The following is a 57111-nucleotide window of genomic DNA, read 5'->3' on the forward strand; positions in this document are numbered from 1 at the left end:
CGTGGCCGCCCTCCGGCCGCACGACCCGTGGGCCCGGTTCCGCTGGTTGGGCGGGCTAGATTTGCGGGACTAGTGGGCGTGCGGGTTCTGGGGGCGTGGGCTCGGCGTGGGGGACTCGGAGGAGCCAGTTGAGCCAGCGTGGCAGGTACCAGTTGGCGCGTCCGAGTAGGGACATCACGGCTGGGAGCAGGACTACCCGGACGACCGTCGCGTCGATCAGGACCGCTACCGCCAGGCCGACGCCGAGTTGTTTGAAGTCCTGCATCGAGAGCGTCCCGAAGATCCCGAATGTGGCGATCATGATGACGGCGGCGCTGGTCACGACCCCGGCCGTCGCGCCGACGCCCTCACGGACGGCGGCCGCCGTGTCGAGCCCGCGGTCGTACGCCTCGCGGATCCGCGAGACGACGAACACGTGGTAGTCCATCGACAGCCCGAACAGGACGACGAACACGAACAGCGGGATCCACGACTCCAGTGCCCCGGCGGCGGTCGTCCCCACCAGGGAGTCGCCCCAGCCGTGCTGGAACACCGCGACCATGACGCCGTAGGCCGCGCCGACCGACAGGAGGTTCAGCACGATCGCGCTCAGCGCGATCAGCGGCGATCGGAAGAAGACCAGCATCAGCAGGAAGGTGATCCCCATGACGAACAGGAACACCGGGACGATGCTGCTCTTCAACTGCGCGTTGTAGTCGGTCGACCAGGCGAGTTGTCCGGTGACGGGTGCCTCCGCGACTTTCCCGACCGTTTCCGGGACGATCCGCTGCCGTAGCGTCTCCAGCGCGTGTTTCGACGTGGTGTCGGAGCCCGTCCCGGCTAGCGGGACCTTGACCTCCGCGACGTTCTCCTTCCGGTGGACGGTCACGTCGATCGGCTCGTTCATCTCCCCCGACGCGACGGCCCGCCGCTTGAGCTCGGCGATCGCGGCCGTGACGGCGGGCGCGCCGATGTCGGGCGCCTTCACCACGACCAACGCGGGCTCCGGGTTGCCGGGGAACGCCGCGTTCAGCCGCGTGTAGGTCCGCGCGATCTCCTCGCCGGGCGGGACCTGCTGGTCGAGGCGGAGCTTCTCGGTCCTCATCCCGAGCGCGGGCGCGGCCAGCGCGAGCAGCAGCCCGGCCGCGAGCACCGCCGCGATCCCCGGCCGCGCGAGGACGGGCCTGAGCAGCGTCCCCACCACTCCGGCGCGCCCCTCGCGGCGCCGGCGGGGCAGGCGGACGCGGCCGAAGTCGACCTTGTCGCCGAGCAGGGACAGCAGCGCGGGCAGCACGGTCACCGACCCGAGCATCGCGGTCAGCACGACGAGGATCGTCGCGAGCGCGAACCCCTTGAACAGCAGCAGCCCGGACAGGAACATCCCGGACATCGCGACCAGCACGGTCAGGCCGGAGACGAGCACGGACCGGCCGGACGTGGCGGCGGCGATCGCGAGGGCCGTCTCCCGGTCGCGCCCGCGCCGCCGCTCCTCGCGCTCGCGCTGCAGGTAGAAGAGGCAGTAGTCGACGCCGACCGCGAGGCCCATCAGCAGCATCACCGAGTTGGTCGTCTGGTCGACGTGCAGCGCGTGGCTCGCGACCGCGAGCAGCCCGCCCGCCGCGAGGAACGCGGTGAACGCCAGCACGACCGGCAGGACGGCGGCGAGCAGCGCGCCGAACGCGACTAGCAGGATCCCGATGGCGAGCGGCACGGCCGTCATCTCGGCCCGTTTGAAGTCGTCGCCGAGGGCGTTCTCGAACCAGGCGTCGGCGGTCGCGCCGCCGAACTCGCCGATCCGGACGGACGGATTGCCCGCCTTCGCCTTTTCGACCGCGTCCTCGATGGCGGGCAGCGGGTCGTCGGCGGTCTCCCTGACCGTGAACTGGACGATCACGTGCCGCCGGTCCTTCGACACGACGTCCGGCCGCAGGTCGGTGACCTTGCCGGTGGCCCGGACGCGCGTCCGGACGTCCGCCGCCGCGCGGGCCAGTTCGGGCGCGCCCGCCGCCGTCCCGGAGATCAGCACGGTCTCCTGGTCGGGGTCGTCGATCCCGGCCTCGTCGAGGATCCGCACGGCCTGCGCGGACCGGCCGCTGCCCTGCTCGTGGTCCGCCATCGTGACCTGGCCGGACATTCCGCCGGCCAGGGAGGCGAGGACGACGAGCAGCAGCCAGCCGAGCACGGCCGTCTTGCGGTGCCGCGCGCTCCATCCTCCGAGCGCGGCGGCGAGGTTGCGTTTCATGGAGGTCCCCTGGAGTCATCGGTGCGGGGTGACACCCATGGACGCTAGAAACGCGGGGACCGCGGCGACATGGCTCTAGACGGCGTCCGGCGGTGTACCTGAGTACACCCCCACTCCGGGACACGGGCACACCGAGCCTGGACGCCGTCCAGAGACCACGCTCGGCCGCGGGGTCAGACCCCCGCGACCGAACGAATCCAGGAGCGGTTGGCGGGAACGCTCCCGTAGGTCTGCTCCGCCCGGCCGTCCGCCGTGGACGCGACGCCGACCTGCCTGCCGTCGTAGCGCTCCGGGCCGCCGGAGTCGCCACTCCACGCGTTGCCGGTGATCTTGGTGCTGCACAGCGCCAGCCCGTACCGGTAGTCGCGGCAGGTGGTGGACGTGACCTTGACGTCCGCGCACTTGAGCTGCTCGGACACCGGGCCGTTCGAGGCGGTGTAGCCCCAGCCGCAGATCTGGTTGGTCGAGCCGACCGGCGGGTCCGCGTCGGCGAGTTGGGAGAACGTGGCCTGCTGCGGGGCGGTGAGCTCGATCAGGGCGAGGTCGGCGCCGGGCGCGACCTCGTAGCGCTTGACGGTCGCCGGGGCGGCCTTCGACCGGTAGACGCTGCCGACGCGGACCGAGATGCCGCTGCCGACGCAGTGGGCGGCGGTGAGGACCCAGGTCGGCGCGATGATCGTGCCGGAGCAGGAGAACGATCCGCCGCTGCGGTAGATCGACGCTCCCCACGGGGCCTCGGCGTCGGTGACGACGCCGCCGCCGATGATCGGCGCGGACGGGCGGGCGCCGGGCGGGGGCGCGGCGGCGGCGGGGAGGGCCGTCCCGGAAAGCAGGACGAGAACGGCGCCGGCGACGACGCCGGCATGGCGGGGGGCGGGCATGCACAACTCCTTTGTCCGAGCATGCGACCCTCCAAAAATAGAGCAGCGGCCGCCCGGCGCGACGTTTTCAGCGCGCCTCGGCTTTTCGATGTTGATACTTGCCCACTAGAAGGGGCCGGTGAATCGCCGTTAAGGACGGGAGTACCGCCCGGCCGAACGATCGAGGGCGTTCGACCGGGCGGCACCCGTCAGGCGAACCGGTTCACAGCCGATGCCTTTCCTTCCCCGGCGGGGCGGGGAACGAAATGCGTCAGGCGATCTCCTGCAGCGGCACCAGGGTCTCGCCCGGCTTGTGCGTGCTCATGTCGAACATCGTGAGCGAGGCGAACGTCGGGCCCTTGGCGCAACGGTTGTCGAGCAGCGTCGAACGGCCCATGAACATGTTGATGGTGCCGTCCATGGTCTTCTCGGCCGGGCAGACGACGTTGAGCTGCACCGCGCCCTCGCCCATGCAGGACGCCGCCACGAACGGGCCGGCGTCGGCCTTGAGACTGCAGGTGACGGGGGGCTTCGGCTTCTCGTCGCCGGTCGTTCCGGCGAAGGCGGAGCCGGCGCCGCCGTACAGGGCCAGCGCGGCGGCGCTGACGCCGACCAGGGCGAGGGTGTGCTTGCGGATCTTCATGATCGCACTTCCTTGGGAGCGTGGTGGATCACGTACTGCGTCGCCGGCGGGCACTACGCGGACGAGGGCGCGGCGGAGCCGGGCCTCGAATGCAGCAACCATCATTGATCGGCGGAGTGGATCCTGGCAATGTCATTAGGCCATAGAACTAAGCTATATCCCGCGACACCACGGAAAATGCTCGATATTGGCCGGGCGAGACCGGCGGAACGGCCGAATTGGTCATGATCGAATCCCGTGGCGGGAGAGCCCGTAACGGGAGGTGACGGGACGCCCGTCCGGCACTATTCTCGGGAATCTCTCAGGAAGAAGTCTCGCGCCCGGGCGGACATTCCGTCAATGATCGGCAAGGACCCGGCATGGATTTCCTTGCGCCGCGCGGCGCATGGAAAAGGGCGCGGATCGAGTAAACCGCGCAATAGGCCGCCGCGTCCGCGGGCGCGGTTCCCCTTCTTTCCGGAGCCGCCGGGGGTGTAGCTGGGTACACCCCATGTCCGGGTTGCGGGCACACTGTGCGCGTGGCCGCCGGCCGGAAGACTCGTCTTCAGGACGGCACCCGACCTGCGGAGGAACCCGGTGGACGGCGTATTGGTGAAAGAGACGAGACTGCAGCGGCACGCCAGGGCGCCCTGGCGCGGCCTCGCGCTGTACCTGCTGTGCGTCCCCGCGACGCTCGTCGGCCTGTGGTTCATCACGGTCGTCTCGATGATCACCAGTTTCATCGGGGTGCTGCTGTTCCCGTCGGCGGCGATGCTGCTGCGCACCCAGCTCGACGCCTACCGCCTCCGGATCAACAGGTGGACGGGCGTCCGCGTCCAGCGCCCCTACCTGCCGGAGCAGGAGACCGAGCCCGGCGTCATGGGGATGGTCAAGCGGTTCGTCGGGCTGGCGTCCGACCCGGCGACCTGGCGCGACTACCTGTGGGTGGTCGCCGACCCGATCGTGGCGATCTTCACGGCGGCGCTGCCGGGGCTGCTCATCCTGTACGGGGTGTGGGGGTACGCGCTCGCCACCTTCGCGGGCGGGCTGATCGGCCACTACGGCGGCAGCGACTGGTACACGTGGATCCACGTCGAACCCGGCTACGACCGGGACGCCGAGCGCGTCGTGTCCACGGTGATCGTCGCGACGGTCTGCATCGTCGTCGGCTACCTCATCGGCCCGAAGATGCTGACCATGTACGGCCACTGGGGACGCCTCATCCTCGGCCCGACGAAGAAGTCGGAGCTGGCGCTGCGCGTCCGGCACCTGCAGGAGTCCCGCTCGGACGCCGTGGACGCGTCCGCCGCCGAGCTGCGCCGCATCGAGCGCGACCTGCACGACGGCGCGCAGGCCAGGCTCGTCGCGATGGGCATGAGCCTCGGCGCGATCGAGCACCTGCTCGACAAGGACCCGGAGAAGGCGCGGATCCTGCTCGCCGAGACGCGGGCCTCGTCGGCGAAGGCGCTGAGCGAGCTGCGCGACCTCGTCCGCGGCATCCACCCGCCGGTGCTCGCCGACCGCGGCATCGGCGACGCGGTCAAGGCGCTCGCCCTGGACCACCCGATGCGTCCGGAGGTGCACGTCGAGCTGCCGGGCCGTCCCGAGCCGCCGGTCGAGTCGGCCGCCTACTTCGCGGTGTCGGAGATCCTCACGAACGCGGCCAAGCACTCCGGCGCGTCCCGCGTCTGGATCGACCTGCGGTACGAGCGCGGCATGCTGCGGATCACCGTCACCGACGACGGGCGCGGCGGCGCGACCATGGCGGACGGCACCGGCCTGCGCGGAATCGAACGGCGGATCGGTACATTCGACGGCGTCCTCGCCCTCAGCTCGCCGGTGGGCGGCCCGACGATCGTGACGCTGGAGCTGCCGTGCGCGTTGTCCTCGCCGAAGACCTCGCCCTCCTGAGGGAGGGCCTGGTCAGCCTCCTGGAGTCGCACGACTTCGAGATCGCGGCCGCCGTCGACAACGGCCCCTCGCTGCTCAAGGCACTGGTCGACCACCGTCCGGACGTGGCGGTGGTCGACGTGCGCCTGCCGCCGTCCTTCACCGACGAGGGGCTCCAGGCGGCGCTGGAGGCGCGCCGCCGCGTCCCCGGCCTGCCCGTGCTGGTCCTGTCGCAGTACGTCGAGCAGCTCTACGCGCGCGAGCTGCTCGCGGACGGCAGCGGCGGCATCGGCTACCTGCTGAAGGACCGGGTGTTCGACGCGTCCCAGTTCGTGGACGCGGTCCGCCGGGTCGCCGCGGGCGGCACCGCGATGGACCCGGAGGTCATCTCCCGGCTCGTCGCGAGCAGCACCCGGGACACCCCGCTCGCCCGGCTCACCCCGCGCGAGACGGAGGTGCTGGAGCTGATGGCGCAGGGCCGCTCCAACGCCGCGATCGCGGAGAAGCTCGTCATCACCGAGCGCGCCGTGACCAAGCACACCGCGAACATCTTCGCCAAGCTCGACCTTCCCGTCACCGGCGACGACAACCGCCGCGTCCTCGCGGTCCTCGCCTACCTGAACCGCTGAGCCGCCGCGCCCCTCCGCTCGCGGGGATCTGGCCGGGGGCGCGCCGGGTGAACTAGGTTGCTCGGCGAGATGGCCCTCCCCGACCCGGCGTCCGGGGGCGTCCCTCAGAAAGGCGGGGCTCCGATGAAAGTGGTCCTGGTCCTGCTCTGCCTGGCCATCGCGGGCCGGGAGCTGTATCTCGCGTTCGAGCGCAGGCGGTCGCCGGGCGCGCCGGAGATCGCCGACATCCGCACCCAGCTCCGCGCGCTGAAACGCACCCGCGAGGAGCTGGACGACCTCCGCGCCGCCCAGCGGGAGGGCCTCGACCGGCTGGCCCGCGGGCAGGAGGACGACCGCGCGGCGCTGGACGCCGCCGACGGCCGGATCCGGTCGCTGATCGCGCAGATCAACGAGCGGATGGTGCCGGACGTCAACGACCGCCTGGCCCGCCAGCGCGAGGCGGTGGAGGCGCTGTCCGCCGAGGTCGCCGGGCTGCGCGCGCACCTCGCCCGGCGGCTGGACGACGCGGTCGCCGCGTCCCTCGGCGCCGAGCCCGCCGACCTCGTCGGCGGGACGCTGACCGTCCGGCCCGAGTCCGCGCGGGACCCGCTGACCGGGCCCTACGAGCGGTTCGCGGAGCGTCACGGGCTGCGCGTCGAGCTGACCGACGGGGACCGCTTCTACCTGTCGGGACGCAGCCCGCGCGCCCTGGAACGCGACTTCATCGAGCTGGTGCGGGCCCTGCGCGGCGACTGCGCCGAGACCACGGCCGAGGCCCGCGCCCTGCTCGACGGCCTCCGGAACGCCGACCACGGCGGCGCCACCCTCGGGCCGCTGCTCGTCGTCCGGACGCCGGAGTCGCTGGTCTGCGGCGTGCTGCCGCTCGCCGAGCTGCTGCGCCCGGAGAGCGCCCGGCTGCTCGACGACCCGCCCGCCGCCGCGCGGCGGCTGCGGCGCCTGGACGAGCGCCGCTTCTACGACGTGCCCGCTCGCTCCGCCCTCAACGGGTAGCTCAACGGGTAGGGAACGTCCACGTGAACCGGGGTGCGCGGCGTTCGAGGAACGCGGCCACGCCCTCCTCGGCCTCGCCGCTCGCGGCCATCTCGTCCAGCCAGCGCTTCGCCGCGTCCCCGGCCGGGGCCCCGGCGGCGGCCGCGTCCACGATCTCCTTCGTCGCGCCCTGGGTGAGCAGGGACCGGGACGCGAGCGTCGCGGTGAACGCGGCGACCCGCGCGCGCAGGCCGCCCGCGGGGACGACCTCGTCCAGCAGGCCGATGCGCAGCGCGTGCGCGGCGTCGATCAGGTCCGCCGAGTACAGCAGGTACTTCGTCGCGGCGGGCCCGAGCAGCCGGACGAGCCGCTCCGTCGCCGCCGCCGGGTACACGATGCCGAGCCGCGCCGGGGTGACGCCGAACCGGGCGCCGTCCGCCGCGAACCGCAGGTCGCAGGCCGCGGCGAGCTGGCAGCCGCCGCCGACGCAGAAGCCCTCGATCGCCGCGAGCGTCGGCTTCGGGAACGCGGCGAGCGCCCGCTCGGCGACCGTCGCGAGGTGCGACTCGTCGTCGCGGTGGATGTCGTCCAGCTCGGCGATGTCGGCCCCGGCGCAGAAGTCGCCGCCCGCGCCGGTCAGCACCACCGCCCGGACGCCGGGGTCGGCGGCGAGATCGTCCAGGAGGGGCGGGAGCGCCCGCCACATGGCCGCCGACATCGCGTTGCGCTTCGCGGGCCGGTCGATCGTGATCGTGCCGACGCCGTCGGCGGCGTCCACGCGGATGTCCACGCGGCCGATCGTACGGAGCCCTCCTCCCTCTAGGAACCTTGGGGCCCGCCTGAGAGTCTTAAGGGGTCGAGGCACGGAAACGATCAGTGGCACGGGCGGACGCGAGCCGGGGGGCACGGCGTCCGCCGACACCGGCCACAGGGGGACCAGCTACATGAAAACAGTCATCGACCTCCGGGAATGCGAAACCGCCCTGGAGTGCTGTACTGTCGAGGCAACGTCTTCGGACTTCCGCGGTTCGCGGCGGAGGCGTTTCTTCCCCGCCCGGGCCATCTGAGCGCCCGGTGACTTCCCCGGTTCGAGACGCACGGCGTTTCGGGCCGCCGTCCAAGGGAGCCGACGTCAGCCCGGTGAACCGAGCTGCATTCATCTCATCCCCCTCGCGTACGCGCCGCGGGAGCCGCCGCCGTACGCAGGACTCGACCCCTGGCCGCGCGGAGCATTTCGCGGCCTGAGAAGGGACCCGCATGTCCACTTCCACAATCACCACCGAACGCCCGCCCTCGGGCCGTTCCGCCACGAACCACAAGACCCAGGCGCCGCACGGCGTGGCCGCGCAGAACGGCGCGCAGAACTCCGCGAAGAGCGCCGCGCAGAGCGCCCGCAAGAACGGCAACGACAGGCGTCCGGCCGCCGCCGAGGCTCCGGTCGTCCCCTTCCACGGCATCCTCGACGTCCAGGACAAGCACGCGTTCGTCCGCACGTCCGGCTACCACCCCGGCCCGGACGACGTGCACGTCGCCCTCGCCCAGGTGAAGACGAACGGCCTGCGTCCCGGCGACGCCGTCGCGGGGTTCGCGCGGCCGCCGAGGTCCGGACGGGAGAAGTTCGCCTCGCTCGCCAGCGTCGAGACCGTGAACGGGGTCCCGCCGGAGGAGGCGGGCGGCCGTCCCGAGTTCGCGAAGCTGACGCCCCTCTTCCCGGACGAGCGGCTGCGGCTCGACACCGGCCCGCTCGCGACCCGCGTCATCGACCTCGTCGCGCCGGTCGGCAAGGGGCAGCGCGGGCTCATCGTGTCGCCGCCGAAGGTCGGCAAGACGATGGTGCTGCAGGCCCTCGCGAACGCGATCGCGCAGAACAACCCCGAAGTGCACCTCATGGTCGTGCTCGTCGACGAGCGTCCCGAGGAGGTCACCGACCTCCAGCGGTCGGTCCGCGGCGAGGTGATCCACTCGACGTTCGACCGTCCGGCGCAGGACCACACGGCCCTCGCCGAGCTCGCCGTGGAGCGGGCCAAGCGGCTCGTGGAGCAGGGCCACGACGTGGTCATGCTGCTCGACTCGATCACCCGGCTCGGCCGCGCCTACAACCTCGCCGCGCCGTCCAGCAGCCGCATCCTCGCGGGCGGCGTCGCGACGACCGCGATCTACCCGCCGAAGAAGTTCTTCGGCGCCGCCCGCAACATCGAGAACGGCGGCTCGCTGACCATCCTCGCCACCGCCCTCGTCGAGACCGGGTCCCGCATGGACGACGTCTTCTTCGAGGAGTACAAGGGCACCGGCAACATGGAGCTGAAGCTCGACCGGGGCCTCGCCGACCGCCGCGTCTTCCCCGCCGTCGACATCGAGGCGTCCGGCACCCGCCGCGACGAGCTGCTCATGTCGCCCGAGGAGCTCGCCCTCTCCTGGCGCCTCCGCCGTGCTCTCCAGGGACTGGAGAAGCAGCAGGCCGTCGAGCAGCTCCTGGAGAAGATGAAGGGCACCTCGTCGAACGCGGAGTTCCTCCTCCGCCTCCAGCAGTCGACCTGATCCCGCCTCCCCTGGCGGTCACGGCCTGTCGGGGTCGAACGACCTGAGGATTCCGTCGTAGAGACGCTGGCCGGGCGTCCAGCGCCGATCGGGCGCGGAGAAGCAGAACTCATACCCCGCCGCCCGGCCGCACAGCACGTGCCGCGTGTCGTCCCCGTGGCGGCGCTCCCCGCCGCCGCGCCAGGTGAACTCCCATTCCGCGCCGCCCGCGACGACGTCCGGGACGGCTTCGAGCCGCAGCCTGCGGTACCCCGGGAAGCGGTGCTCGGCCGCCGCCTTCCGCTCCGCCGCCCGCAGGCCGGTCAGCGGGTCGCCGGACGCGGGGGAGATGCGCAGGGCGCGTCCCGTCCCGGCGTCCTTCCACACGACGGCGGACCCGTGCCGCTCCGCCCGCCATCCCGCCGGGACCCGCACCGTGTACGCGCCCGCCTCCCGGAACCGGGCGGTCTTCGCCGTGTCGCCCGCCGCCGGGCGCAGCGCCACCGCGTCGCTCTTGCCGATGGACGTCCAGCGCGCCGCCCACGTCCCGGCGCCCGCCGCGAGCGCGGCGAGGACGGCGACGCCCGCCACCGCGCCGGGCCGCAGGCTCCGCGGACGCCACCTCGTCCGGGCCCGCCGCGAGCCGCACGGCGCGGGCCGGGCGCCGGACGGACGTCCGCCGCGCAGCGTCCACGGCACGCGCGGGCCCCGGAGCACGCGCGAGCGCGCCGCGTCCCGCGACACCCACGAGCCGCGCCGCGCCCACGGCAGCCGGCGCGGCAGCGCGCGGCGCCGCGCGGGCGGGACGGCCAGCGTGATGCCCGGCTCCGGAAGGCCGCCGACGATGTCGCGCAGGAGGTCGGCGGTGGCCTCGGCGGTCAGCCGGTCCTCGGGCCGCTGCCGCAGCAGCCCCTCGATGACGGGCGTCAGCGGCCCCGCCCGCACGGGACGCGCGTAGTCGCCCATCAGCACAGCAACCATCGAAGCGAGGGCGTGGCAGCGCAGGAACGGCGAGAACCCTTCGACCGCCGTGTAGAGGGTCGCGCCCAACGACCACAGGTCGGACGCCTCCTGCCCCGGCATCCCGTTCACGCGCTCTGGCGAGAGGTAGGCGGGCGAGCCTTCGATGCCCGCCGGCATGGTGTCGACGGTCTCGCGTCCACCGGACGCGTGGACGGCGAGCCCGAAGTCGGTGAGCAGCACCCGCCCGTCGTCGCACACGAGGACGTTGCTCGGCTTGACGTCCCGGTGCACGATCCCGGCGGCGTGCGACGCGCGCAGCACCGACAGGACGGCCGCGCCGATCTCGGCCGTCCGGCGCGGGCCGAGCGGACCGTCCTCGGTGACGAGCCGGTTCAGCGAGCACGACTCCAGGAACTCCATGACGATGAACGGGCGTCCGTCCTCGATGAGGAGGTCGTGGACGGCGACCACGCCCGGATGCTTCAGCGCGGCGGTCGCGCGCGCCTCCGACAGCAGCCGCCTGCACATCGCCTTGCGCTCGCCGTCGGTGATGCGCTTCGGGAGGTGGACCTCCTTGACGGCGACGTCCCGGTCGAGCGTCTCGTCGTAGGCGCGCCAGACGGTCCCCATGCCGCCCCGGCCGACGACGGAGAGAAGGCGATAGCGGCGCGCGAGCGGTACCGGCCGATCCCCGTCCATGCCGAAGTCAATCGCCCGGACGCGGTCAGCGCACGCCCCCACCGCATCAATCATTTCTTGACCGGTGCGGCCGGGGAAAAAGTGGCGGGACGTGGTATAAGCCCCGTCTGGGGGAGATGCGGCCGTTTTATAGGACGCTTCGGGCCCACTTGTAGTCGGACTTCCCAACGGCGGTCCGGCGGACCTCGTCCACCACCGTGAGCTGGCGCGGCAGCTTGTATCCGGCGAGGCGGCCGCGGCAGAACTCGGTCAGCGCGTCCAGGGTGACGGTCGCGCCGGGACGCGGCGCGACGACCGCCGCCACGCGCTGCCCGAACCGCTCGTCCTGGACGCCTACGACGACCGCGTCGTCCACGTCCGGATGGTCCTTCAACGCGACCTCGACCTCCTCCGGGTACACCTTCTCCCCGCCCGTGTTGATGACGAGGGAGCCCCGGCCCAGGAGGACGATCGTCCCGTCCTCCTCCAGGCTGGCGAAGTCGCCTGGGACCGACCAGCGGGTGCCGTCCGGTGCGGTGAAGAACGTCGACGCGGTCTTGTCGGGGTCGTTGTAGTAGCCGAGCGGGATGTGTCCCTTGCGGGCGAGCCGTCCGATCTGGCCGGGGGCGACGGGGTTGAGGTCGTCGTCCAGGACGGCGACGTCCGGGCTCATGTTGAACCGGGCCGTCCCCTCCTTGCCGCCCACGGACGGCCCGCACGCGCCCGTCTCGGAAGCACCGTAGTTGTCGAGGAACACCACATTCGGGAGCCGCTCGCTCAGGGCCCGCTTCGCTCCGTCCGTCAGCGGCGCGCCCCCGGACGCGATCCCCATCAGCGACGACGTGTCGTACTCGGCCGAGGCCAGCGCCCGCGCGACGGGCCACGCCATCGCGTCCCCGACCAGCATCAGCACGTTCGCCTTCTCCTCGGCGACGATCCTGAGCGCCTTCCCCGCGTCGAACGCGTGGTCGGTGTACAGGACGACCTTCGCCCCGGAGAACAGCCCCATGAACGCGACCCACTGCCCGGCGCCGTGCATGACGGGCGCGCAGTCGAGCACGGCCATCGCGGGCTGCTCGGCGTTGGCGGCGATCTCCTCCGGGCTCCCGAGCGGGTCGCCGAGGGCGTTCCCGCCGCCGAGGGCGCCGAAGAAGATGTCCTCGACGCGCCATTCGACGCCCTTGGGATAGCCGGTCGTCCCGCCCGTGTACATGATGTAGCGGTCGTCGTTGGAGCGTTCCGGGAAGTCGTCGCCGGGGTCGGCGTCCGCGAGCGCCTTCTCGTACTCGACCGCGTCCGGGATCTCTTGGTCGGACCCGTCCTCCAGCACGACCACATGCCGCAGCTTCGCCAAATCGCCCCGGATTTCCTGCGCCTTCGCCAAGAGCGAACGCTCCCCGATCAGCGCGACGGAGTCGGAGTCGGCCAGGACGTGCCGTAGCTCCGCCGCCACATATCGGTAGTTCACCGGAATCGGCACGGCCCGGATCTTGAACGCCCCGAGCATCGCCTCGACCCACTCGGCCCGGTTGTAGGCGAGTATCGCGACATGCTCGCCGGGCCGCACCCCGGCCGCCGCGAGATGGTGCCCGACCCGGCTCGCACGCTCGCTGAGCTGCCGATACGTCCGGCGGACGTCCCCCGCGACGAGCGCGGGCCGGTCCGGCCCCGCCGCGGCGAGGAGTTCCAGCAGGTCGGCCGGGTTGTAGCTACGAGCCATGCCACGTCCTCGCGTCTCGGGGGTGGGACTGCCCCGATCCTCGCCCCGCGCGGACGGCGACTCAATCCTTGTTGGCATTCCGTCCAATGAGATCGGTCACACCGGTATCGAAACGAGATGCGCCTCATCCGGCCACGCGCCCGGTTCTTACACGGCTCTTATCCGGGTACCGGCATGCTTGGCCGTAACGATTCAGTATCAGACGGGGGTAGTGGTGAGCGCAGGCGCTATGGCGTGGACCCCGCCGACGTGGGAGGAGATCGTCAGCCAACACTCGACCAGGGTGTTCCGGCTGGCGTACCGGCTGACCGGCAACCGGCACGACGCCGAGGACCTGACCCAGGACGTCTTCATCAGGGTCTTCCGATCCCTGTCGTCCTACAGCCCCGGCACGTTCGAAGGCTGGCTCCACCGCATCACCACCAACCTCTTCCTCGACCGGGCCAGGCGCAAGCAGCGCATCCGCTTCGACGCCCTCGGCGACGACGCCGCCGAGCGCCTCCAAGGCCGCGAGCCGACCCCGGCCCAGGCCTACGACGACCGCCACCTCGACGCCGACATCCAGCGCGCCCTGGACGACCTCGCCCCCGAATACCGCGCGGCCGTCGTCCTCTGCGACATCGAGGGCCTCTCCTACGAGGAGATCGCCGCCACCCTCAACGTCAAGCTCGGCACCGTCCGCTCCCGCATCCACCGAGGCCGAGCCCAACTCCGCGACGCCCTGGAACACCGCCGCCCCACCGAAGTCCCCGCCTGCACCGACCACTGACCACACCCACCGCCAGCGCACGCACAATCACATCAGTCGTCCTCGAACAGGTCTTCCAAGATCAGCCGCGCTCGGTCAGGTACCGGCTCTTCTGGGAAGACGTCGGCACACAAGGACAAAACGTCCTTTGCAGAATCGAGGCGAAGGTGCTCGGGCGAGGCCGCTGAGACCCGCAGTCCCGGGTGGTCGAAGACGCGCGTGGCGGCGGGATCCCCGCCCGGGGCAACGTAGACGCTCGCCTGTTCGTTGAGCCACCACTGCGGCAGGCCGAGTTCTCGGGCGACCGCGCGGACTTCTTCCAGCACGATGCCGTGCGGCTCGAAGACCGCATCGATGTCGCGGGTGGAGCGGCGGGCGTCGTAGGCCAGCGCCATGGCCGCGCCGCCGACGACATAGATGTCGGCGACCACGCCCCGACTGGCCAGGCGATCGCCGAGTTTACGGAGGACTTCCTCAATGGCGGCGCGGTCGAGGAGCGGTTCGGAGCCGCTCACGCGACCTCCAGTTCCTGCGGTGCGATGAACACACCACGCCGACGGAACGCGGCTGGAGCGTGCACGATGGCGTCAACCCTTGCGGCACGGGTGTTGAAGGGGAACCAGAACCGGTACAGATGCCGGGACTCGGTCCAGGACGCGGCACCCCGCCCGTCCCGGGCCGCCAGATGTTCGGCAAGGGCCGCCAGAAACACGTCCCAGTGTTGATCGCCGGTCGTCGCGGGCTCTTCCGCGAGAAGTCTCAGACGTTCGATCGGCGGCTCGTGCCTGAACTCTTCGAGGAACTCGGCGATCAGCCGCCACCGCGTCTCGTCATCTCGGCTACCGGCCAGATGAACAGCCAGGTCGACCAAGGTCATCGGCTGGTATCCCTGGTCAATCCGCATGATCTGCACCTCCACCCCGAGTGTACGGCCGGGCCGCGCCACTGGCCGGTGATGCGGCTGGAAGGCTCTCCCCAGGTCGGACAGCCTTCCAGGTTCACAAAACGACGGTTACGCCAGGTCGTACCGTCCCGTCAGGGCATCAGTGTGGAAGGCGCGCCAGGACGCGGGGTTGATGGAGCTCGCGGCTGGGTTGCTCCGCGAAGTGCGTGGTAGGCGCGTGCGTCAGGTGCGGCGGAACGTCCGCAGCGCTTGGCCGGGCCGCCAGAGCTCCATGACCATGGTCGTTCCTTCGATCCGGGTGAGGACGACCTCATCGATGTCGGCGACGAAGAAGTGGGACTCGCTGAAGGAGTCGGGGGCCAGTCCTCGCGCGGTGAGCATCGCGGCACGCCGCTCCGGGTCGCTGACCTCCACCGCGCGGCCGCTGACCTTGGCGTCGCCCGGCGCCGTGGCGGGATCTTCGGCGCTCAGGATGACCGGCGGCCCGTGCAGCGCGAAGCGCGGGTCGCGCTGCAAGTCTCGGGCCTTCAGCGCGCCGGGCATCGACCCGAACCAGAGGTCGTCCCCGACGAAGTACGCCTCGATGCCGCTGACTCGCGGCGAACCGTCCTTCCGCAGCGTCGCCAAGGTCTTGTGCTTGTGCGCCTCGAACGCGCCCCGGACCCGGGCAGCGAACTCCGGCGCCGAAGCGGCGACCTCACGCCAACCGGCCAACGAACCCTCCTCAGCATCGGATGTGTCACTGAACACACCGAGCCTGCCACCAGGCTCCGACAATCCGACCCTCGTCCGGCCCGCCGGTGACAGGAAGGCTGCCCACCGGGGTCGGACAGCCTTCCAGGATTCACGAAACGACGCTTACGCCAGGTCGTACCGTCCCGCCAGGATCTCGGCGTGGAAGGCGCGCCAGGACGCGACGCTGAACGCCAGCCGCGGACCTTCCGGGTCCTTACTGTCCCGGACGGCCGTCCCACAGCAGTCGCACGCCCCGACCTCGACGCATCCCCCGTTGTTCATACTGTGAGCACTCTTCCGCCACGCCCCCACCTCGACGCATGCTTCACCACCATTGCCGCTACGGCGGCTCTTGCGCCAAACCACGTTCGACAAATTCATATCAACACCTACATCTCGATCAATATCTGATCGATCAGCTTCCGGGCATCGTCCGGGCCAGCGGCTCTCGCGCGAAGCTGGTCGAAGATCTTTTCGTAGACGCGAACCTCATCCGGTTGCTCCAGAAAGACACCTCCCGTCCTGTACTCAATGTACGCAATGTCCGGGTCGGCGGGGTGGGCGAAGCCGAGGAGATAGAAGCCCGTCTGCATCCCAGGATGTGCACCGGCCGTAAAGGGCAGCACCTGGAGCGTCAGACAGTTTCGGCGGGACAGGTCGCGCAGATGTTCAAGCTGACCTCGCATCACGTCTGGCCCTCCCACTTGGAGGCGAAGGGCTCCTTCGTGGACGATCGCCCAGACTTGGCGCGGATTGTCACCGCACAGCAGGTTCTCCTGTCGCCGTATGCGGACGGAGATCCGGCGCTCAAGTTCGACCTCGTCCGGCACATCCAGGTCGGCCAACACCAGAGCCCGCATGTACTCCGGGGTCTGGAGAAGGCCAGTGATCAACTCAGGCTGGTAGGAGCGCAGCTCGGCGGCCTCCTCTTCAAGGCCCACGAAGACATCAAATCCTTTGGGCAGGACATCGCCGTACTTGTGCCACCAGCCGCGTTGGCGGCTCTGCCTCGCGAGCGTGACCAAGGCGTCGGTCTGATCGTCATCAAGCCCATAGAACTTGCATAGGGCCATGATGTCCGCGGGCTTGGGGGCGTGGGTGGCGGCCTCGATCCTGCTCAGAGTGGCCGGGGCGATCCCCGCGTACGCGGCGGCGTCCTCGCGGGACCTCTGGGTCGTGCGGCGGAGTTGGCGCATCTCCCTGGCCAGACGTCGACGGCGAACTGTCGGGCTTGTCCGGGTCGTCATTCTCCTACCCCCGTAGACGGATCGAGCCAGATTGCGAGAGCAATATTTGAGAATTCTCATCACAGCCCTGCACAGGGCCCTCACTCTCAGTACAGACTCGGAGCGTAGCGACTCATGACGCGGCGTGTTCGGATCTTCCGTGTATTCGGCTGAATACGTCTGCCTTGGACGAGGGGACGCCTGATGGGATTCGTTGGACGGGTGGGCTGGCGTCTCGTGGTTCGAGACCGGTCGTCCGTGAGGTCGCGGCGGACGCACCAGGCCAGGCGGGCGTTCGATCTCCCTGTCGATCGCGAAGGGCCGGTGTCGCGGCTGGGGCTGGCCAAGGGGTCTCTGCGGCTGCCGACCGAGGTGGGGAGCGTGCCGGTCGGGCGTCAATGGCTGCGGGACGTCCTCGGACGCGAGTGCGGTGCCGGGCATCCGGTCATCGACGACGCTCTCCAGGCTCTGTCGGAGGTCCTCACCAACGCCGTCCTGCACGGGACGGGCCCGGACGTCCGGGTGGCGTACACGCTGGTCGGCGAGTGGGCCGAGGTCGCCGTCCACAACCGCGTCCGATCCGGTGAGGTCCGGCCGGAGAGGCGGGCGCCCGCTCCGCCCAGCGCCGAGAGCGGTCGCGGGCTGGACCTGGTCGAGGCGTTCAGCGACCAGTGGGGCATCACTGTGCTGCCCGAGGACGAGATCAAGGTCTGGTTCAGGGTGAGGCTGGCGTGAACGGCCACCCGCACGCTCGGGTCTGTGAGTGAAGCGGAGGGCCCGCGCGTCCGGACGCGCGGGCCCTCCTTCACGGGGTCAGCCGGTGACCGGGAGGTCGCCGGTGATGGGGGTCGGGATCGGGGCCGCGCTGGGCGGGGCGGTCGGCGTGGACGGGGTGCCCGGGTCCGCCGGGTCGGTCGGCCCGGACGGCGGCTGCCCCGGCTGGGCGCCCTTGCCGCAGGTCGCGGAGGCGATGCTGATCGTCTGCGTCTGGCCCGCCAGGGTCGCGCTGACCTCGATGGCCGTGACGGTGAGGTTGCCGTCCTTGTCGCGGACGTGCCGGTTCAGCGTGACCGTCGCCGCGCCGACGCCGGTCAGGTTCACGGTGACGGCCGTGTTCGGCGCCGCGTCCGCCTTCAGGGTGCGGCCGTTCAGGGTCGCCTTGACCAGGTGCGAGACGCCGTTCCCGTTCTCGCACTTGGCGGTGACGAGGCTCGCGCTCAGGCCGAGCTTCAGCAGCCGGAGGTCGGCGACGGACGCGCGGGCGTGGCCCGACCAGGCGGCGGCGTTCAGCAGCCGCGCCTCGACGATCGGGTTCGGCGGCAGCTCGACGACGCTCTTGCGGACGGGCCGCTGGGCGTCCGACGTCACGGCCGGGGTCGGCGGGACGGCGACGGGCCCGCCCGCCGAGATCGCGACGGCCGAGCCGGCGCCGCCGGTGGTCGCGGCCGCGCCGGGGACGACGACGGCCGCGAACGGCAGGGCCAGCGCGCCGGCGACGGCCGCGCACTTCGTGAGTGCCTGCAAACGCACGGTGATTTCTCCTCTGTGTCGGGGTGGAGCTGGGGGGTTGGGGGACGTCAGGCCGTGATGACGACGGGCGTGCCGAGCGGCACCTTGGCGAGGCGTTTCAGGGCGTCGGCGGGCACGCGCACGCAGCCGTGCGTGACGGCCTTGCCGAACACGGACGTGCTCGGCCAGCCGTGGAAAGCGACCGTCCCGGGGCCGCCGCCGAAGGTGTCGAGGGTCGCGGAGTGCGCGCCGACCGGCAGGATCAGCGGGCTGAACGTCGGCTTGGCCGGGGCCAGCGACGCGAGCAGGAACGTCCGTCCGACGGGGGTGGGCGTCTTCGGCGCGCCGACGGCGACGGGCCAGGTCCCGGCGGGGCGGCCCGCGTTCAGGAGGGTGAGCTTCCGGTCGCTGACGTCGACTTTGATCGTCTGGCCGCTGCGGGCGGTCTTCAGGCCGGAGTCGGGGATCCAGCCGGTGACGCCGTTCGGACGGCTCGGCAGCAGCACCCGCTTCCACCCCGGACGGCTCTCCACGACGGGCACCCACGTGTCGCCCTTGAGCTGGGCGGCGGGCAGTTCCGCGACGGCGGGCGCGCCGGGCTGCGCCGACACCGGCGCCGCGTCGGCGGGGTGGACGACCGTGCCGTCCAGCGCGCCGGACGGCGCCGGGTCGGCGGGCAGGTCCTTGAGGGTCGTGTAGGTGGTGGCCTGGGGCAGCTTCCCGCCTGCCTCCGGGGACACCTTGCCGTTTCCGGCGGTCCCGCCCCCACCGCCGCCGCAGCCGGACACGAGCACCGCCGCGACCGCCAGCACGACCGGTATCGCGACCGGTGGTCCGGGCGCGCCGCGCGCCGTGGTTTCGTCGCTCACGAAGACTCCCGATGGTCGTGGACACCGGACGGGCGGCCTCCTCGCCGTCCCACGTCCGCCCGTCCGTGCGCCTCTGTGACCGCTGTCTACGCACGAGCCGGGAATCGGGTTGCACGCCCGGGAACAATCGCGGGTTTGACTTGTGTTTGAACCCTCAACTAACCTTCGACGAGTCGTTGAAGTTTCAAGCACTACGAACCTCGTCGTCCGGTCAGTGCCGTCTTCCACCCAGAGGAGTTCCCATGAGCATCGCCGCCGTCGCGCCCGAGCTGACCACCGGGACCTGGAACATCGACCCCGCCCACTCCGAGGTCACCTTCGTCATCCGGCACCTGATGACCAAGGTCAGGGGCACGTTCACCGAGTTCAGCGGGTCGGTGCAGATCGCCGACGAGCTGGCCGACTCCACCGCCACGGCGGAGATCAAGGTCGCCTCGATCGACACCCGCAACGCCGACCGCGACGCCCACATCCGCACCGCCGACGTGCTGGACGTCGAGAACCACCCGAACATGACCTTCGCCGCCACCGGCGTCCGCGCCGAGGACGGCGAGTACTTCCTCGACGGCGACCTGACGATCAAGGGCGTCACCCGTCCGGTCTCCCTCGCGGTCGAGTACAACGGCGTCGCCGAGGACCCCTGGGGCGGCACGCGCGCCGGGTTCTCCGCGTCCACCACGATCAACCGCAAGGACTGGGGCGTCGAGTTCAACGTCCCGCTGAAGGGCGACAAGGCCCTGCTCGGCGACAAGGTCGAGCTGAACCTGGAGATCCAGGCCGTCCGCGCCTGAGTCCCGCGCCGCACGCGCGTCGAAAAGGGCCGTCCACAGGCTGTGGACGGCCCTTTCGCGTGCCGCGGTCAGCCGCCGCAGCGGCGGCGTTCGAGGGGTTCCGCGTCGAGCGGCAGGCGCAGGGCCAGCCGGGCGCCGCCGCAGGGGGCGTCCTCGACCCGGAGCGTCCCGCCGTGCGCCTGCGCGATCTCGCGGGCGATGGCGAGGCCGAGCCCGGCCCCGCCGTTGCCCCGGCTGCGCGCGGTGTCGAGGCGGGTGAAGCGCTCGAACACGCGCTCCCGGTCGGCGGGCGCGATGCCCGCGCCGTCGTCGGTGACGGTGAGCAGCGCCCGGCCGTCCTCCCTGGTCACGCGGACGGTGATGCGCGAGTCGGCGTAGCGCTCGGCGTTGTCGAGCAGGTTGCCGAGCACCCGGACGAACTGCATCCGGACGCCGCGCACCCGCACGTCCCGCGTCAGGTCCGTGACGATCTTCAGGCTGAAGGCGCGGCGGCGGACCTCCGCGTCGGCCAGCGCGGACAGGTCGACCGGCTCCTGCACGCCCGCCCCGGCGGTGCCGATGCGGGCGAGCAGCAGCAGGTCCGTGACGATCGACTCCAGCCGGTCGGTGTCGCGCAGGGCCGACTCGACGACGGCGCGCAGGTCGTTGTCCTCCGGGTGCATGGACGCGTCTTCGAGGTTCGCGCGCAGCCCGGCGATCGGGGTGCGCAGCTCGTGGGACGCGTCCGAGGCGAACTGCCGCTGCCGCCCGACGGCCCGCTCCAGCCGGTCGAGGGTCGCGTTGGCGGTGCGGGCCAGCTCGGCGATCTCGTCCTGGCCGGGCGGCTCGGGCACGCGCCGGCTCAGGTCGGTCGCGCTGATCTCGGCGAGCTGCGCGCGGATCGCCTCGACCGGGCCGAGGGTGCGGCCGACGATCCGCCAGGTGATCCACGCGGCGAGCCCGGAGAGCAGCAGCACGGCCGCGCCGAGCACGCCCTCCAGCAGCCCGTTGACCAGGTAGGACGGCATCCGCTCCGACGCGTACACGACGACGGAGTCGGGCGCGGTCGAGACCCTGATCGCCTCGGTGACATAGCAGTCGCGGCCGGGCCACGTCCCGGTGCATTCGGTGTAGTCGCGGATCCTCAGGTTGCTCGACGGCCAGAGTCTGCTCACCGGAGGTCTGTCCGTTGCGGCGGGCGTCGCGTTCGCGACGCGGCCGCCGCGCTCCACGACCTGCACCAGGACGCGGCCGCGCGTGTCGTCCGGGATCTGGCCGTCCAGCGACCCGTCGCGGACGCCGCCGCTGGCCCGCCGCCCCTCCACCTGCGTGCCGCGCAGGAGATCCGCCTTGACGGCGCCGCGCACGGCGACGTCCGCGCCGATCGCCGTGATGCCGAGCACGAGCGCCGCGAGCACCGCGGCGACGAGCGTGTCCCTGGCCCGGATGGACCGGGGGCGCATGCGCATTTGGCCCCTCCCCGCTGGAGTTGCCGCTTCCGGGACGGAGCACACACGCTACCGGCCGGTCACAAATCGGGGAGCCGAAAATCAAGTGCCTGGTTTTCGCCTCCCCCCACTGGGACATCCCGTTTGTGACGGTTCCTCCGAAGCACAGGGACGGACACATGGGCAGGGACGTGGCTTCGGTCACCATCAGCGGCGAGGACCGGCGGCGGTACCGCGACAAGGTGCGCAGGTGCCTCGACGTGCTGGCCCGCATGCTGGGCGAATCCCAGTTCGACTTTGAGCGCCCCCATATCGGCCTGGAGATCGAACTCAACCTGATCGACGAGCTCGGCGACCCGCTCATGCGCAACGCCGACGTGCTCAAGGCGATCGCCGACCCGGCCTGGGCAACGGAGCTCGGCCAATTCAACCTGGAGATCAACATCCCGCCGCGCGAGCTCGGCGGGGAAGGCACGGGCGAGCTGGAGGCGGAGGTCCGCGACCACCTCGAGCACGCCGACGACCGCGCGCGGGAGGTCGGCGGCAGGCTCGCCATGATCGGCGTCCTGCCGACGCTGCGGCGCTCCGACATCGGCGAGGAGGCGCTCTCCGCGAACGCCCGCTACAAGATGCTCAACGACCAGATCTTCGCCGCGCGCGGCGAGGAGATGCACATCGCCATCGACGGCCCCGAGCCGTTGCACATGCACACAGACACCATCATTCCCGAGGCCGCCTGTACGAGCGTCCAGTTTCACCTCCAGGTGAGCCCCGAACAGTTCGGCGCCTACTGGAACGCGGCCCAGGCCATCGCGGGCGCGCAGGTCGCGATGGGCGCCAACTCCCCGTACCTGTTCGGGCACCAGCTCTGGCAGGAAACGCGCATCACGTTGTTCGAACAGGCCACCGACACCCGTCCGGAGGAGCTGAAGGCCCAGGGCGTCCGGCCGCGGGTGTGGTTCGGTGAACGCTGGATCACCTCGGTGTTCGACTTGTTCGAGGAGAACACGCGCTACTTCCCCGCGCTACTGCCGCTTTGCGACGACGAGGACCCGCGGGCCGTCCTGGACGAGGGCGGGATCCCCGAACTGGGCGAGCTGACCCTGCACAACGGCACCATCTACCGCTGGAACCGTCCCATCTACGCCGTCGTCAAGGGTCGTCCCCATCTTCGCGTCGAAAACCGCGTCCTGCCCGCGGGGCCCACCGTCGCGGACGTCGTCGCCAACGGCGCCTTCTACTACGGCGTCGTCCGCATGCTGGCCGAGGACGACCGTCCCGTGTGGTCGCGCATGTCCTTCGCCACCGCCGAGGAGAACCTGCACCGCGCCGCCCGCGACGGCCTCGACGCCACCCTGTACTGGCCCGGTATGGGCGAGGTCCCCGCCGCCGAGCTGATCCTGCGCAAGCTGCTCCCCCTGGCCCACGAGGGCCTTGAGCTGTGGGGCGTCGACCCGTCCCGCCGCGACCGCCTGCTCGGCATCGTCGAACGCCGCTGCGTCACCGGCCAGACCGGCGCCGCCTGGCAGATCCGCACCGTCGACACCATCGAGAAGTCCTACGGCGTCCCACGCCACGACGCCCTCCGCATGATGACCCGCGCCTACGCCGACCAGATGCGCGACAACGCCCCCGTCCACACCTGGAGCTTCTAGCCGCACAGGGAGATCTTCACGAGTCGCGCACAAGTCCGGCTCTTCGCGTCCATGACCTGCTTCTAGCATTTGGTCGTGACTGGGAACGAAACGCGCATCCTCGTCGTCGAGGACGAGCCGACGATCGCGCGGGCCGTCGCCGACCGGCTGGCGGCGGAGGGGTTCGCCGTCGAGGTCGCCGGGGACGGCCCCGCGGCCGTCCTGCGCGCCCGCGAGTACGCGCCCCACCTCATCGTGCTGGACGTCATGCTGCCCGGCTTCGACGGCCTGGAGGTCTGCCGCCGCGTCCAGGCGGAGCGTTCGGTGCCGGTGCTGATGCTGACCGCGCGGGACGACGAGACCGACGTCCTGGTCGGCCTCGGCGTCGGCGCCGACGACTACGTGACCAAGCCGTTCAGCATGCGGGAGCTCGTGGCGCGGGTGCGGGCGGTGCTGCGGCGGGTGGAGCGTCCCGCGCCGGAGGTCGACGGCACCCTGGTGCGGATGGGCGCGCTGGAGGTCGACCGGCGCGCCCGCCGCGTGGTCATGGACGGCCGCGAGGTGCACCTCACGCCGACGGAGTTCGACCTGCTCGCCTGCCTGCTGCGCAACCGGGGCGCGGTGCTGACGCGGGCCGTCCTGCTCGAACAGGTCTGGGACTGGGCGGACGCCTCGGGTACCCGCGTCGTCGACAGCCACGTAAAGGCCCTACGCCGCAAACTGGGCCAAGAACTAATCCGCACCGTGCACGGGGTGGGGTACAGCTTGGAGGTCGCATCGTGACCGGAGCGGAGCGAGGATCACGACGCGACCCGCGGGGGTCTGGGGGTCGCCCCCCAGAAAGGCAGGCATCGTGACGGCTGCTGTTGTTGGGCGGGCCTGGGCGCGGTTGCCTCGGCCGTTGGATCCGTTGCGGTCGATCAAGGTGAAGTTCGGCGTCGTGGTCGTGGTGACGGCGTGCGTCGCGGTGCTGATCGTCCTGTGGGGGTACCCGCTCGGGTTCCGGGCGCGGCAGACGATGCCGGTCGGCGTGCTCATCTCGCTGGTCGTGACGCAGCTCCTCGCGCACGGGATGACGGCGCCGCTGCGGGAGATGACGGCGGCGGCGCGGACGATGGCGCGCGGCGACTACAGCCGCCGGGTGCGCGCCACGTCGCGGGACGAGGTCGGCGAGCTGGCGAAGGCGTTCAACCGGATGGCCGCCGACCTCGCCGAGGTCGACCGGCAGCGCCGCGAGTTCGTCGCGAACGTGTCGCACGAGCTGCGCACCCCGATCAGCGCGCTGCGGGCCGTGCTGGAGAACGTCGCGGACGGCGTCACGCCCGCGACGCCGGACGTCCTCGCGTCCGCGCTGGAGCAGACCGAGCGGCTCGGACGGCTCGTCACGCAGCTCCTCGACCTGTCGCGGGTCGAGGCGGGCGCGGCGGTCCTGGACGTGACCGACGTCGACGTCGCCGCGTTCGTCGCGGACGTCACCGCCGAGGCCGCCGCCGGGCATCCGGACGCCCTGTTCGCCTCCGACGTCCCGGCCGGGCTGCGCGCCCGCGCCGACCGCGACCGGCTGCACCAGGTCGTCGCGAACCTGCTGGACAACGCGGCGCGGCACGGTCCGGCGGGACGTCCCGTCACCGTCACCGCGCGGCCGCTCGGCGGGACTGGCGGCCTCGTCATCGACGTCGCCGACGAGGGCCCCGGGATTCCGCCCGAGGAGCGGACGCGCGTGTTCGAACGGTTCTCGCGGGGGTCGGCGTCCGGGCCGCGGGCGGGGACGCCGGGCGGCGGCACCGGGCTCGGCCTCGCCATCGCGAGCTGGGCGACGGAGTTGCACGGCGGCGACATCACCGTCATGGACACGGCGAGCGGGTGCCGGATCCGCGTCGTCATCCCGGCGGGGTTGGGCGAACCCGCGTGACGTTGGCTATTCCGCCTTCGCCTTCGCTTACGCCTTCGCCTTCGCCTTCGCTTCGTGCATGAGGAGAAGCGCGTAGGCGGCGAGGGTCGAGTCGTCGGTGATGCGGCCGTCCCGTACGAGGGTCGTGAACTCGTCCCTGGACATCCACTTCTGCCTCATGTCCTGTTCCTCGGGCTCACGGTCGGCCTGGCCCGCCCTCAGGTCGGACGCTACGAAGACGTTGAAGCCTTGGCCGCTCGTCCCGTGTGAGCAGTTCAGGTAGCCGAGGTGGATCAGATCGCCCGCGCGGAGGCCGGTCTCCTGTGCCAGTTCCAGATGGGCGAGTTCCTCTGGGTCGGCGTCCTGCCGGCCTGGGAGCGACCCCTGCGGGAAACTCCACGTGCGCTTGCCAATGGGGTAGCGGTATTCCTCCACCAAATGGAACCCGTCGTCCTCGACGGGAATGACGAGAACGAAGTCGGGCTTGTCGACGACCCCGTAGATGCCGCGTGAACCGTCCAGGCGCTCGACCTCGTCCTCTCGGACGACCATCCACGGATTCTCGTAGACGACCCTGGTACCGACCTGGCGGACGGCGGGTTTCCCGTCGTCCGTGCCTGGGGCTTCGTTCATTGCTTCAGACTCCCGACCCGTAGCGGTAGACGAGTTCGTGCCGGTCGCCGACCACCACGCGGTGGGTGACCTCGACGACGCGGCCGTCCTGGTCGCACGCGCGGCGCCACAGCGTCAGGACGGGCCGGTCGGGGCCGATGTCCAGCGTGCACTGCTCGTCCGTGCGCGGGAGGCGGCACGTCACCGACTCCTCGAACGTGATCCGGTGCCCGGCCTCCTCCAGGCGGGAGTAGATCCCACCCGGGCCTGTGTCGACCTGGCGCAGAACTGGAATCCGCTCCACCACGTCCAGGATCACCCAGGTCGTCGCCGTCTGAATGGGCGGTTCGCCTTCCACGCCCTGCACGCGTGCCCGTTCCAGTACACGCGTTCCTGGGGGGACGTCGAGTCGCTGGGCGAGCCGTTCGTCCGCCTCCACCTCGGTGACGGTCGTACGGGTGAACGGGATGCGGCCGTCCCGCCTTGCGGAGACGTGGAATCCGCGCCAGCCGCCGACCTGCCGGGTGATGTCGGCCGCCGCGCGCCGCACCCGCCGCGCCGTCCGCACCTGGGCGCCCGCGCCGTGCCGCAACTGGACGAGCCCCTGCTCGGCCAGCATCCGCAGCGCCCGCCGGACGGTCGACCGGTCGGCCCCGTACTCGCGCGCCAGCTCCCGCTCGGACGGCAGCCACGCGCCCGGGTCGAGGTCGCCCTCGACGATGCGGGCCGCCAACGCGTTCGTGATCGCCTGTGCCTTCGTGGGGGGTCGCGGCATTTCGGAACCTGCTCCGGATAGTCCGTTGACCTCACACCGTACAGATCCCACCATTCCTGAAGCCCTCTTGGGTATCCGGAGAGGGCATTGTGGGTGATGCTTGGTCGGCTTATGGTAGACCCACCATAGACCCACCAAGGGAGCCCGCGCGATGTCGGTGATCATGTGCATGCCCGGCTGGCACAACGAGCGCTCGGACGACGGCCTGCGGGCCACCCGGATCACCCCTTTGTCGGATTACCAGCGGTCGAACGGCTGCCTTCAGCAGATAGTCGCGCTGGACGAGGGCGAATTGTGGCTCCTGTGCGACGCCCAGACCCGCTTGGCCGAACGCGTCGCCACCGCCGAACGCCTCCGCCCGTCCTTCCTTCCCCACACCACCCCCTAACAGCCTCCACCTGCGTAGTACGCGGGTCGGGGGTTTGTGGGCGGGTTGGCTTTGGTGGGGCTGGGTTGCCGGGGTAGGTGCGTCGGTGGTGGTTCAGGTGCGGTGGAAGGTGACGACCTCACCCGAGTCGCCCACGGCCGCGTGCGGTGACGGGACGATGCGCTCTCCCGCGTTCTCCGCGAGCAGCGCGCGGGCGCGCAGCACGATCTCCAGGTCGAAGCGCAGGTCGGGGTCGAGGAGCTGGTCGCCGAACAGCTCCTCCAGCTGACGCAGCCGGTACCGGACGGTCTGCGGGTGGACGTGCAGCCGCATCGCGACCTCGTTGGCGTTGCGTCCCGACTGGAGCCAGGCGAGCAGGGTCTCGGCCAGCCGGTCCTGCTGGCTCGGGCGCAGGTGCGACAGCGGGGCGAGGCGCAGCTCGGCGAGCGAGGTGATGAGCCCCTCGTCCTGGAAGAGGATCAGCGTCGACATGTGCTCGACGCAGCGGATCACGCCGCTCTGCCCGCTCTGGTCGTTCTGCCCGCTCTGGCCGCTCTGGTCGCCGTCCGCATCGATGACGCCGCGCTGGACGAGGCACAGCGTCTTGCGCGCCCACTGGATGGACCGTGCCGCCTCCATCAGCGGGACGGTCGGGCCGATGACGGCGAGCGTCCCGGCGAGGGCGCGGTCGATGAGCTTCGCCCGGCCGGGTCCGTCCGGGTCGGGGACGATCAGGCTGGGGGTGCGGCGGGTCAGGTCGGCGAGGACGTCCGGCGGGAACGCGGGCCGGCGGGCGTCCCTGGGTCGGCCGAGCGCGACCGCGGCGACCGTCCGCGGGACGGGCCAGTGCGCGGCGGCGGCGAGGTCGGCGATCGCCTCCCGCGCGGCGGGCGGGTCGGCGAACAGCAGGTCGAGCAGGCGCTTGCGGCGGCGCTGCATCTCGCCCGCGACGGCGGCCCTGGCCTGGGAGTACCCCTCGGCGGCGGCGTGGGCCAGCTCGTCCTGGAACTGCATCAGCACCTCGCCGACGGCGCCGAGCGTCCGCGGGGACACGTGCAGGACGTCCGCGCCCTCGGTGAGCCGCCGCCACGCGACCATGCCGCCGACCCGCATCGCGGTCTGCATGGCGTCGAGGCTGCGTCCCTCACCGGCCTCGCCGCGGCCGATGGCGCGGAAGAAGTCGGCCACCGGGGCGGAGTCGTGGCCGGGATCGGCCACCCGGTCGACGAAGAAGTGGAGCACCCGCTCGACCGCGAGCCGGAGCGTCCCCGAGTAGGAGCCGTCGCCCGGACGGTCGTACTCGCTCACGCGCGTCTGGATCTCCTGGATCATGTCGTCGGCGACCTCGTCGAGGTGCGGCCGCATGTGGTCCGCCAGGTCTCTCGGCAGATCCGCCCAGGGGCGCCCGTCGGTGGTCGAACGCGCGTCCGCCACAGAACCTCCCAGCTCTCGGTCCCGCTGCGTCGCGCGCCACTCACAGTGGGTAAATGCTTACTTATGTGACCCGTGTGGGGCAAATCATGACCCGTGACGTGCCCAGGCGCAAAGTTTAGGTCGACATCCGACCGACTCCGGCCGGACGGCGACCCGCGCGACCGCGCCGCGGGCGGGGTTATCCACAATTCGGGGAGGTCTGGCCGGGCCGCTCGTCCGGTGCGACATTGGAGGCACGAGCGAGCGACGGCGAGGTGGTCACGTGACGGCGGGATCCGGCGACCGGGGGCCTCCGAAGCGCCTCGGCGCGGCGGGCCGGGCCGCCGACGACCGGCTCGGCGGCGCGTCCTTCGCGCGGAAGGCGATGCGCAAGGCGTTCCCCGACCACTGGAGCTTCCTGCTCGGCGAGATCGCCATGTACTCGTTCTTCGTCATCCTGCTGACGGGCGTGTACCTGACGCTGTTCTTCGTCCCGAGCATGAAGGAGGTGGTCTACAACGGGTCGTACGAGCCGCTGCGCGGCGTCCGGATGAGCGAGGCGTACGCGTCCACGCTGCGCATCAGCTTCGAGGTGCGGGGCGGGCTGCTCATGCGGCAGATCCACCACTGGGCCACCGTCATCTTCATGGCGGCGATCCTGATCCACCTGCTGCGCAATTTCTTCACCGGCGCGTTCCGCAAGCCCCGCGAGCTGAACTGGCTGATCGGGATCGTGCTGTTCATGCTCGTCATGCTGAACGGCCTGTTCGGCTATTCGCTGCCCGACGACCTGCTCTCCGGCACCGGGATCCGCATTCTCGAAGGCGTCATCGCGTCGCTTCCCCTGGTCGGCTCCTACCTGATGATGTTCCTGTTCGGCGGCGAGTTCCCCGGGACGGAGATCATCCCCCGCCTGTACGTGATCCACATCCTGCTGATCCCCGGCATCCTGGCCGCCCTGATTCCGTTGCACGCGATCGTCCTCACCTGGAGACAGACCCACACGCAGTTCCCCGGCAAGGGCAGCTCGAACACGACCGTCCGCGGCTACCCCTTCTTCCCGGTCTTCATCGCCAAGACGACCGCGTTCTTCCTGTGGGTCTTCGGCGTCGCGGCGCTCCTCGCGACGTTCTTCCAGATCAACCCGATCTGGCTGTTCGGCCCCTACGACCCCGGCGCGATCAGCTCCGGCTCCCAACCCGACTGGTACATGGGCTGGCTGGAGGGCTCCCTCCGGATGATGCCCGCCTGGGAGATCAACGCCTGGGGGCACACGCTGCCGATGAGCGTGCTCATCCCGGCCCTCGCCGTCCCCGGCGTGCTGTTCACCGGCCTCGCCGCCTACCCGTTCGTGGAACGCTGGGTCACCGGCGACCACCGCGTCCACCACCTGCTCGACCGCCCCCGCGACGTCCCCGCCCGGACGGGCATCGGCGTCGGCGGCGTCGTCTTCTACGGCGTCCTGTGGGCGGCCGGGGGCAACGACGTGATCGCCGACCGCTTCGACGTCCCCCTCTTCTGGACGACCTGGTTCTTCCGCGGCGCGATCGTCCTCGGCCCGGTGTTGGGCTACGTCATCGCATACCGCATCTGCCTTGGCCTGCAGCGGCGCGACCTGGGCCTCGTCCAGCACGGGCTGGAAACGGGCATCATCCACCGCCTACCCGACGGCAAGTACATCGAGGTAGAACGCCCGCTCCCGGGCGACCGCCTGGCCCCCATAACCGACCCCCGTCCACCCCCCGCGGTGCCACTCGATGAGCCCTCCGAGGCGGCCGAAGGCGAGACCGCGCCCGCCTCCCGAACACGCTTGGCCCGCGTCCGTGTAGCCCTCAACCACCACTTCTTACGCGACCTAGCCATCCCACCACCCCGAGACCACAAATCCCTCGACCCCTAACCCCCGCGCCTCCCTCCCGACACCCCGACACCAACGCACCACCGCCCGCGATGCCACACGGTGTCCACGACCCGCCACCACCTGCCCCACCCCACGTCCACGAGCAAGTCCCGGCTGCCGAGAAATCGATCGATACGCACCGCGATGAATCCCGCCCGAGCGGGGAGTCCGTATCGGCATGAGCGACGAACGAAGCGTCCGGACGAGCGCACACTCGATCGAGGTGTCCCGCGTCGTGGACGCGCCCGCCACCGAGGTCTTCCGCTTCCTGCGCGATCCGGCGAACCACGCCGTCCTCGACACGAGCGGAATGGTGCGCGGCGCCGCCCCGGACGCCGCGATCACAGCCGTGGGCGATGTCTTCGTGATGAACATCAGCAACGACATGAAGGGCGACCACCAAGACGAGAACCACGTCATCGCCTACGAGCCCGACCGCCTCCTGAAATGGGCCCCCGCCGAACCAGGCCACCCACCCGCCGGCCACACATGGACCTGGGAACTGACCCCACGCAAAGACGGCCGAACCAACGTGAGCCACACCTACGACTGGTCCCGCTTCACGCACACCGACATGCTCGACCACCTCCCAGTAATCAACGCGCGCCAAATGCAGGAATCCCTAAACCGCCTAGCCAAAGCGCTAACCCCCAAGAGCCACGCCTGACGTCCCACCTCACGGCCCCGCGCACCCACAAGCCGGAGATCGAGCCCGCCGCCGCGCCCCTAGAACCTGCGGACCGTCGCGCAGAACCACACCAATCGCCAGCCCCGGCACCCGCCATGTCCTCCCACCAACCCCGAAAGACCGATCAACCACCACACGATCTGGCCGGCACCCAACCCCTGCCCACCCGCCAACCACCAACCTCCGCCGACCCACCGACGCCCAGGCTTTGCCGACAAAGCCCGCCCGATCTCGCAGATCCACCGTGACCGCCGGGCGAGGCATAGCTGTTGGGCAGCGTGGCTGTTGGGCAGCGTGCCTGTTAGGCAGGGCGTGGCTGTTGGACAGGGCGTGGCTGTTGGACAGGGCGTGGCTGTTAGGCAGCGTGGCTTTGCGCCGGGGGCTATTGAGCAGGCGGCTTTTGAGCAGGGGCGGCTTTTGAGCAGGGGCGGCTGTTGGAGGGGGCGGCTGTTGGAGGGGGCGGCTGTTGGGCCGGGGGCCCTGTGGGGCCCTGCTCGGCTTGGGGGCGGCTGTTGGGCAGGGTTTGTGGGTTTCTTGGTGGTCGGTCGGGTGGGACGGGGTGGCGGACATATATCCCGCGAGCTGGGTAGGTGTCGTGTGACAGGGGTTTGAACCCAAAGGCTGGACATGACATGTGCGAGATCGAGGACATCCGGCAGTGGCGCGGCCATGACGTGCTCGACGAGTCCGGTAGCAAGATCGGGCAGTTGGAGGCCGTCTACGTCGACACCGGCACCGACCAGCCGACGTTCGTGACCGTGCGGATCGGTCTGCCGACCCGGCAGCGGCTGGTGTTCGTCCCGCTGGCCGGGTCGAAGGTGGGGCCGAGGCACGTCCGGGTCGCGCACCCCAAGAAACAGATCAAGAGCTCACCGTCGATCGGCACGGACGGAGAGCTCTTCGCCGGTGACGAACAGGCGGTGTTCGATCATTACGAGCTGCCCTACCAGGCCGCTCCGGACGAACGTCGCCTCGCCCGCCGCTGAGCGGTCATCGGACGTCGCGCCGCCGGGCGCTCTGGGGCCATGTGGCCACGTCGGCCATGCGGGTCACGCGAGCCTCCAGCGGTCGAAGGGCGCGACATGAGGAGGGATTCCACATGGCCTTGTTCCTGTTCATCCTGCTGGTGGCGGTCGCCCTCGGGATAGTCGGCGTCATCGTCAAGGGGATGTTCTACCTGCTCATCATCGGGATCGTGGTGTTCCTGATCAACTTCGTACTGAGCGGCATCCGGATGGGACACAGACGCAGCTCCCGCCCCGCACGCTAAGGACCTCCGCCACACCAGACGCAGCCCACCCCGCGCGTTCCCACCCCGCGCGCATTTTCGGCACGCGCGTATCGTCGGCCCGCGCGCTCTCCCCCGCCGTTCTCGACCCGCGTGTGTTCTCGGGCCGCGTGTGTTCTCGGGCCGTCGTTCTCGACCCGCGCGTTGTCCGCCCGGCGCGTTCTCGTGCTGGGCGGCATTCGGATGGGGCACAGGCGCAGCTCCCGCCCGGCACGCTTGAGGATCTCCACAACGCCAGACGCAGACCACCCCGCGCGTCCTCCGCGCGCGCTCTGGCTCCGCGCGCACTCTTGGCCCACACGTTCTTGCCCCGCGCGTGGTCGGCCCGCGCGCGTTGTCGGCCTGTGCGTTGTCGACCCGCGCGTTCTCGGCCTGCGCGTTGTCGGCCCGCGTGTTGTCCGCCCGTGCGTTCTTGTGCTGAGCGGCATTCGGATGAGGCACAAGCGCAACTCCCGCCCGGCACGCTGAAGATCTCCGCCGCGCCAAACGCAGACCACCCCGCGCGTTCTCGGCCCGGCGCGCGTTCTTGCCCCGCGCGCGTTGACGGCCCGCGCGTGCTCGTCCCGCCGTTCTCGTCCCGCCGTTCTCGACCCGCCGTTCTCGACCCGCGTTGTCCGCCCGCGCGTTCTCGTGCTGGGCGGCATTCGGATGGGACACAGACGCAGCTCCCGCCCCGCACGCTAAGGATCTCCACAACGCCAGACGCAGACCACCCCGCGCGTCCTCGCCCCGCACACGTTGACGCCCCGGGCGTTCTCGGCCCGGGCGTTCTTGTGCTGAGCGGTATTCGGAGGAGGCACAGGCGCAACTCCTGCCCCGGCAGGCTTTGAGGATCTCCGCCGCGTCAGACGCAGACCGCCCCGCGCGGTCTCGGGGCGCGCGTTCTCGGGCCGCGTGTTGTCGGGGCGTGGGTTGTCGGGGGGTGGGTGGTCGGCTTGTTGTTGGTTGGGGCGTGTCCTTGTCGCTGGGTGGTCTTGGGCTAGCGGTCTTCTAGGAGGGGGAGGGTTGGGTCCCAGGTTGTGCCGTGTTGGGTGTCGTGGCGGCGGCGGGCTATGCCGGATAGGGCCTCTAGGACGACCCGGTTTGCCAGGAGGGATGTGATGTCCGCGTGGTCGTAGGGCGGGGAGACTTCTACTACGTCCATGCCGACCACTGGGAGTTCGTAGGTGACGCGGCGGACCGCGTCCAGGAGTTGGCGGGCGGTCAGGCCGCCGGGCTCGGGGGTGCCGGTGCCGGGTGCGTGGCCCGGGTCGCATACGTCGATGTCGACTGAGAGGAAGACGCCGTCGCATTCGTCTACGGCGGTTTCGAACGCCTCGGTGAGGCACTCGTCCAGGCCGCGGGCGACGATCTCGCTCATCTCGTATGAGCGCATGCCCTGCTCGGCCATCCAGGACAGCGTCTCGGGGCCCGGCCAGTAGCCGCGGAGTCCGATCTGCAGGAACCGGTCGCCGCGCAGCGCGCCGGACTCGATCAGGCGGCGCATGGGCTGCCCGTGTCCGACGAGGGAACCGAAGGCGGTGTCGCCGGTGTCGGCGTGCGCGTCGAAGTGGACCATCGAGACGCGGCCCTGGCCGATGTGCTGGGCCACCCCGGCGGCGTCGGGCCAGGCGATCGTGTGGTCGCCGCCCAGGATGAGCGGGATCGTCCCGGTGCGGGCGACGGCGTAGACCGCGGCCTGGAGGTCGCGGACGGAACGTTCCGCGTCGCCGGAGTACATCATCACGTCTCCGGCGTCGTAGACCGTGAGGTCGCCTTGCAGGCCGTCCACCCGGAGGGCGAGGGACGGGCGCGAGCCGTCGTGCGGCAGGTAGCAGCTCTGCCGGATGTGCTGCGGGCCGAACCGGGTCCCCGGCCGGTGGGACGTGCCGCCGTCGAACGGGGCGCCGAGGATGACCACGTCGGCGTCGGCGTAGGTGGACGGGTCGGACCAGGTGCAGTGCGGCACCCCGAGGAAGGTGATGCCGGGGCCGTGCTGCGGCACGTACCGCGCCGTGGACGTCATCTGTGTTCCCCCGCTCCGGTCAGGCGTGCTACTTCGATCTATAACACGGGGGGCCGGGCGTGCCGGTGCCACGGCGGTCCGATCGCGCGGCGGGGTGCGCGATCGTCCGCCGTGGCGCGGCGTCCCGCGTTCAGCGGCGTCCAGATTCAGCGGGACGATTTCAACGGCGGCACCGGCGTCATTGGCGGACGATCCAATGGTCGTTCGCGCCGGTCCGCTCGAACTTCAGCGACGGGCACAGGTAGTCGCTCGGGTTCGGGCTGGCGGTGGGCTGCCACGGCGAGTCGGACGGGCTCGCCGGACGCCAGGCGTTGTTCTGCCGGAGCTGGATGGAACTGCTCTCGAACACGACGTTCTTCGCGTCCTTGCAGTAGTAGGCGTTGCCGGTGCTGGAGTCGCGGGTCGCGTAGATCTCGAAGATGTCCCAGCCGTACTTGAGTTCGCTCGTGTCGGTGCCCGACTTGCTGTAGAAGAGCTCCCACGCCTTGGTCGTCTGGTTGTAGAGGTAGGCCGACCAGGCGTTGCCGCCGCCCGTTTTGACGAGCTGGACGCTGTAGGCGGGATGTCCGTTCACGTTCGAGGTATAGGTCGACATGAAGGAGGCGTCCATTTTCACTTCCTTCTTGGGACCATTGCCGCCGCACCAGTCCCAGGCCCATATCTCATTTCCGACGGTCACCGAGTAAACGGTGGTGATCTCCATGCAGGACCCGGCCGCCTTGATGGTCGGCGTATAGGTGAAGTCCCCGTTGAAGGACACCTTGTAGCTGGTGTCGACGCTCTGCGTCGCCTGCATTCCGTCGTGGCTTCCGGCGGCGGGTTCGACGCCCCAGAAGTGGTGGACCTGCTCGCGCCGCCGGTCCCCCTGCACGCGGGAACGATGCAGTTCGCGGAAGCGCTGAACGGCCGGGGCGTTCTTCGAGGTCGGCGTGAAGGCGTGGGCACCGGCGACCGTGCCGCGCTTCGGGGCGTTCGGGTTCGGCGCGGCGGACGACGCCGCGGACGGCGCGGCGGGCTCGGCGGGGGACACGGAGGAGGCGGACGCTCCGGCGGCGGGGGCGAGGACGCCCGCGCCGAGAATGGCGCAGGCGAGCAGGGTTCGGCGCTTCATTACGCGACTCCTTGCGGCATGGACGGGAGCTGTCGGCATGCGCACTGGCCAAAGCCCGGGACGGGGACCCCTCATGCCGTCCCAAGAATCGCGATTTGTTCGTCCTACAGTCAATCAGTCGTTTTTCAATCCACTTTCTATGCACGTCGAAAGGAATCATTTCGCCTGGGCAGGCGATTACCCGCCGCCCCGGACCACCCGCGGCGGGTCGCTGAATCAACTCGAACACACCGGCTGAAACCATGCGAACACATCTGCTAAGGACGGGCGCGGGCGCGACCAGCCGCAACGATGCGAACTTGCTGGTCGGGGCCGCGCGAGTACGCCGAATGTGCTCAGCCGGGCGCGCCGCCCCGAACGGCGCCGGGGCGCGTCCTCCAAAAACGGCCTTTCAGCGGCGGTAGAGGTTGAGTTCGCGTTCGCCGATGCGTTCCCGGAGGGCCGGGTCGTCCACGCCCTGCCCCTCCGCCGCGGCCCCGCACAGCACGGCGACCTTCCCGACGTGCTGGTTCGTCTGGACGGCCCGGGTCGCCTCGCCCGCCTCGTCCAGCGGGAAGACCTTCGAGAGCGTCGGGTGGATCATGCCGAGGCCGATCAGCCGGTTGACCTCGACGGCCTCGTGGTAGTTGAAGCCGTGCGAGCCGATGATGCTCTTCAGCCGCATCCACAGGAACCGGTTGTCGTACTCGTGCCGGTACCCGGTGGACGAGCCGCAGGTCACGATCTTGCCGCCGCGTCTGGCGACGTACACCGACGCGCCGAACGTCTCGCGGCCGAGGTACTCGAAGACGATGCCCGGGTCCTCGCCGACGAGGCGGCGGATCGCCTCGCCGAGCATCCGCCCGGCCTTCGGGTGGCGCAGGCCCTGGTCGCCGAGGTCCAGGTCGGTGCGGTTGATGACGTGCTCGCAGCCCTGCGACCGGACGATCTCGGCCTTCTCGTCCGACGACACGACGCCGACCGGGATGCCGCCGCCGTTCTTCACGAGCTGCGTCGCGAACGAGCCGAGCCCGCCGGTCGCGCCCCAGACCAGCACGACGTCGCCCTGCTTCATGCGGGCGCCGTGGGCGCCGACCAGCATCCGGTAGGCGGTGGCGGCGCACAGCGTGGTCGAGCCCGCCTCCTCCCAGGTGAGGTGCGCGGGCTTGCGGATGAGCTGGTTCGCCTTGACGATGCAGTACTCGCCGAGCGAGCCGAAGTTCGTCTCGAAGCCCCAGGCGAGCTGGGTCTCGCTCATCATGCCGTCGTCGTAGGAGCCGTGGTCCTCCTCGTCGACGTAGGACGGGGACAGCACGACCCTGTCGCCGGGCTTCCAGCTCTTCACGCCGCTGCCGGTGCGGACGACGACGCCCGCGCCGTCCGACCCGAGGACGTGGTAGGGCAGGTCGTGCCGCGCGCCGTGCCAGCCCTGCCGTCCGAACTTCTCCAGGAACGCGAACGTGGGGACCGGCTCGAAGATCGCCGACCAGACCGTGTTGAAGTTGATCGCGGCGGACATCACCGCGACGACGCACTCGTCCGGCGCGAGCTCCGGCATCGCGACCTCGCCGACGTGCAGCGAGCGGCGGACGTCCTTGTCGGTCTGGCCCTCGAAGATCCCGACCTCGTCCTTGCGGGTGAACGCGGCGCGGAACCGGGTCGGCAGGTCGATGTCGCGCAGCTCGTGGCCGGTCGCGCCGTTCCGGACGGCGTCGAGCAGCGCGTCCGGCGAGGCTGTCCGGGGAGACGCGTCGGGAGCCGAGGTGTTGCGGGAGTTTCGTGGGGGCGCGCCCTCGCAGCGGTCGGAGCCGTTCTGGGCCATGGCGTGTCCTCCGTGGGTCGCGGGGTTCGTGGGGACGGCCCTCAGCGGGCCGGGGTGCGGACGGCGTCGCTCTCCCGCCGTCCGGCGAGCCGGGCGTCCAGGTGCGCGGCGAGCACGCCGACGCCCGGCGGGTCCAGCAGGTTGAGGTGGTGCGCGCCGGGGATCGGGACGATCTCCAGGTCCGCGCAGAACTCGCCGAACCCGTTGGTCCCGTCGAGTACGTAGCGGGCGTCGCGGACGGCCCAGGGGGTCTCCTCGGGCGCGCGGTACAGGATGACGGGGCCGTCGTACGGCCCGGGCCGGTACGCCTCCAGCGAGCGGGTGTCCTGGTGGGACGTGAGCTGGTGGGTGAGGGCGGCCGGGGGGATGTGGTCGACCAGGGGGGTGGCGCGCTCCATGACCAGCGCGAACTGCGCCTCCTCGGCCAGTCCGGACAGCTCCTCGTACGGCAGCGAGACCGCCAGGCCGTACGTCTCGTTGACGTAGTCGGCGAACGCGGCGAACCGGCGGGCGAGGGTGTCGGACTCGTCCTCGACCGGCAGCGGGAGGCCCGCGTCGAACAGCGCGACGAACTCGACCTCGCGCCCGCCCGCCCGCAACTGCCGGGCCGTCTCGTAGGCGAGGACGCCGCCGAACGACCAGCCGCCGAGCCGGAACGCGCCCTCCGGCTGCGCTTCCACGAGATACCGGGCGTACCGGGCGGCGCGCTCCTCGACGGGCGGCGCGTCCTCGAACCGTTCGAGGCCGTAGACGGGCTGGTCGGCGCCGAGCAGGTCGACGAGCTGGCGGTAGCAGGCCGTGGTGCCGCCCGCCGGGTGGGCGAGGAAGATGGGGCGGCGCGTCCCGGACGGGCGCAGCGGGCGGACCGGTTGCCGCGCCGCCTCCTCGTCCGCCGCCCTGATGTACTCGGCGACGTTCTCCGCGGTCGGCGTCTCGAACAGCTCGCCCCGGGTGACCTCGCCGCCGATCTCGGCCGTGACCAGCGCGACGACCTGGTCGGCCTGCCAGTCGCCGCCGCCGAGGTCGGCGAAGAAGTCGGCGGTGACGCTCACCCGGTCGAGCCCGAGGACGTCCGCGAACACGCGGACGGCGAGCCGCTCGGCCGCGTCGCGCGGCATGATGTACCCGCTCTCGCCGTTCGCCACGGCAACCGGCGCGGAGGCGGACGGCACTGAGGCTGCGGCGAGGCCCAGTTCACCGGCCGCCCACTCCTCGAACGCGTTGACGCTCGCGCCCTGGAGCAGCACGGACGCCGGAACCGTCAGCCCGAGGTCGTGCTCGACGCCGCTCTTGATCCGGACGGCGACCAGTGAGTCGAGCCCGAGGTCGGTGAGCGGGACGGCCGGGTCGAGCCGCTCCGGATCGAACCCGAGGACGGCCGCGATCCGGTGCCTGACCCGCGCGGCGATCATCGCGCGGGCGGTGGCGGGATCGGCGTCCTTGAGCGCGTCCGCGCCGGGCCACCCGTCGACGGCGAGAGCGCCCGCCGCCTCGGTCAGCGCGGCGAAGTACGGCATGGCGCGGATCTCGGGGAACAGCTCGACCGCCGTCCGCGCGTCGAAGCGCAGCACGCCGGTCGCGGCGGCGCCGTGCGCGAGCAGCGCCTCCAGCGCCTCGGCGCCCTCGTCCGGGCTGATCGGGTCGATGACGGCGACGGACGTCTCCGCCGCCCCGCCGACCCGCGACCAGGTCCCCCAGTTGATCGTGGTCCCGGGACGTCCGGAGGCGCGGCGGAAGGCCGCCAGCGCGTCGACGGCGGCGTTCGCGGCGGCGTAGGCGGCCTGGCCGGGCGAGCCGAGCAGCGCGGCGGCGGACGAGTGCGTGACGAACCAGTCGAGATCGGCGTCCCAGACGGCCTCGCTGAGCCGCCGCGCGCCCTCGACCTTCGCCGTCCACACCCGGTGGAGATCGTCGCGGCCGAGGTCGGCGACCAGCCGGTCGTCGATCGCCCCGGCGCCGTGCACGACCCCGCACAGCCGCGCGCCGCCCGCCCGCGCGGCCGCGACCAGCCGCTCCGCCGTGCCGGGGCGCGCGATGTCGCCGAGGACGACGGCGACGTCCACGCCGTCGTCGCGCAGCCCGGCGATCACCTTCTCGGCGGCCGGGCCCGGCCCGCTCCGCCCGGACAGGACGACGCGCCCCGCGCCGCGCTCCGCCAGCAGCCGCGCCGTGACGAGCCCGATCCCGCCGTACCCGCCGGTGATCACATATGCCCCGCCCCGCCGGACGATCCGCTTCCTCCCGCGCCGTTCGGCGGGCGCGCTCCGCGCGGGCGCGCTCCGCGCGAGCCGCGCCACGTAGCGGGTGCCGCCGCGCCAGGCGACCTCGCGGGCGGCGTCGTCCTGGACGAGTTCGGCCACCAGGTCGCCCGGACGATCGACGTCCACATGGGTCGCCCGTTGGACGCTCCGTTCGAACGCGAGTACGCGGGTCAGCGCGCTGATGAAGCCCTGGCCCGGCTCCCCCGGCTCGCCGTCGCGCACCGGGACGGCGGCGCGGGTCGCGACGTAAAGGCGCGGACCGTCCGGAAGCGACCGGCTCACCCCCGCGACGGTCAGGACCAGTTCCTCATCGACCAGATCAGCCGGGGGAACGACGAGCACGCCCTCGACCGGCTGCCCGTCGTCCACGCTCGGGTGCCCGTCGGGAACCCGGCCGGTGAGCCGATGCCGGACGACCCTCTTCCCGCACCCCTCCAACCCGGCCGCGACGGCACCGGCGAGGGCGTCATCGTCCTCGGCCAGCACCAGCCAGAGCCCGCCCTCGGCGACCGCGTGATCCGGGGAGAGCGGGGTTTCGTCCCAGACGACCTCGACCAGCTTGTCGGCCAGCGGTACGGGGATGTCGTGGCGCTCAACGCGGCGCAACGCGATGCCGGTCGCTTCGGCGAGGACCTCGCCGTCCGCCGCCACCAGCAGGACCGAGCCCGTCACCCCGTCTTCGTCCCGGGTCACGGTCGCGTGGACGTGCCCGCCGCGATGCGTCGGCCCGTGGACGCGCAGCGTGCCGATGCTCCCGGCCAGCCAGACGCCGCCCGCGACGGCCGCCGCCTCGTCCGACAGGACGGCCAGGCACCGATCGAACACCTCGGGATGCAGCCGGTAATGGCGGCTGCCCCGTCCGGCGCCCGCGACCACCGTGGCCGCGCCGCGCTCGGAAGGAGGCGAGGCGTCCCGGTGGTCCTCGCCGACGTCGGCGCTGGCGAGCCGCGTCCACGTGCCCGCCGGGGTCAGCGCGTGGACCTCCACCCGCTGCTCCGCCTCGGCGAACGTCGTCGTCACGGTGGTGTGCTCGGCGAGGGCGAGCGGACGCTCCATCCACAGGCCGTTGACGCGGACGTCCTCGGTGCCGAGCGCGATGGCTCCGGCGGCCAGCGCCATCTCCGCGAACGCCGCGACCGGCAGCGCGTGCAGCCCGTGGACGGTCGCGCCGTCCAGCCAAGGCTGGACGGCGAGCCCGACGTCGGCGCGCCAGGCGTGCCGGTCCTCGCCGGGGAGTTCGACGTGCGCGCCGAGCAGCGGATGCTCGTCCCTGCCGCGACGGCCGCGCGCGGGCAGGTCGGTCCAGTGCCGCTCGTGCCGCCACGGCGACGGCGGGACGTCGGCGATCCGCCCGCCGGAGGGCCCGGCGACCGCGTGGCCGTGCGCGCCCAGGGTGGCGAGCTGCGCGTGGAAGGCCAGCGTGTCGTCGGTCTCCTGCCCCTTGGGGGCGCGTTTGAGCGTGTGGGTGACGAGCGCGCCCGTCCCCTCCAGGGTCTCCCCGATCGCGGGGGCCAGGATGGGGTGGGCGTTGACCTCGATGAACGTCCGGAACCCGTCGTCGGCGGCCGCCGCCACCGCGTCCGCGAGCCGGACGGGGTTCCGCAGGTTCGCCGCCCAGTAATCGGCGTCGAGCTTCCCGGACGAGGCGCGGGGATCGTCCAAGGCCGTCGTGTACAGCGTGATGCCGTCGGCGAGCGGGTCGCCGGGGTCGGTGCCGACGCCGGAGAGAAGGTCGCGCAGCTCGGGGAGGAGCGGGTCGACCTGGGGCGAATGCCCGGCGCCCTCGGCCCGGACCATGCGGGCGAGCCGCCCCTCGGCCCCGGCGCGCTCCACGATCTCGGCGATCTGGGCCGCGTCCCCGGTGACGACGGTCTGCCTCGGCGAGGAGTGGACGGCCGCGTGCACCTCGGGCAGCCCGTCCGCGAGGCGCGCGACCTCGTCCGCCGACGCGCCGAGGACGGCCATCGCGCCGCCGCCGACCAGCCGCGTCAGCAGCCTCGACCGCCGGCAGATGACGCGGACGCCGTCCTCCAGCGTGAGCGCGCCCGCGACGACGGCCGCCGCGACCTCGCCCATCGAGTGCCCGATCACCGCGCCCGGCGTCACGCCGTAGGACGTCCACATGCGGGCCAGGCCGATCTGGACCGCGAACAGCACCGGCATGGTGTCGGCCGGGCCGTCCGGTTCGCGGCCCTCTTCGAGCAGCGCCCACAGGTCGGGGCCGCCCTCCGCCGCGAACAGCGGGTCGAGGTCGTCGATGGCCTCGGCGAACGCGGGCTCCTCCTCCAGCAGCCGCTGCGCCATGCCCGCGCGCTGCGCCCCGTACCCGGAGAACACCCAGGCCGGACGGCCCGGAGCGCCCAGTGCCGTACCGGTCACCACACCGGGATGGGGACGACCCTCGGCCAGTGCGGTCAGTCCGTCGATGAGCCCTGCCTCGTCCCTGGCCGCGATGGCGGCGCGGGCCCGTCCACGGCCGCCGCGCCTGTGCAGGGTGAGGGCGAGGTCAGCGAGGTCGACGTCCTGGCCCGGAAGCCACGCGGCGAGTAGAGCGGCATGGTCGCGAACCCGGTCGTCGCTGGCATCGGACAGGGGGAACGTCCGCACGGTCGCGGGTTGGGCGGTCTTCTCCTGTGCGGGCGCCTTCTCCAGGACGATGTGCGCGTTCGTCCCGCCGAACCCGAACCCCGACACCCCGGCGCGCGCGGGACGGCCCCGCTCCGGCCACGGCGTCTCGTCCGCGACGACCGCGAGCCCGAGTTCGTCGAACGGGATGTGCGGGTTGGGCTCCTTGTAGTGCGCGCTCGGCGGGATCACCCCGTGGTGCAGCGCGAGGACGGTCTTGATGAGCCCCGCCATCCCCGCCGCCGACTCCAGGTGCCCGAGGTTGGACTTGACGGAGCCGAGCAGCAGCGGCGCGCCGGGGTCGCGTCCCGCGCCGAGGACGTCGCCGACCGCCTTCGCCTCGATCGGGTCGCCGAGCAGCGTGCCCGTCCCGTGGGCCTCGACGTAGTCGACCTCGCGCGGGTCGACGCCCGCGCCCGCGTACACGTCGCGGAGCAGGGCGCGCTGCGCGTCGGAGTTCGGCGCGACGAGGCCGTTGGAGCGGCCGTCGGAGTTGACGCCGGAGCCGCGGATGACGGCGAGGACGCGGTCGCCGTCGCGCAGCGCGTCCGGTAGCCGCTTCAGCACGACGGCGCCGCAGCCCTCCGCGCGGACCATCCCGTCGGCGGACGCGTCGAACGCCTTGCAGCGGCCGTCGGACGCCGTCCCGCCCGCGAGGTCGAACGTCATCGTGACGGTCGGCGACAGCAGCACGTTCACGCCGCCCGCGAGCGCCACGTCGGCCTCGCCGCCGCGCAGCGCCTGGACGGCGAGGTGCGCGGACACGAGCGACGACGAGCACGCCGTGTCGACGATCATGCTGGGGCCGCGCAGGTCGAGCAGGTACGACAGCCGGTTCGCGACGATGCCGAGCGCCGCCCCGGTCGCCGTGAACGGTTCGAGGGACGCGAGGTCGGACGCGGTGAACGCGGCGTACTCCGGCGCGGACACGCCGACGAACACCCCGGTGCGGGTGCCGCGCAGCGACGCGGGCGCGATCCCGGCGTGCTCGAACGCCTCCCACGCGACCTCCAGGACGAGCCGCTGCTGCGGGTCCATGGCCGCGGCCTCGCGCGGCGCGATGCCGAAGAACCGGGCGTCGAACCCGGCGACGTCGGCCAGGAAGCCGCCGAGCCGGGTCATGTTCGCGAGCAGGTCGCCGACCTCGGGGGAGCCGTCGTCGAACGGGTCCCAGCGGCCGTCCGGCACCTCCCGGACCGCGTCGCCGCGGCCGGTGAGGAACCGCCAGAACTCGCCGGGGCCGGTCAGGTCGCGGTCGCCGCCGGGGAAGCGGAGCCCGACCCCGACGACGGCGATCGGCTCGTCGCCCGCCGTCTCCCGGCGCGGCTCGGGCGCCGCGGCGGCGTCCCCGGCCAGCGCCGCCGACAGCTTGTTGATCGTGGGGTGCTCCCAGACGAGGGTGGCCGGGAGGGCCCGGCCGAGCAGCTGCTCCAGCTCGCCCGCGATCGCGACCGCGTCCCGGGAGGCCAGCCCGAACTCCTCCAGCGGACGGTCGGCGTCGACCTCGGCGGCGGGCGTCCCGGAGCGGCGCGCGATCTGCTCGATCAGCTGCCGCCGGACCGCCGCCGCGCCGGTCCGCCGGGTCCCGGCGGACGCGTCGTCCCGCGCCGCTCCGGAACGATCATTGCTCTGCATGCGGTGGGCTCCCCCAAATGAACCGGGATCGTTCAGCGAAGCGGAGGGACCACTTTGTCCTACGGCGCCGCGCCCACGATGCGCATCCAGCCCACTTTTCTCCCCGGTTCCTTGTCACGGTGATGACAAGACTCCGGCGTGTCCATTGTGGCCTGATGGGACAGTTGAGCCGCTGCGGTCCGGGAGTCAGGGCCGAGTAACGAGATGCCAACCAATAGTAACAATAGCGACGACTGGTTATAGGAGAAGCGGCGGATTTCCCGGCGCGCGCGGGACTGCACGCCGTACGCAGAGGTGACCCGGGGCCGATACCGATGGGCGCTGGCGGTGGTGGCCGTCAGCGCGTTCATGATCACCATGGACAACACGGTGGTCGCGAACGCCATGCCCACCATCATGAGCGACCTGGACATGTCCAACTCCGCCAAGGACTGGGTCGCCACCGGCTACATCCTCGCCTTCTCCTGCCTGATGATCGCGGGCGGACGGCTCACCGACGTGTACGGCTGCCGCGCGGTGTTCGTCTCCGGGATGGTCGTCTTCACGGCCGCGTCCGCCGCCTGCGGCCTCGCCGCCGACCCCGGGACGCTGATCCTCGCGCGGGTCACGCAGGGCGCGGGCGCCGCCCTCGCCCTGCCCGCCACGCAGGTCATGGTCACCGTCGGGCGCACCGACCGGCAGCGGTCGCTCGGCACGATCGTCTGGGTCGGGGCGGCGTCCAGCGCCATCGCGCTCGGCCCGGCGATCGGCGGGTTCATCGTCCAGCAGTGGAGCTGGGGCTGGATCTTCCTGATCAACATCGCGCCGGGCGCGCTGGTCGTGCTGCTCGGCCTCGTCGTCCTCACCGGCCGGGGCGAGCGCCGGGACGCCCGCGTCGACCTGCCCGGCCTGCTGATCTCCGCGACGATGCTGTTCGCGTTCGCCTACGGGCTGGAGTCGGCGAACCGGTACGGCTGGGCCGACCCGTCCGTGCTGAGCGTGTTCGGCCTCGCCGCCATCGCGCTGGGCTGCTTCGTCCTGGTGGAGGGCTGGGCGGTCGATCCGATGGTCGACCTGCGGTTCTTCCGGAACCGGGTGTTCACGGGCGGGCTCGTCTCGCAGATGCTGTACGGCATCGGCTTCAACGGGATGATCTTCTACTCGGCGACGTTCCTGCAGCGGTTCCTCGGTTTCTCGCCGCCCGAGGCCGGGCTCGTCATGCTGCCCCCGGCCATCGCGATCATGGTGCTGACGCCCGTCGCGTTCTGGCTGGCGGCGAAGCTCGGGCCGCGTCCCGCGATCGGCGGCGGCCTCGCGCTGATGGCGTTCGGCATGTTCCTGTTCTCCACGATCCAGCGCGGCGACGGCTACGCCGACCTCATGCCCGGCGTCATGATCGTCGGGGCGGGCGCGGCGATGGGCATGCCGCTCGTCATGTACGTGCTGAAGGCCGTCCCGGAGCAGCGGGCGGGGGTGGCGAGCGGCATCATCAACGTGGTCCGCGAGGCGTCGGGCGCGTTCGGCATCGCGATCGTCGGGCTGCTCGTCCACCACGTCCCCGAGCGGGGCGCCTCGCCCGCCGAACTGGAGACGTTCCGGGACGGGACGGCGTCGGGCCTCGTCCTCGGCGCCGCGCTGGTCCTGATCGGCGGGCTGGTCAGCGCCCTGACCCTGCCGGGCCGCCGCGGCCGGGCCCGGCCGAAGCACGGGAAGGGGGCCCCGGCCGTCCCCGCGCGGCCGGCGCGGCCGGTGCGGTATGAGCGTCCGGCGCCGCCGGACGGGTGGTACGAGCCCTATGTCCCCGATGATGTGCCGGTGGACGTGCCGCGGGTCCAGCCGCGCGGCGACGCCTGGTAGGAGGCCGTGTGAGCAGAGTCGTGATCTTCGCGGCGGGGTCGCGGGGGGACGTCCAGCCCTGCGCCGCGCTCGGCCGGGCCCTGCGGCGGCGCGGGGACGACGTGCGGCTCGTGGCGAGCGCGCGGTACGCGCCGATGGCGGCGGCGGCCGGGCTGGAACTGGCGGCCCTGACCGCCGATCCGCTGGAGATCCTCGAATCGGACGCCGGTCAGGAGTTGCTCGCGGGCGGCCGGAACCCGGTGAAGTTCCTGACGGGATTCCGCCGGATTCTGGGGCCCATGGCGGAGCGGCTGCTGGCTGAGTGTTCGGACGCCTGTAAGGGCGCCGACCTGATTCTCGGGCCCACGCTCGGTTTCCTTCCCCGGCATATCGGCGAACATCTCGGGATTCCGTGGGCGCTGATTCACTTTCAGCCGAGTCGGCCCACGGCTGCCTTTCCGCACCCGTTCGCGCCCCAGGCCCGGATGTTCGGTCCTTGGGCAAATAGAGGCAGTTTCCTGTTGGTCGATCAGCTCGCGTGGCAACTGTCGCGGCCGTTCATCAATCCGTGGCGGGACGAGTCGCTCGGGCTGCGGCGGCTGCCCCTGTGGGGCGGCCGGACGGGCGGCGCGCCGGTGCTGGCGTGCTTCAGCCCCGCCGTCGTCCCGAGGCCGACGGACTGGCCGTCCGAGGTGACCCTCACCGGCTACTGGTTCCTCGACGAGCCCGGGTGGGAGCCTCCCCGCGAGCTGGCGGAGTTCCTGGCGGCCGGGCCCGCGCCGGTGTACGTCGGGTTCGGGAGCATGGTGCCCGAGGACGCCGCGATGACCCGGCTGGTCGTCCGGACGGCGCTGCGGCTGGCCGGGGTGCGCGGCGTCGTGCACGGCGATCCGGCCACGTCGGACGAGGACGTGCTCGCCGTCCGCGACGTCCCGCACGCGTGGCTGTTCCCGCGGACGGCGGCCGTCGTCCACCACGGCGGCGCCGGGACGACGGCGGCCGGGCTGCGGGCCGGGGCGCCGACCGTGGTGTGCCCGTTCTTCGGCGACCAGCCGTACTGGGGCGAGCGGGTCGCGTCACTCGGGGCGGGTCCGGCGCCGCTGCCGTTCCGGGCGATGACGGTGCCCCGGCTCGCGGCGAGGATCCGGCGGGCCGTCCAGGATCGGGAGATGGCCGAGCGGGCGGACGGGCTCGGACGGCGCATCCGCGCCGAGGACGGCGTCGGCCGGGCGCTGGAGATCATCGATTCGCTGCTCCGCTGACGCTCAGGCTTCGTCGGTTTCCTCGCCCCAGTGCCAGCCCGAGCCGTCCGGGTTCGGGACGATCGCCCGCCTGACCTCGCGCGGCGGTGGCGGGGGCGGCGGCGGGCCGTCCGCCCACGGCGACCACGGGGCGCCGCTCCCGTTGGACGCCTCCGGCGGGGCCTGTTCCCAGTTGAGGGCGTACGAGACCGGCCTTTCGTCTCGCGGCGGCGGCGGAGGAAGGGTGGCCGGGCCGGGTGGGGCGCTGCGTTCGCGCAGGTCCATCCGGGCGTGCAGACCGGCGAGGAACCCCGGCAGCCACCAGTTCGCGGCGCCCATGAACCGCATGGTGGCCGGGACGAGCAGGGAGCGGACGAGCGCGGCGTCCACCACGACGGCGACGAACATGCCGACGCCGATGAGCTTCACGACCGTGATGCCCGCCATGCTGAACGCCGCGACGACGACGAGGAACAGCAGGGCGGCGCTCGTGATGATGCTGCCGGTGTGCTGCATCCCGGACGCGACCGCCGCGCGGTTGTCGTGCGTGCGGTCCCATTCCTCGCGGATGCGGCTCAGCAGGAAGACCTCGTAGTCCATGGACAGGCCGAACACCACGGCGAGGATGAGGATCATGCTCGTCGCCTCGACGCCGCCCGTCGGGGTGAAGTCGAGGATCCCCGCGAGGTGCCCGTCCTGGAACCCCCAGACGATCGCGCCGAACGAGGCGCCGATCGACAGGATGTTCATCGCGATCGCCTTCAGCGGCAGGAAGAGCGAGCCGAAGAACATGAAGAGGAGGACGAACGTGGCCACGCCCACGACGAGCGCCATCTTCGGCAGGGTGCGCATCAGGCTGGACATCAGGTCCATCTGCGCGGCGGTACTGCCGCCGACGTCGATGTGCATCGGGTAGCCGTCCTTGGACAGGCTCATTCCCCGGATCCGGGTGACGAGGTCCTGGGAGCGCTGGTCCATCGGTTCGTATTCGTGCGTGACGGAGACGCGCACCCCGCCGTACGTACCGGAATAGCCCGTGAACTGTGCCTCGGTCACACCGGGAAGGGCGGCCAGGCGCTTCCTGAACTGCTCCAGGTAGGGCGGGATGGGGTCGCCCTTACCGGTCGGCCTCCAGTTCCGCGGGATGAGGTCTCCCGACACGACGACGTCGATGGGTTCGGCGGATCCGTTGGGGAAGTCGCGCTTGACCGTCTCGACGACGGCCCGGGTGGGACTGTCCTTGGGCAGGACGCGCGCGTCCACACTCCCGAACTGGACGTTCAGGAACGGCCCGAACATCACGGCGAGGATGACGAGCACGACGGCGAAGTAGGGCAGCGGATGCTTCATCACGCTGTGCCCGAGGCGGTACCAGAAGCCGCTGTCGGGGTCGCGCCGCGCGCGCTTGGCCGAAGGCCGCCGCCAGGGCATCCGTCCGAATTCCACGCGCGGGCCTAGGAGCGCCAGCAGCGTGGGCAGGAGGACGGTCGCCCCGAACACGGCGACCATGACGGTGGCGATGCCCGCGAGGCCGATCGTCCTGAGGAACATCTGCGGGAAGAGCAGCAGACCGCCGAGAGCGGCCGACACGGTGATGCCGCTGACCAGGATGGTGCGTCCCGCGGTGGCCATGGTTGCGGAGAGGGCGTCCTCCGCGCTGGCGCCGTGCCCCAGTTCTTCACGGAAACGGCTGATGATGAACAACGAGTAGTCGATGGCGAGGCCGACACCCATCATCGTGACGACTTCCAAGGCGAAGGACGTCACGTCCGCTGCGTAGGTGACAACGTGCAGGACCGCGAGCCCGCCGACCATCGAGAACAACGCCACGACCATGGGCAGCAGCGCGGCGGTCAGCGCGCCGAACAGGACGACGAGCAGGACGAGCAGCGGCAGGGCGGTGATGAGTTCGGCGCGCACGATGTCGGTGACGACCTGCTGCCCGAACTCCTCACCGAGCGGGATGTTGCCGCCGTACTGGACGCGCAGCCCCGGCGCGGCCAACCGTTCCTTGATGGCGTGATAGTTCTTGATCTTGGCCGCGCCGTCCTCGCCCCGCAGTTTCACCGCGACGAACGTCGAACGCCGGTCGTGGGACGCGAACGAATGCGCGGCCTTGCCGTCGAACGACCAGTACGAGATGACTTCCTCGACATCGGTCTTCGGCAGCCGCCCGATCGTGCCGGTGACGCTGGCCTTGTAGCGCTTGTCGTCCACCGTCATGGTGTCGCTCCTGTAGAGCACCAGGACGTCGGGGTTCGTGCTGCCGAAATAGGTGGCGCCGAGCTTGGCGACGAGGGTGGACGACGCGTCCGGGTCCTCGAAGCCGCCCTCCTTGAACTTCGCGAACACGCCGAGGCCCCACGCCCCGGCGAGCGCCGTCGTGACCAGGATCAGGACGAGGACGGCCCAGCGTCGCCGGTGGATGAGACGCCCCAGCCCCGAAAGCATGGTCCTCCTGTGTCCGCCCGTACAGTGTCCGCCCGTCGGGCGCCGCTAGCGGCGGGACGCGAGACGGGCCTCGGTCGTCGCCAGGCGGCCGTCAAGGTAGCGCCGCCTGGTGGCGGCGCGTGCGATCTTTCCGCTGGACGTCCGCGACACGCCACCCGGTTCGATCAACACGAACTCGTGCACGCTCATCTCGTGCTCGACGTTGACCGCGCCCCGCACCGACGTCTCCACCTCGTGCAGGTCGACCCGTCCGAGGGGGACGCGACGGTTCCGCTCTGCGACGACCACCAGTCGCTCTGTCTCGTCCCCAGGGAGCGCGAACGCGGCGACGTGATCGGGCCGGATCGCTGGGTGGGCCTCCTGCACGGTGACTTCGATGTCCTGCGGATAGTGGTTGCGACCGTCCACGATGATGAGGTCCTTGATGCGGCCGGTCACGTACAACTCGCCGTCGAAGACGACCCCGTAGTCGCCGGTCTTCATCCAAGGCCCGGACGGCAGTTTCCCGGGCTCGGACAGTTCGCCGCCGAACGTGTCCTGGCTGCGTTCGGAGTTGCGCCAGTAGCCGCGCGCCGTGTTCGGGCCGTGGACCCAGATCTCGCCTACGCCGCCGTCCGGTCGCTCGGTGCGCGTCTCCGGATCGACTATCGCGACGATCTGCCCGGACGGCCGTCCGCACGACACCAGCGTCGTGGCCCGCTCCGCGTTCTCGTCGCAGAGGTGGAGTTCGCCTTGGGTGAGGGCGTCCCGGTCCACCGAAATGGCCTTCGGAGGGACGTCCTCCGCAGCGGCGGTGACGAAAACGGTCGCCTCCGCCAGCCCGTACCCAGGCGCCTGTGCGCCCGGACGCAGCCCGGCCGACGCGAACGCGTCCGCGAACATCGAGAGCGTGGACGTGCGGATCGGTTCGGCGCCGTTCAGGCACGTCGTCAACCCGGACAGGTCGAGCCCAGCGATCCGTTCCGGTTTGGCCTGCGACGCGACGTACTCGTAGGCGAAGTTCGGCCCCGCCGTGTAGACGTTCTTGCCCGGACGTCCGGCGATGAGCTCCAGCCACCGCATCGGATTCATGATGAACGAGACGGGATCGGTGAAGATGGCGTGGTCACCGTGCACCAGCGGCAACGCCATCGTCGCTATCAGCCCCATGTCGTGGAACAGGGGCAGCCAGCTCACCAACTCGGGGTCCGGCTTCTCCGGAGCCCAGCCCGACCAGAGCTGCATGGCGTTCGCCGTCACGTTCCCGTGGGTGATCTCCACCCCGGCGGGACGGCGCGTAGAGCCCGACGTGTACTGCAAGTAGGCCAGGTCGTCGAACGCGACGGGTTCGCTCTCCCACCGTCCGGCCAGGGTGGGGTCGACCTCGTCCGCGAACAGGATCTCCTTGGGCTGCGGGACGTCGTGGTCGGCCAGGAACTTCTCGACGTGCGGCAGCGCGTTCCGCGTCGTGACGATGACGGCGGGCTCCGCGTCGGTGTAGGCCCCGATGAGCCGGTCGGCATGGCCTGGCAGGTCGGGCGAGAACAGCGGCACCGCGACGACGTGCGCGTGCATGGCGCCGAGCATCGCCATCATGTATTCGAGGGACTGGGGAAGGAGCAGCGCGGCCCGTTCGCCCGGTCCGGTGACCTGACGCAGGGCGACGGCCATCGCCCGCGCACGCCGGTCCGTCTCGGCCCAGGACGACGTGATGTGGACCCCGGACGGGTCCACCGAGTAGTCGACGAAGGTGTAGGCCGGATCGTCCGGCCTCTCCCGCGACCACCGCGCGACCCGTTCGACGAGCGGGGTGCGGCCGGACGCGCCGGGACGGAGTTCGGGGAGCAGCGAGCCCAGTGCCATTGATCATTCTCCCGAGGGGACGGGCCGGCCGGGGTGCGGGCGCGCGCCGGACGGCGCGCGCGGCGCGTCCGCCGGACGCCCCGGACCAGGACCGGCGACGCCCGGCGACCGGCGACGCCCGTCAAGCTACCGGATGGTAGTCAGGACGCGGTATTAGCCGCCGGTCACATTCGGCAATGCCCGGTTTGTCACCCCCGTGACAAGAGAATTGCCTTTTCACACCCGGTTCACGGTGGGGCGCACCGGCCGTCACCGACCGTGCCCGGAACCGTCCTCAGAGGGAGAAGATCTGCTGCATGATCCCCCTGCGGTGCCGTCCCTGGTAGGTCGTCTCGGGGTTGGCGTCGTCCGGGAGCTCGGCGAGGTAGCGGCTTTCCGCGTCGATCAACTGCTCCAGCTCGCCACGGTCGAGAAAGACGCCCTTGCATCCCGGGCATTCCTCGATCACGACCCCGTGCCGTTCGTGGGTGTCGAGCTTGGATTCGCACTTCGGACACCGCAGCGTCGTGTTTGACATACCGGATCCCCTGTCCGTCACGGCAGCGTTTACCGTCAGCCGGTCAGCTTACTGACAGGAGGGCCGATTCGGGGACAATCGTCATCTGATTTCGGCTGCCCCGAACCCGCGCGCCGCCGTTCGGATCGTCGTCCGATCATGTCTCCGGCGCGGCCGTCACCCCGCCGCGGGGCCGTCCCCGCCGCCGGTGCGCGGCGCGGCGCCCAGGCGTTCGAGCGCGACCCTGCGCCGCCAAAGGGCCACACATGCCGCACCCCACAGCAACGCGACCTCGGCCACGAGCGCTATGCCGATGACGACGGCCCAGTCGGTCTCGTCGTCCTCGTTCGCGCCCACCGGGGACATCAGCGTCATCCGGCTCTCCCCGACCTCCTCCGCCTGCCGCGGCCCGGTCCCGTTCAGCGGAGGCAGGACGACCCCGCTCGGCGAAGGCGGCAGTGACGGCACGGCGGGGATCGCGGGCGCGGACGGGATGGAAGGCGCCTGCGGGATCGAGGTCGGAAGGCCCGGCCCGGCCGCTCCGTAGGGCCACGGGGTGTTGACGCAGCCGTTCCGCTTGCACACCTTCACGGTGGGCGTCTCGGAGTCCTTGTCGCCGTGGTGCGCGCGGGTCTTCCTGGGCGACGGCTCAGCGCCTTCGACCACGGGAGGGTCGGCCTGCGATTCCTCGCCCCACCCCGGATCGCCACCGGGCCGCCCATGCGAACCACTGTGAGCGCGCGGCTTCGCCTTACCCACATGGCATGACGTCTTGGCCACCCCACTCTTGCACGACTTACCGGAGGAGGACGGCTTACCTGACGACGACGGCTCGCCCGAGGACGACGGCTTACCTGACGACGACGGCTGACCTGACGACGGCTGACCTGAGGACGACGGCTCGCCCGAGGACGACGGCTGGCCCGACGACGTCGGCTGGTCTGAGGGCGTCGGCTGGTTCGAGGACGTCGGTGGTTTGTGCGATGGCGGCTTGTGTGCCGGTGAGGGCCTGTCCGGCGTGTTCGTCGAACTGCGCGGATCTGGCTTGGCGCTGCTCGACGTGCCCGTGGAACACGGCTTCTTGCACGGTTTGACGTGCGAGTGGGAACCGCGCGGCTTCGGCTTGCCGCCGCTCGGCGTTCCCGCCGTGCAGGACTCCCCGCAGGACGCGGTCGAGCGCGGCCCGGATGCGCTCGCGGACGCGGGCCCCTTCGAGGTCGGCCCAATGCCGCCGGACGTACCCGGCTGGCAAGGAGAGTCGTCGACCGGGCTGTTCCGGCAGGGCTCGCGCTTCGCGCTCGGACGGACGCTCACCGAACCGGACCCATTGCCGGGGAAACCGACCACCGCGCGGATCGTCCGGCGCGGCGTGTTGGCGGCGGTCGCCACCGCGTAGACGTTGAGCGGCCGCGCGGAGGGCCCCGTGATGGCGGAGGCAGGAACCCGGACGGTCCCCGCCCGCGTGACCTCCGTCCTGCCGAGAGCCCCGAGCTCGCATCTCACCTGCTGCCCGTACTGGGCGCACCCGACCGAGTGCGTCGTCCACTCCATCGGGCGGTCGGCCATGAGCTGCAACACCACGCCGCGCGCGGTCCCGCCGTCGGCGCGCAGCCGGACCGTGTACGTCAGCGGATAGCTGGACCCGGACCCGCTGCCGCCGGTGGTCGTGATGTCCATGACCAGCCGGACGGCCTGCGGACGGTCCGTCGCGGCTCCGGCGGCGACGGGACCGGCGAGCGTGAGCGACGGCACCGTGATGGCGCCACCGGCCGCGATCGCACACCAGCGTGTTCTTCGGCGCGACGTTCGCACCCGTTCCCCCTAGCGTCTTCGCTCTGTCGTTGTGGCTGCCGGGGGGACGGCGGCGGTGCGCCGTACACCGACAGTTATAGCCCGGTTACGGCCGCGAGTAACGTCCATCACCCCGCGGGGCCGATTTCTTTCGCACAGCGAAATCGATCCTCCGTAGAATCGGGTGGGTCGCGAGGAGAGGAGACGCGGGTGGCGGAGGCCGTGCGGTCGCTGGAGCGGGCGTTCGAGCTGCTGGAGCATCTGGCGGACGCGGGCGGCGAGATGGCCCTGTCGGAGCTGACGGAGGTCTCCGGCCTGCCGATGCCGACGATCTACCGGCTGATGCGGACGCTGGTCAACCAGGGTTACGTGCGCCAGGAGCCGTCCAAGCGGTACGCCCTCGGGCCGCGGCTCGTCCGGCTCGGCGAGGGCGCCGGGCGGCTGCTCGGGACGTGGGCGCGCCCGGTGCTGGCCCGGCTCGTGGACGAGGTCGGCGAGACGGCGAACATGGCCGTCCTGGAAGGCGACCGTGCCGTGTACGTGGCGCAGGTGCCGTCCAAGCACTCCATGCGGATGTTCACCGAAGTGGGACGGCGCGTCCAGCCCCACTGCACGGGTGTCGGCAAGGCGCTGCTGTCGCAACTGCCAGACCAGAAGGTGCGCGAGATCCTCGACCGGACGGGCATGGACGCGCACACCCCGAAGACCTTCACCGACCCGGACGCGCTGCTGAAGGAACTGGAGCTCATCCGAGAGCAGGGCTTCGCGCTCGACGACGAGGAACAGGAAATCGGTGTCCGCTGCGTGGCCGTACCTCTGCGGGGTGCACCGGCGCTCACCGCGATATCAGTGTCGGGACCGTCCGGACGGATGACGCGGGAGGCCGTCCCCAGCGTCGTGCCCATCATGCGGGACGCCGCCGCCCGCTTCGCCAAGGAACTGAGCCCGCACACCTGAGGCACACCGCTCAGACACAGAAAGGCGAGACCAGTACGGCTACTGGTCTCGCCTTCGACGTGGATTCGACGGGGATGGGTCAGTCGATCGGTTCGCCTACGACGACCTTGGGACGTCCGCCGCGCTCCCAGGTGACGAAGTCACCAGCCGACTTCACCAGGATGGCGAGCATCCAGAGCGCGAGCCCCGTGTCGTCGGCGATGCCCGCGACCGGGATCACGTCGGGAATGGCGTCGATCGGGGAGATGATGTAGACGAGCCCCAGGGCAAGCAGTCCGAGCGTCCCGTAGGACATGCCCTTGTACCGTCCGCGCAGGACCGACTTCACCATCCGGGGTACGGCCCGCACCCGCTCCCAGAGGCCCGGAGCGTCGGGCTGGAGGGTCTCGGCGTAGATCTGCCAGGCCTGCCCGGCAGCCGCCGCGCTTCGCTTCCTGTTCACGAGCACTCCTCAACGGAACGTTCATGAGGGCGCGCCCCCGCGGCGCCCACGACTTCTTACGACGCGGCAAGTGCCGGATTTGTTCCGTCCGACCCGGCATGCGGTTGATGTCACAGGTCACCGCTCGACCGGGCACCGGAAAGATCGCGGACACGCCCGGACGACACCCACCCGAGCGTGCGTTCCGCGTCATCTCAGGTGAGTTCTTCATCACTCTTCTGGGCGACGTGCGGCGATTCACGGCGTGTTGCCTGGCATTCACTGCCAGCATGGGGCAACGCGGGGCCGCGGGGGAGCGCCGCCTCTCCCGGCACGACCGGCATCGCCCGTCGAGCATCGCAGGAGCTGAAGTACCGAATGAGCGGCGACGATCATACGCACCGTCCCGTCCACGGCACCGCCGCGGGCGGCGCCTACGTCGCGCTGCCGCCGACCGCCGTCGACGCCGCCCCGTCCGGCCCGGTCCGGCTGCTGGTGGCCTGGCCCGGATTCGACCCGCCCCGCACGGCGAGCGCGCTGGCGGCGGCGATGCCGATGACCGGCGTGCCGGTGTGGCGCGTCTATCTCGACCTGCCCGGACACGCCGCCGAGCACGCGCCCGGCGGGCTCGGCTCCGGCGCGATCCTGGAGACCGCGGCCATCGAGGCGTACTGCGCGGCGGTCGAGGGCGCCGCGGAGCGCCTGCCGGAGGCCCTCGCGGAGATCCGCCGCCACCTCGGGATCCCGGACGGCCCCGTCGCGCTGGCGGGCTTCAGCGCGGGCGGCGCCGCCGCGCTGCTGGCCGCGGCCCGCGGCGCGGTCCCGGTGGCCTCGCTCGCGCTCGTGGCGCCCGTCGTCGCGCCCGCGCGGGCCGCGCGGGCGGTGGAGAAGCGGTCCGGCCGCGACCGGTCCTGGACGGAGCAGGCCGCCGCCCTCGCCGACCGCCTCGACCTCGGCACCGTCGCCGCCGACCTCGCCGGCCGGGACGTCGCGACCCTCCTCATCGGCGGCGCCAAGGACAGGGTCGTCCCCGCGCGGGAGATCACGTCCCTGCGCGACGTGCTGCGCCGCCACGACACCGGGCCGGTCGAGGCCGCCACGTTCCGCATGGGGCACGCGCTGGCGGCCGAGCCCGGCACGGAGGCCCGCCCGCCGATCACCGAGGCGGTGCGGGTGGACGGCGTCCTCACCGACTGGTTCCGCGACCGCCTAGCGCTGCCCGAGCCGGGCGCGGAGGCGGGTACGGGCGCGGAGGCAGGCGCGGTGGCGCGTCCGGTGCAGGACGGGCACGGCGCCTGGTCCAGCGGCGACCCGGCCGAGACGTCGACCGACGGGATCCCGGCGGTCGGATCGGATCCCACGGCCGCGATCAGCGGCGCCGCGCACCCGCACTGACCCCGCCCGCCCGGCGGGCATGCTCGAACGCCCGCCGGACGGGGAGGTGAGATATTCGTCAGTCGCGCGACAGGACCTGGTACCGGACGGGAATCACACCCGATCCGGTGCCGCCGACCTTCTGCATCGCGGCCTTGGACAGGTCGAGGCAGCGCCCGCCCGCGTACGGCCCGCGATCGTTGATACGGACGATGACCGACCGCCCGTTGTTCTTGTTGGTCACGCGCACTTTGGTGCCCATCGGCAGCGTCTTGTGCGCGGCGGTCAGCTCGCTGGGGTCGAATGACTCGCCGCTGGCGGTCATCTGCCCCTCCCAGTAATAGGACGCCTGGCACGAGCCTGACTGGACGACCTTGTACTGCTGCTTCTTCTTGGGTGCGGCCAATTCGGCGGCCGTGCTGTCGGGTTCGGTCTTGGCGGACTTCGTCTTCTTCTTCGGAGCCGGCGGCGACGGCGACGGTTCCGGAGAACGCGTCCCGCCCCGGCTCGCCCGGGACGGCTCGTCCCGCGGCAGGTCTCCCAGCGATGTCGGCGGCGCGGCCTGGGCGGCGGCGGCCGAGTTGGCCGGACGGTCGGTCTTGACCAGGGCGAACGCGCTCACCGCGAGGACGGCGGCGGCGGCGCCGGAGACGATCAGTACGGTGCGCAGGCGCGCGCGAAGAAGACGTCGGACAGGGCTACCCACAGAGGAGTCCTTTGTTAGGGGACAGGACCCCGGACGCCCGGCGTGTTCGCGGCGTGTTCAGGCGACCTTTCCCGTCCCCGAATCCCCCGCCGCCCGCGGGTTCGTCGACCCGCCTCCGCGCCGATCATCAAGGCGCATCCGCTTCATCGCGGTTCAGGCGTCCGGCAGGTGCGGCGGAAGGCATCTTCTGTTAGGCATCTTCACTTCGGTCACTGACGACGCCGCACAAGTCCTTGACCGTACGATGCGTCCCGCGTGAATCAAGCCGCAGGGCCCTGGTTTGTGGGGTTTGTCACCTCACCTTTTGCCCTCCGAAGCTGATCCACTCCGCACAGTGACCATTTTAGTAGATCAACTTTACTGGCCGTATAGGCGCGATCACAGGCAAATAACAAGCACCTTCGGGTAAGCGAAACGGGGCGTTCCCGGCGACCGTTGCGGCCGGGAACGCCCCGTTTCGAGTGATCGGGTCGATCGGGTCGGTTCGGTCAGCGAACTCCGGGAAGGCCGCGCACCTTGACCCCGGAGGCGTTCGGCAGGGACAGCGGGGCGCTCTTCGGCCGCCCGGCGTGGCCGCGCCGCTTCAGCACCCCGCCGAGGTCGGGGGCGCCGGCCGCGGACTGGGCGGCGCCGCCGACACCGTTGACCAGGCCGTTCACCTGGCCGAGGACGTCACCGCTGCGCGGCTTGGGCCGGGGCTTCGGCCGCGCCACCCGGGCCTCGGGCCGCGACT

50 protein-coding genes (1 of these 50 only partly in view) are annotated in these 57111 nt (G+C 71.4%); 21 read left to right on the plus strand and 29 right to left on the minus strand.

The genetic code is table 11. The annotated features are described in order from the left end of the window. Window positions 1-55: 55 nt before the first annotated feature. The 3 genes from ACH01S_RS32865 to ACH01S_RS32875 form a co-directional block, all read right to left on the minus strand. A complete protein-coding gene (locus ACH01S_RS32865; protein WP_067900847.1) occupies window positions 56-2221 on the minus strand; it encodes an MMPL family transporter in 2166 nt (721 codons plus the stop codon). A gap of 173 nt (window positions 2222-2394) precedes the next feature. Further along, window positions 2395-3102, minus strand: a complete 708-nt coding sequence (locus tag ACH01S_RS32870) for a S1 family peptidase (protein ID WP_067900851.1) — start codon at window positions 3100-3102, stop codon at window positions 2395-2397. 250 nt (window positions 3103-3352) lie between these two features. After that, window positions 3353-3724 carry a hypothetical protein gene (locus ACH01S_RS32875; RefSeq protein ID WP_067900854.1) on the minus strand — a complete coding sequence of 124 codons (372 nt, stop codon included), beginning with the start codon at window positions 3722-3724 and terminating at the stop codon, window positions 3353-3355. A gap of 591 nt (window positions 3725-4315) precedes the next feature. Between ACH01S_RS32875 and ACH01S_RS32880 the strand changes: the two genes are divergently transcribed. The 3 genes from ACH01S_RS32880 (at window position 4316) to ACH01S_RS32890 (ending at window position 7212) form a co-directional block, all read left to right on the plus strand. Continuing rightward, window positions 4316-5614: a sensor histidine kinase gene (locus ACH01S_RS32880; RefSeq protein WP_246236482.1), complete on the plus strand. Its 1299-nt coding sequence runs from the start codon at window positions 4316-4318 to the stop codon at window positions 5612-5614. Then, window positions 5578-6222 (plus strand): LuxR C-terminal-related transcriptional regulator, encoded by a 645-nt coding sequence (locus ACH01S_RS32885; RefSeq protein ID WP_067900860.1) that lies wholly within the window; start codon window positions 5578-5580, stop codon window positions 6220-6222. The genes ACH01S_RS32880 and ACH01S_RS32885 overlap by 37 nt, the downstream gene beginning before the upstream one ends. 123 nt (window positions 6223-6345) lie before the next feature. Then, window positions 6346-7212 carry a hypothetical protein gene (locus ACH01S_RS32890; RefSeq protein ID WP_148344146.1) on the plus strand — a complete coding sequence of 289 codons (867 nt, stop codon included), beginning with the start codon at window positions 6346-6348 and terminating at the stop codon, window positions 7210-7212. A gap of 1 nt (window position 7213) precedes the next feature. Here ACH01S_RS32890 and ACH01S_RS32895 read toward each other — a convergent pair whose 3' ends face one another. Further along, window positions 7214-7981: an enoyl-CoA hydratase/isomerase family protein gene (locus ACH01S_RS32895; protein ID WP_067900866.1), complete on the minus strand. Its 768-nt coding sequence runs from the start codon at window positions 7979-7981 to the stop codon at window positions 7214-7216. A gap of 467 nt (window positions 7982-8448) precedes the next feature. Here ACH01S_RS32895 and rho point away from each other — a divergent pair, with 467 nt between their 5' ends. Beyond that, complete coding sequence (gene rho, locus ACH01S_RS32900; protein WP_083981408.1) at window positions 8449-9729, plus strand: transcription termination factor Rho; 1281 nt, start codon at window positions 8449-8451, stop codon at window positions 9727-9729. Window positions 9730-9747: 18 nt separating this feature from the next. On the opposite strand, the gene ACH01S_RS32905 is transcribed toward rho, so the two are convergent. Both ACH01S_RS32905 and ACH01S_RS32910 read right to left on the minus strand, forming a co-directional pair. After that, entirely contained in the window at window positions 9748-11370 is a 1623-nt protein-coding gene (locus ACH01S_RS32905) for a serine/threonine-protein kinase (protein WP_067900873.1), read from the minus strand. Window positions 11371-11497: 127 nt separating this feature from the next. Then, on the minus strand, window positions 11498-13069 hold the full coding sequence (locus ACH01S_RS32910; protein WP_067900879.1) for an acyl-CoA synthetase: 1572 nt from the start codon (window positions 13067-13069) through the stop codon (window positions 11498-11500). A gap of 229 nt (window positions 13070-13298) precedes the next feature. On the opposite strand from ACH01S_RS32910, the gene sigE reads away from it, so the two are divergent. After that, the gene (gene sigE / locus ACH01S_RS32915) at window positions 13299-13838 is read left to right on the plus strand and encodes an RNA polymerase sigma factor SigE (RefSeq protein ID WP_083981410.1); all 540 of its coding nucleotides are present in this window, start codon (window positions 13299-13301) and stop codon (window positions 13836-13838) included. A gap of 32 nt (window positions 13839-13870) precedes the next feature. Here the strand turns inward: sigE and ACH01S_RS32920 are convergent, their stop codons facing one another. The 5 genes from ACH01S_RS32920 to ACH01S_RS32935 all read right to left on the minus strand — a co-directional run bounded on the left by ACH01S_RS32920 (window position 13871) and on the right by ACH01S_RS32935 (window position 16763). Continuing rightward, the gene (locus ACH01S_RS32920; RefSeq protein ID WP_067900889.1) at window positions 13871-14332 is read right to left on the minus strand and encodes a DUF6036 family nucleotidyltransferase; all 462 of its coding nucleotides are present in this window, start codon (window positions 14330-14332) and stop codon (window positions 13871-13873) included. Continuing rightward, complete coding sequence (locus ACH01S_RS32925) at window positions 14329-14736, minus strand: hypothetical protein (RefSeq protein ID WP_148344147.1); 408 nt, start codon at window positions 14734-14736, stop codon at window positions 14329-14331. Before ACH01S_RS32925 ends, ACH01S_RS32920 begins: the two co-directional genes overlap by 4 nt. A gap of 207 nt (window positions 14737-14943) precedes the next feature. Further along, the gene (locus ACH01S_RS32930) at window positions 14944-15435 is read right to left on the minus strand and encodes a pyridoxamine 5'-phosphate oxidase family protein (protein WP_067900898.1); all 492 of its coding nucleotides are present in this window, start codon (window positions 15433-15435) and stop codon (window positions 14944-14946) included. A gap of 144 nt (window positions 15436-15579) precedes the next feature. Continuing rightward, entirely contained in the window at window positions 15580-15837 is a 258-nt protein-coding gene (locus ACH01S_RS42820) for a DUF397 domain-containing protein (protein ID WP_083981411.1), read from the minus strand. A gap of 8 nt (window positions 15838-15845) precedes the next feature. Then, window positions 15846-16763, minus strand: a complete 918-nt coding sequence (locus ACH01S_RS32935) for a DUF5753 domain-containing protein (RefSeq protein ID WP_306303270.1) — start codon at window positions 16761-16763, stop codon at window positions 15846-15848. Window positions 16764-16886: 123 nt separating this feature from the next. On the opposite strand from ACH01S_RS32935, the gene ACH01S_RS32940 reads away from it, so the two are divergent. Then, window positions 16887-17417: an ATP-binding protein gene (locus ACH01S_RS32940; protein ID WP_083981412.1), complete on the plus strand. Its 531-nt coding sequence runs from the start codon at window positions 16887-16889 to the stop codon at window positions 17415-17417. A 78-nt stretch (window positions 17418-17495) separates the two neighbouring features. On the opposite strand, the gene ACH01S_RS43985 is transcribed toward ACH01S_RS32940, so the two are convergent. Together ACH01S_RS43985 and ACH01S_RS32950 are read right to left on the minus strand one after the other, a co-directional pair. Further along, window positions 17496-18212, minus strand: a complete 717-nt coding sequence (locus ACH01S_RS43985; RefSeq protein WP_157406341.1) for a choice-of-anchor P family protein — start codon at window positions 18210-18212, stop codon at window positions 17496-17498. A gap of 47 nt (window positions 18213-18259) precedes the next feature. Then, window positions 18260-19060: a L,D-transpeptidase gene (locus tag ACH01S_RS32950; protein ID WP_067900910.1), complete on the minus strand. Its 801-nt coding sequence runs from the start codon at window positions 19058-19060 to the stop codon at window positions 18260-18262. A gap of 242 nt (window positions 19061-19302) precedes the next feature. Here ACH01S_RS32950 and ACH01S_RS32955 point away from each other — a divergent pair, with 242 nt between their 5' ends. Continuing rightward, the gene (locus ACH01S_RS32955; RefSeq protein WP_067900913.1) at window positions 19303-19851 is read left to right on the plus strand and encodes a YceI family protein; all 549 of its coding nucleotides are present in this window, start codon (window positions 19303-19305) and stop codon (window positions 19849-19851) included. Between the two features lie 68 nt (window positions 19852-19919). Here the strand turns inward: ACH01S_RS32955 and ACH01S_RS32960 are convergent, their stop codons facing one another. Further along, on the minus strand, window positions 19920-21299 hold the full coding sequence (locus ACH01S_RS32960; RefSeq protein WP_067900916.1) for a sensor histidine kinase: 1380 nt from the start codon (window positions 21297-21299) through the stop codon (window positions 19920-19922). A gap of 158 nt (window positions 21300-21457) precedes the next feature. On the opposite strand from ACH01S_RS32960, the gene ACH01S_RS32965 reads away from it, so the two are divergent. From ACH01S_RS32965 to ACH01S_RS32975, 3 genes are all read left to right on the plus strand, one after another. Then, window positions 21458-22933 (plus strand): glutamate-cysteine ligase family protein, encoded by a 1476-nt coding sequence (locus tag ACH01S_RS32965; protein ID WP_067900919.1) that lies wholly within the window; start codon window positions 21458-21460, stop codon window positions 22931-22933. A gap of 75 nt (window positions 22934-23008) precedes the next feature. After that, window positions 23009-23695 carry a response regulator transcription factor gene (locus tag ACH01S_RS32970; RefSeq protein WP_218010480.1) on the plus strand — a complete coding sequence of 229 codons (687 nt, stop codon included), beginning with the start codon at window positions 23009-23011 and terminating at the stop codon, window positions 23693-23695. Between the two features lie 118 nt (window positions 23696-23813). Beyond that, the gene (locus ACH01S_RS32975; RefSeq protein WP_246236484.1) at window positions 23814-24824 is read left to right on the plus strand and encodes a sensor histidine kinase; all 1011 of its coding nucleotides are present in this window, start codon (window positions 23814-23816) and stop codon (window positions 24822-24824) included. A 27-nt stretch (window positions 24825-24851) separates the two neighbouring features. Here the strand turns inward: ACH01S_RS32975 and ACH01S_RS32980 are convergent, their stop codons facing one another. Next, window positions 24852-25436, minus strand: a complete 585-nt coding sequence (locus tag ACH01S_RS32980) for an NUDIX domain-containing protein (protein WP_067900928.1) — start codon at window positions 25434-25436, stop codon at window positions 24852-24854. Window positions 25437-25440: 4 nt separating this feature from the next. After that, window positions 25441-26190 (minus strand): GntR family transcriptional regulator, encoded by a 750-nt coding sequence (locus ACH01S_RS32985; RefSeq protein ID WP_067900931.1) that lies wholly within the window; start codon window positions 26188-26190, stop codon window positions 25441-25443. Between the two features lie 151 nt (window positions 26191-26341). On the opposite strand from ACH01S_RS32985, the gene ACH01S_RS32990 reads away from it, so the two are divergent. Then, entirely contained in the window at window positions 26342-26578 is a 237-nt protein-coding gene (locus ACH01S_RS32990; protein ID WP_067900934.1) for a hypothetical protein, read from the plus strand. A gap of 93 nt (window positions 26579-26671) precedes the next feature. On the opposite strand, the gene ACH01S_RS32995 is transcribed toward ACH01S_RS32990, so the two are convergent. Continuing rightward, window positions 26672-27991: a PucR-like N-terminal domain-containing protein gene (locus ACH01S_RS32995; protein ID WP_067900937.1), complete on the minus strand. Its 1320-nt coding sequence runs from the start codon at window positions 27989-27991 to the stop codon at window positions 26672-26674. 262 nt (window positions 27992-28253) lie between these two features. Here ACH01S_RS32995 and qcrB point away from each other — a divergent pair, with 262 nt between their 5' ends. The 4 genes from qcrB (at window position 28254) to ACH01S_RS44660 (ending at window position 31828) form a co-directional block, all read left to right on the plus strand. Further along, window positions 28254-29870, plus strand: a complete 1617-nt coding sequence (gene qcrB / locus ACH01S_RS33000) for a cytochrome bc1 complex cytochrome b subunit (protein ID WP_067900940.1) — start codon at window positions 28254-28256, stop codon at window positions 29868-29870. 178 nt (window positions 29871-30048) lie between these two features. Next, complete coding sequence (locus tag ACH01S_RS33005; RefSeq protein ID WP_067900942.1) at window positions 30049-30537, plus strand: SRPBCC family protein; 489 nt, start codon at window positions 30049-30051, stop codon at window positions 30535-30537. A gap of 653 nt (window positions 30538-31190) precedes the next feature. Then, the gene (locus tag ACH01S_RS33010; RefSeq protein ID WP_067900945.1) at window positions 31191-31544 is read left to right on the plus strand and encodes a PRC-barrel domain-containing protein; all 354 of its coding nucleotides are present in this window, start codon (window positions 31191-31193) and stop codon (window positions 31542-31544) included. Window positions 31545-31657: 113 nt separating this feature from the next. Beyond that, window positions 31658-31828, plus strand: coding sequence for a hypothetical protein (locus tag ACH01S_RS44660; protein WP_169809399.1), 171 nt, complete (start codon window positions 31658-31660; stop codon window positions 31826-31828). A gap of 997 nt (window positions 31829-32825) precedes the next feature. Here the strand turns inward: ACH01S_RS44660 and speB are convergent. The 5 genes from speB to ACH01S_RS44665 all read right to left on the minus strand — a co-directional run bounded on the left by speB (window position 32826) and on the right by ACH01S_RS44665 (window position 43670). Further along, a complete protein-coding gene (speB, locus tag ACH01S_RS33015; protein ID WP_067900948.1) occupies window positions 32826-33851 on the minus strand; it encodes an agmatinase in 1026 nt (341 codons plus the stop codon). A 178-nt stretch (window positions 33852-34029) separates the two neighbouring features. Continuing rightward, window positions 34030-34962 (minus strand): hypothetical protein, encoded by a 933-nt coding sequence (locus ACH01S_RS33020; RefSeq protein ID WP_067900951.1) that lies wholly within the window; start codon window positions 34960-34962, stop codon window positions 34030-34032. Between the two features lie 391 nt (window positions 34963-35353). Then, a complete protein-coding gene (gene ccrA / locus ACH01S_RS33025) occupies window positions 35354-36763 on the minus strand; it encodes a crotonyl-CoA carboxylase/reductase (protein WP_083981415.1) in 1410 nt (469 codons plus the stop codon). A 41-nt stretch (window positions 36764-36804) separates the two neighbouring features. Then, the gene (locus tag ACH01S_RS33030) at window positions 36805-43284 is read right to left on the minus strand and encodes a type I polyketide synthase (protein WP_067900953.1); all 6480 of its coding nucleotides are present in this window, start codon (window positions 43282-43284) and stop codon (window positions 36805-36807) included. A 59-nt stretch (window positions 43285-43343) separates the two neighbouring features. Then, window positions 43344-43670 (minus strand): hypothetical protein, encoded by a 327-nt coding sequence (locus ACH01S_RS44665; RefSeq protein WP_169809397.1) that lies wholly within the window; start codon window positions 43668-43670, stop codon window positions 43344-43346. Between ACH01S_RS44665 and ACH01S_RS33035 the strand changes: the two genes are divergently transcribed. Together ACH01S_RS33035 and ACH01S_RS33040 are read left to right on the plus strand one after the other, a co-directional pair. Further along, window positions 43615-45120: an MFS transporter gene (locus tag ACH01S_RS33035; protein ID WP_246236485.1), complete on the plus strand. Its 1506-nt coding sequence runs from the start codon at window positions 43615-43617 to the stop codon at window positions 45118-45120. The genes ACH01S_RS44665 and ACH01S_RS33035 overlap by 56 nt on opposite strands. Before the next feature lie 8 nt (window positions 45121-45128). Beyond that, the gene (locus ACH01S_RS33040) at window positions 45129-46361 is read left to right on the plus strand and encodes a glycosyltransferase (protein WP_067900956.1); all 1233 of its coding nucleotides are present in this window, start codon (window positions 45129-45131) and stop codon (window positions 46359-46361) included. Window positions 46362-46364: 3 nt separating this feature from the next. On the opposite strand, the gene ACH01S_RS33045 is transcribed toward ACH01S_RS33040, so the two are convergent. From ACH01S_RS33045 to ACH01S_RS33060, 4 genes are all read right to left on the minus strand, one after another. Then, window positions 46365-48791, minus strand: coding sequence for an MMPL family transporter (locus ACH01S_RS33045; protein ID WP_067900960.1), 2427 nt, complete (start codon window positions 48789-48791; stop codon window positions 46365-46367). Window positions 48792-48836: 45 nt separating this feature from the next. Further along, the gene (locus ACH01S_RS33050; RefSeq protein WP_067900966.1) at window positions 48837-50633 is read right to left on the minus strand and encodes a fatty acyl-AMP ligase; all 1797 of its coding nucleotides are present in this window, start codon (window positions 50631-50633) and stop codon (window positions 48837-48839) included. Window positions 50634-50907: 274 nt separating this feature from the next. Then, window positions 50908-51150, minus strand: coding sequence for a TFIIB-type zinc ribbon-containing protein (locus ACH01S_RS33055; RefSeq protein WP_067900970.1), 243 nt, complete (start codon window positions 51148-51150; stop codon window positions 50908-50910). Window positions 51151-51306: 156 nt separating this feature from the next. Beyond that, on the minus strand, window positions 51307-51795 hold the full coding sequence (locus ACH01S_RS33060) for a hypothetical protein (protein WP_067900973.1): 489 nt from the start codon (window positions 51793-51795) through the stop codon (window positions 51307-51309). 352 nt (window positions 51796-52147) lie between these two features. Here ACH01S_RS33060 and ACH01S_RS43990 point away from each other — a divergent pair, with 352 nt between their 5' ends. The 3 genes from ACH01S_RS43990 (at window position 52148) to ACH01S_RS33080 (ending at window position 53877) form a co-directional block, all read left to right on the plus strand. Beyond that, window positions 52148-52525, plus strand: a complete 378-nt coding sequence (locus tag ACH01S_RS43990; RefSeq protein WP_148344149.1) for a hypothetical protein — start codon at window positions 52148-52150, stop codon at window positions 52523-52525. 30 nt (window positions 52526-52555) lie between these two features. After that, entirely contained in the window at window positions 52556-52765 is a 210-nt protein-coding gene (locus ACH01S_RS43995) for a hypothetical protein (protein ID WP_067900988.1), read from the plus strand. A gap of 365 nt (window positions 52766-53130) precedes the next feature. Beyond that, a complete protein-coding gene (locus ACH01S_RS33080) occupies window positions 53131-53877 on the plus strand; it encodes an IclR family transcriptional regulator (RefSeq protein WP_067900993.1) in 747 nt (248 codons plus the stop codon). 79 nt (window positions 53878-53956) lie between these two features. Here the strand turns inward: ACH01S_RS33080 and ACH01S_RS33085 are convergent, their stop codons facing one another. Next, on the minus strand, window positions 53957-54319 hold the full coding sequence (locus ACH01S_RS33085) for a YkvA family protein (protein WP_067901042.1): 363 nt from the start codon (window positions 54317-54319) through the stop codon (window positions 53957-53959). Between the two features lie 357 nt (window positions 54320-54676). Between ACH01S_RS33085 and ACH01S_RS33090 the strand changes: the two genes are divergently transcribed. Then, a complete protein-coding gene (locus tag ACH01S_RS33090) occupies window positions 54677-55693 on the plus strand; it encodes an alpha/beta hydrolase fold domain-containing protein (RefSeq protein ID WP_174564932.1) in 1017 nt (338 codons plus the stop codon). A gap of 58 nt (window positions 55694-55751) precedes the next feature. Here ACH01S_RS33090 and ACH01S_RS33095 read toward each other — a convergent pair whose 3' ends face one another. Together ACH01S_RS33095 and ACH01S_RS33100 are read right to left on the minus strand one after the other, a co-directional pair. Beyond that, window positions 55752-56378 carry a septal ring lytic transglycosylase RlpA family protein gene (locus ACH01S_RS33095; protein ID WP_083981418.1) on the minus strand — a complete coding sequence of 209 codons (627 nt, stop codon included), beginning with the start codon at window positions 56376-56378 and terminating at the stop codon, window positions 55752-55754. Window positions 56379-56866: 488 nt separating this feature from the next. Further along, window positions 56867-57111, minus strand: partial view of a hypothetical protein gene (locus ACH01S_RS33100; RefSeq protein ID WP_067900997.1) — the 3' end only. Its footprint extends 799 nt past the window's final position; the window shows 245 of its 1044 coding nt (coding positions 800-1044); its start codon lies off the right edge, out of view — the gene reads right to left on this strand; the stop codon is at window positions 56867-56869.

The sequence above is a fragment of the Actinomadura chibensis NBRC 106107 genome (assembly GCF_001552135.1).
Lineage (GTDB): Bacteria > Actinomycetota > Actinomycetes > Streptosporangiales > Streptosporangiaceae > Spirillospora > Spirillospora chibensis.

Excerpts from the sequence above, each read along its gene's own strand:
- ACH01S_RS32865 (WP_067900847.1), bottom strand. The coding sequence starts at position 2,221 with ATGAAACGCAACCTCGCCGCCGCGCTCGGAGGATGGAGCGCGCGGCAC.
- ACH01S_RS32870 (WP_067900851.1), bottom strand. The coding sequence starts at position 3,102 with ATGCCCGCCCCCCGCCATGCCGGCGTCGTCGCCGGCGCCGTTCTCGTC.
- ACH01S_RS32875 (WP_067900854.1), bottom strand. The coding sequence starts at position 3,724 with ATGAAGATCCGCAAGCACACCCTCGCCCTGGTCGGCGTCAGCGCCGCC.
- ACH01S_RS32890 (WP_148344146.1), top strand. The coding sequence starts at position 6,346 with ATGAAAGTGGTCCTGGTCCTGCTCTGCCTGGCCATCGCGGGCCGGGAG.
- rho (WP_083981408.1), top strand. The coding sequence starts at position 8,449 with ATGTCCACTTCCACAATCACCACCGAACGCCCGCCCTCGGGCCGTTCC.
- ACH01S_RS32905 (WP_067900873.1), bottom strand. The coding sequence starts at position 11,370 with ATGGACGGGGATCGGCCGGTACCGCTCGCGCGCCGCTATCGCCTTCTC.
- ACH01S_RS32910 (WP_067900879.1), bottom strand. The coding sequence starts at position 13,069 with ATGGCTCGTAGCTACAACCCGGCCGACCTGCTGGAACTCCTCGCCGCG.
- sigE (WP_083981410.1), top strand. The coding sequence starts at position 13,299 with ATGGCGTGGACCCCGCCGACGTGGGAGGAGATCGTCAGCCAACACTCG.
- ACH01S_RS42820 (WP_083981411.1), bottom strand. The coding sequence starts at position 15,837 with ATGAATTTGTCGAACGTGGTTTGGCGCAAGAGCCGCCGTAGCGGCAAT.
- ACH01S_RS32935 (WP_306303270.1), bottom strand. The coding sequence starts at position 16,763 with ATGAGAATTCTCAAATATTGCTCTCGCAATCTGGCTCGATCCGTCTAC.
- ACH01S_RS32940 (WP_083981412.1), top strand. The coding sequence starts at position 16,887 with ATGGGATTCGTTGGACGGGTGGGCTGGCGTCTCGTGGTTCGAGACCGG.
- ACH01S_RS32955 (WP_067900913.1), top strand. The coding sequence starts at position 19,303 with ATGAGCATCGCCGCCGTCGCGCCCGAGCTGACCACCGGGACCTGGAAC.
- ACH01S_RS32960 (WP_067900916.1), bottom strand. The coding sequence starts at position 21,299 with ATGCGCATGCGCCCCCGGTCCATCCGGGCCAGGGACACGCTCGTCGCC.
- ACH01S_RS32965 (WP_067900919.1), top strand. The coding sequence starts at position 21,458 with ATGGGCAGGGACGTGGCTTCGGTCACCATCAGCGGCGAGGACCGGCGG.
- ACH01S_RS32980 (WP_067900928.1), bottom strand. The coding sequence starts at position 25,436 with ATGAACGAAGCCCCAGGCACGGACGACGGGAAACCCGCCGTCCGCCAG.
- ACH01S_RS32985 (WP_067900931.1), bottom strand. The coding sequence starts at position 26,190 with ATGCCGCGACCCCCCACGAAGGCACAGGCGATCACGAACGCGTTGGCG.
- ACH01S_RS32990 (WP_067900934.1), top strand. The coding sequence starts at position 26,342 with ATGTCGGTGATCATGTGCATGCCCGGCTGGCACAACGAGCGCTCGGAC.
- ACH01S_RS33005 (WP_067900942.1), top strand. The coding sequence starts at position 30,049 with ATGAGCGACGAACGAAGCGTCCGGACGAGCGCACACTCGATCGAGGTG.
- ACH01S_RS33010 (WP_067900945.1), top strand. The coding sequence starts at position 31,191 with ATGTGCGAGATCGAGGACATCCGGCAGTGGCGCGGCCATGACGTGCTC.
- ACH01S_RS44660 (WP_169809399.1), top strand. The coding sequence starts at position 31,658 with ATGGCCTTGTTCCTGTTCATCCTGCTGGTGGCGGTCGCCCTCGGGATA.
- speB (WP_067900948.1), bottom strand. The coding sequence starts at position 33,851 with ATGACGTCCACGGCGCGGTACGTGCCGCAGCACGGCCCCGGCATCACC.
- ACH01S_RS33020 (WP_067900951.1), bottom strand. The coding sequence starts at position 34,962 with ATGAAGCGCCGAACCCTGCTCGCCTGCGCCATTCTCGGCGCGGGCGTC.
- ccrA (WP_083981415.1), bottom strand. The coding sequence starts at position 36,763 with ATGGCCCAGAACGGCTCCGACCGCTGCGAGGGCGCGCCCCCACGAAAC.
- ACH01S_RS33030 (WP_067900953.1), bottom strand. The coding sequence starts at position 43,284 with ATGCAGAGCAATGATCGTTCCGGAGCGGCGCGGGACGACGCGTCCGCC.
- ACH01S_RS44665 (WP_169809397.1), bottom strand. The coding sequence starts at position 43,670 with ATGGCGTTCGCGACCACCGTGTTGTCCATGGTGATCATGAACGCGCTG.
- ACH01S_RS33045 (WP_067900960.1), bottom strand. The coding sequence starts at position 48,791 with ATGCTTTCGGGGCTGGGGCGTCTCATCCACCGGCGACGCTGGGCCGTC.
- ACH01S_RS33050 (WP_067900966.1), bottom strand. The coding sequence starts at position 50,633 with ATGGCACTGGGCTCGCTGCTCCCCGAACTCCGTCCCGGCGCGTCCGGC.
- ACH01S_RS33055 (WP_067900970.1), bottom strand. The coding sequence starts at position 51,150 with ATGTCAAACACGACGCTGCGGTGTCCGAAGTGCGAATCCAAGCTCGAC.
- ACH01S_RS43995 (WP_067900988.1), top strand. The coding sequence starts at position 52,556 with ATGGCGGAGGCAGGAACCCGGACGGTCCCCGCCCGCGTGACCTCCGTC.
- ACH01S_RS33090 (WP_174564932.1), top strand. The coding sequence starts at position 54,677 with ATGAGCGGCGACGATCATACGCACCGTCCCGTCCACGGCACCGCCGCG.